Origin of the sequence: Mycobacterium montefiorense (assembly GCF_025823255.1) — a bacterium.
GTDB lineage: Bacteria > Actinomycetota > Actinomycetes > Mycobacteriales > Mycobacteriaceae > Mycobacterium > Mycobacterium montefiorense.
Genome location: NZ_JACKVL010000012.1, coordinates 284910 through 341868, shown reverse-complemented (window position 1 = coordinate 341868; position 56959 = coordinate 284910). Strand labels below are relative to the sequence as shown.

General features: G+C 66.1%; 53 protein-coding genes (2 of these 53 only partly in view). 26 read left to right on the top strand and 27 right to left on the bottom strand.

The annotated features are described in order from the left end of the window. Nucleotides 1-764, top strand: partial view of a MaoC/PaaZ C-terminal domain-containing protein gene (locus H7K34_RS11255; RefSeq protein WP_264061976.1) — the 3' portion only. The gene continues 97 nt to the left of window position 1, outside the view; only the last 764 of its 861 coding nucleotides appear in the window; its start codon lies off the left edge, out of view; the stop codon is at nt 762-764. Nucleotides 765-828: 64 nt separating this feature from the next. Here H7K34_RS11255 and H7K34_RS11250 read toward each other — a convergent pair whose 3' ends face one another. The 7 genes from H7K34_RS11250 to H7K34_RS11220 all read right to left on the bottom strand — a co-directional run bounded on the left by H7K34_RS11250 (nt 829) and on the right by H7K34_RS11220 (nt 7723). Further along, nucleotides 829-1668, bottom strand: coding sequence for a hypothetical protein (locus H7K34_RS11250; protein WP_264061975.1), 840 nt, complete (start codon nt 1666-1668; stop codon nt 829-831). 105 nt (nt 1669-1773) lie between these two features. After that, a complete protein-coding gene (locus H7K34_RS11245; protein WP_108920362.1) occupies nt 1774-2943 on the bottom strand; it encodes a lipid-transfer protein in 1170 nt (389 codons plus the stop codon). Then, nucleotides 2943-3344: a MaoC family dehydratase gene (locus H7K34_RS11240; protein WP_264061973.1), complete on the bottom strand. Its 402-nt coding sequence runs from the start codon at nt 3342-3344 to the stop codon at nt 2943-2945. Before H7K34_RS11240 ends, H7K34_RS11245 begins: the two co-directional genes overlap by 1 nt. Next, nucleotides 3341-4309, bottom strand: a complete 969-nt coding sequence (locus H7K34_RS11235; RefSeq protein ID WP_264061970.1) for a bifunctional MaoC family dehydratase N-terminal/OB-fold nucleic acid binding domain-containing protein — start codon at nt 4307-4309, stop codon at nt 3341-3343. The genes H7K34_RS11240 and H7K34_RS11235 overlap by 4 nt, the downstream gene beginning before the upstream one ends. Then, a complete protein-coding gene (gene fadE29 / locus H7K34_RS11230) occupies nt 4306-5469 on the bottom strand; it encodes an acyl-CoA dehydrogenase FadE29 (RefSeq protein WP_264061968.1) in 1164 nt (387 codons plus the stop codon). Before fadE29 ends, H7K34_RS11235 begins: the two co-directional genes overlap by 4 nt. Beyond that, nucleotides 5460-6473: an acyl-CoA dehydrogenase family protein gene (locus tag H7K34_RS11225; RefSeq protein WP_264061965.1), complete on the bottom strand. Its 1014-nt coding sequence runs from the start codon at nt 6471-6473 to the stop codon at nt 5460-5462. Before H7K34_RS11225 ends, fadE29 begins: the two co-directional genes overlap by 10 nt. Then, a complete protein-coding gene (locus tag H7K34_RS11220; RefSeq protein WP_108920357.1) occupies nt 6473-7723 on the bottom strand; it encodes a cytochrome P450 in 1251 nt (416 codons plus the stop codon). The genes H7K34_RS11225 and H7K34_RS11220 overlap by 1 nt, the downstream gene beginning before the upstream one ends. Before the next feature lie 121 nt (nt 7724-7844). Here H7K34_RS11220 and H7K34_RS11215 point away from each other — a divergent pair, with 121 nt between their 5' ends. Genes H7K34_RS11215 through H7K34_RS11205 form a run of 3 tightly spaced genes read left to right on the top strand, consistent with a single transcriptional unit; the run spans nt 7845 to nt 9865 of the window. Continuing rightward, a complete protein-coding gene (locus tag H7K34_RS11215; protein WP_264061962.1) occupies nt 7845-9008 on the top strand; it encodes a steroid 3-ketoacyl-CoA thiolase in 1164 nt (387 codons plus the stop codon). Between the two features lie 8 nt (nt 9009-9016). Then, complete coding sequence (locus H7K34_RS11210) at nt 9017-9403, top strand: hypothetical protein (protein ID WP_264061961.1); 387 nt, start codon at nt 9017-9019, stop codon at nt 9401-9403. A 12-nt stretch (nt 9404-9415) separates the two neighbouring features. Then, a complete protein-coding gene (locus H7K34_RS11205) occupies nt 9416-9865 on the top strand; it encodes a nitroreductase family deazaflavin-dependent oxidoreductase (protein ID WP_264061960.1) in 450 nt (149 codons plus the stop codon). On the opposite strand, the gene H7K34_RS11200 is transcribed toward H7K34_RS11205, so the two are convergent. Both H7K34_RS11200 and H7K34_RS11195 read right to left on the bottom strand, forming a co-directional pair. Next, nucleotides 9862-10767 (bottom strand): SDR family oxidoreductase, encoded by a 906-nt coding sequence (locus H7K34_RS11200; RefSeq protein ID WP_264061959.1) that lies wholly within the window; start codon nt 10765-10767, stop codon nt 9862-9864. The two genes, H7K34_RS11205 and H7K34_RS11200, sit on opposite strands and share 4 nt — an antisense overlap. Nucleotides 10768-10792: 25 nt before the next feature. Next, nucleotides 10793-11590, bottom strand: coding sequence for an SDR family oxidoreductase (locus H7K34_RS11195; RefSeq protein WP_372510737.1), 798 nt, complete (start codon nt 11588-11590; stop codon nt 10793-10795). A 65-nt stretch (nt 11591-11655) separates the two neighbouring features. On the opposite strand from H7K34_RS11195, the gene echA20 reads away from it, so the two are divergent. The 4 genes from echA20 to ipdC are packed head-to-tail and all read left to right on the top strand — an operon-like array spanning nt 11656 to nt 15102. Continuing rightward, nucleotides 11656-12414, top strand: coding sequence for a (7aS)-7a-methyl-1,5-dioxo-2,3,5,6,7,7a-hexahydro-1H-indene-carboxyl-CoA hydrolase (gene echA20 / locus H7K34_RS11190; protein ID WP_264061958.1), 759 nt, complete (start codon nt 11656-11658; stop codon nt 12412-12414). Beyond that, nucleotides 12411-13295, top strand: a complete 885-nt coding sequence (gene ipdA, locus H7K34_RS11185) for a cholesterol ring-cleaving hydrolase subunit IpdA (protein ID WP_264061957.1) — start codon at nt 12411-12413, stop codon at nt 13293-13295. Before echA20 ends, ipdA begins: the two co-directional genes overlap by 4 nt. Further along, nucleotides 13292-14035, top strand: coding sequence for a cholesterol ring-cleaving hydrolase subunit IpdB (gene ipdB, locus H7K34_RS11180; RefSeq protein WP_108920350.1), 744 nt, complete (start codon nt 13292-13294; stop codon nt 14033-14035). Before ipdA ends, ipdB begins: the two co-directional genes overlap by 4 nt. Then, nucleotides 14032-15102, top strand: coding sequence for a (3aS,4S,5R,7aS)-5-hydroxy-7a-methyl-1-oxo-octahydro-1H-indene-4-carboxyl-CoA dehydrogenase (ipdC, locus tag H7K34_RS11175; RefSeq protein ID WP_264061955.1), 1071 nt, complete (start codon nt 14032-14034; stop codon nt 15100-15102). Before ipdB ends, ipdC begins: the two co-directional genes overlap by 4 nt. A 27-nt stretch (nt 15103-15129) precedes the next feature. Here ipdC and H7K34_RS11170 read toward each other — a convergent pair whose 3' ends face one another. From H7K34_RS11170 to ipdE1, 5 genes are all read right to left on the bottom strand, one after another. After that, nucleotides 15130-15861, bottom strand: coding sequence for a GAF and ANTAR domain-containing protein (locus H7K34_RS11170; protein ID WP_264061954.1), 732 nt, complete (start codon nt 15859-15861; stop codon nt 15130-15132). Nucleotides 15862-16025: 164 nt separating this feature from the next. Further along, on the bottom strand, nt 16026-17186 hold the full coding sequence (fadA6, locus tag H7K34_RS11165) for a steroid 3-ketoacyl-CoA thiolase FadA6 (protein ID WP_108920348.1): 1161 nt from the start codon (nt 17184-17186) through the stop codon (nt 16026-16028). Between the two features lie 54 nt (nt 17187-17240). Further along, on the bottom strand, nt 17241-17843 hold the full coding sequence (gene kstR2 / locus H7K34_RS11160; RefSeq protein WP_108920347.1) for a TetR family transcriptional regulator KstR2: 603 nt from the start codon (nt 17841-17843) through the stop codon (nt 17241-17243). Between the two features lie 42 nt (nt 17844-17885). Beyond that, nucleotides 17886-18674: a (5R,7aS)-5-hydroxy-7a-methyl-1-oxo-2,3,5,6,7,7a-hexahydro-1H-indene-carboxyl-CoA reductase gene (ipdF, locus tag H7K34_RS11155; protein WP_264061952.1), complete on the bottom strand. Its 789-nt coding sequence runs from the start codon at nt 18672-18674 to the stop codon at nt 17886-17888. After that, the gene (gene ipdE1, locus H7K34_RS11150) at nt 18671-19819 is read right to left on the bottom strand and encodes an acyl-CoA dehydrogenase IpdE1 (protein ID WP_264061951.1); all 1149 of its coding nucleotides are present in this window, start codon (nt 19817-19819) and stop codon (nt 18671-18673) included. The genes ipdF and ipdE1 overlap by 4 nt, the downstream gene beginning before the upstream one ends. A 49-nt stretch (nt 19820-19868) precedes the next feature. Between ipdE1 and fadD3 the strand changes: the two genes are divergently transcribed. The 5 genes from fadD3 (at nt 19869) to H7K34_RS11125 (ending at nt 25693) form a co-directional block, all read left to right on the top strand. Continuing rightward, complete coding sequence (gene fadD3 / locus H7K34_RS11145; protein WP_264061950.1) at nt 19869-21413, top strand: 3-((3aS,4S,7aS)-7a-methyl-1,5-dioxo-octahydro-1H-inden-4-yl)propanoate--CoA ligase FadD3; 1545 nt, start codon at nt 19869-19871, stop codon at nt 21411-21413. A 1-nt stretch (nt 21414) separates the two neighbouring features. Then, nucleotides 21415-22560 carry an acyl-CoA dehydrogenase family protein gene (locus H7K34_RS11140; RefSeq protein WP_264061949.1) on the top strand — a complete coding sequence of 382 codons (1146 nt, stop codon included), beginning with the start codon at nt 21415-21417 and terminating at the stop codon, nt 22558-22560. Further along, nucleotides 22557-23510, top strand: coding sequence for an acyl-CoA dehydrogenase family protein (locus tag H7K34_RS11135; RefSeq protein ID WP_264061948.1), 954 nt, complete (start codon nt 22557-22559; stop codon nt 23508-23510). The genes H7K34_RS11140 and H7K34_RS11135 overlap by 4 nt, the downstream gene beginning before the upstream one ends. 72 nt (nt 23511-23582) lie before the next feature. Next, nucleotides 23583-24533 carry an acyl-CoA dehydrogenase IpdE2 gene (gene ipdE2 / locus H7K34_RS11130; RefSeq protein WP_264061947.1) on the top strand — a complete coding sequence of 317 codons (951 nt, stop codon included), beginning with the start codon at nt 23583-23585 and terminating at the stop codon, nt 24531-24533. Next, the gene (locus H7K34_RS11125) at nt 24530-25693 is read left to right on the top strand and encodes a pyridoxal phosphate-dependent aminotransferase (RefSeq protein ID WP_264061946.1); all 1164 of its coding nucleotides are present in this window, start codon (nt 24530-24532) and stop codon (nt 25691-25693) included. Before ipdE2 ends, H7K34_RS11125 begins: the two co-directional genes overlap by 4 nt. A gap of 19 nt (nt 25694-25712) precedes the next feature. Here the strand turns inward: H7K34_RS11125 and H7K34_RS11120 are convergent, their stop codons facing one another. Continuing rightward, nucleotides 25713-27590 carry a fatty acyl-AMP ligase gene (locus H7K34_RS11120; RefSeq protein ID WP_372510736.1) on the bottom strand — a complete coding sequence of 626 codons (1878 nt, stop codon included), beginning with the start codon at nt 27588-27590 and terminating at the stop codon, nt 25713-25715. Between the two features lie 216 nt (nt 27591-27806). After that, nucleotides 27807-28637, bottom strand: a complete 831-nt coding sequence (locus H7K34_RS11115; RefSeq protein ID WP_264061945.1) for an arylamine N-acetyltransferase family protein — start codon at nt 28635-28637, stop codon at nt 27807-27809. 277 nt (nt 28638-28914) lie between these two features. On the opposite strand from H7K34_RS11115, the gene H7K34_RS11110 reads away from it, so the two are divergent. Next, nucleotides 28915-32121 carry a serine/threonine-protein kinase gene (locus H7K34_RS11110; RefSeq protein ID WP_264061944.1) on the top strand — a complete coding sequence of 1069 codons (3207 nt, stop codon included), beginning with the start codon at nt 28915-28917 and terminating at the stop codon, nt 32119-32121. Nucleotides 32122-32131: 10 nt separating this feature from the next. Further along, nucleotides 32132-32575, top strand: a complete 444-nt coding sequence (locus H7K34_RS11105) for a YybH family protein (RefSeq protein ID WP_165839706.1) — start codon at nt 32132-32134, stop codon at nt 32573-32575. Nucleotides 32576-32968: 393 nt separating this feature from the next. Here the strand turns inward: H7K34_RS11105 and hsaB are convergent, their stop codons facing one another. From hsaB to hsaA, 4 genes are read right to left on the bottom strand one after another with little or no spacing between them, the layout of a single operon-like run. Beyond that, nucleotides 32969-33535 carry a 3-hydroxy-9,10-secoandrosta-1,3,5(10)-triene-9,17-dione monooxygenase reductase subunit gene (gene hsaB, locus H7K34_RS11100; RefSeq protein WP_264061943.1) on the bottom strand — a complete coding sequence of 189 codons (567 nt, stop codon included), beginning with the start codon at nt 33533-33535 and terminating at the stop codon, nt 32969-32971. A gap of 10 nt (nt 33536-33545) precedes the next feature. After that, nucleotides 33546-34448: an iron-dependent extradiol dioxygenase HsaC gene (hsaC, locus tag H7K34_RS11095; RefSeq protein WP_264061942.1), complete on the bottom strand. Its 903-nt coding sequence runs from the start codon at nt 34446-34448 to the stop codon at nt 33546-33548. Next, the gene (gene hsaD / locus H7K34_RS11090; protein ID WP_108920333.1) at nt 34445-35323 is read right to left on the bottom strand and encodes a 4,5:9,10-diseco-3-hydroxy-5,9,17-trioxoandrosta-1(10),2-diene-4-oate hydrolase; all 879 of its coding nucleotides are present in this window, start codon (nt 35321-35323) and stop codon (nt 34445-34447) included. The genes hsaC and hsaD overlap by 4 nt, the downstream gene beginning before the upstream one ends. Nucleotides 35324-35326: 3 nt before the next feature. Next, nucleotides 35327-36511, bottom strand: a complete 1185-nt coding sequence (gene hsaA, locus H7K34_RS11085) for a 3-hydroxy-9,10-secoandrosta-1,3,5(10)-triene-9,17-dione monooxygenase oxygenase subunit (protein WP_264061941.1) — start codon at nt 36509-36511, stop codon at nt 35327-35329. A 157-nt stretch (nt 36512-36668) separates the two neighbouring features. Here hsaA and H7K34_RS11080 point away from each other — a divergent pair, with 157 nt between their 5' ends. Together H7K34_RS11080 and H7K34_RS11075 are read left to right on the top strand one after the other, a co-directional pair. Beyond that, the gene (locus H7K34_RS11080) at nt 36669-37763 is read left to right on the top strand and encodes a 2Fe-2S iron-sulfur cluster-binding protein (protein WP_264061940.1); all 1095 of its coding nucleotides are present in this window, start codon (nt 36669-36671) and stop codon (nt 37761-37763) included. A gap of 46 nt (nt 37764-37809) precedes the next feature. Beyond that, complete coding sequence (locus H7K34_RS11075; protein ID WP_264061939.1) at nt 37810-38343, top strand: hypothetical protein; 534 nt, start codon at nt 37810-37812, stop codon at nt 38341-38343. Between the two features lie 23 nt (nt 38344-38366). Here the strand turns inward: H7K34_RS11075 and H7K34_RS11070 are convergent, their stop codons facing one another. Beyond that, on the bottom strand, nt 38367-40526 hold the full coding sequence (locus tag H7K34_RS11070; RefSeq protein WP_264061938.1) for an acyl-CoA dehydrogenase: 2160 nt from the start codon (nt 40524-40526) through the stop codon (nt 38367-38369). Nucleotides 40527-40799: 273 nt separating this feature from the next. Here H7K34_RS11070 and kstR point away from each other — a divergent pair, with 273 nt between their 5' ends. Beyond that, nucleotides 40800-41402: a cholesterol catabolism transcriptional regulator KstR gene (gene kstR / locus H7K34_RS11065; protein WP_264061937.1), complete on the top strand. Its 603-nt coding sequence runs from the start codon at nt 40800-40802 to the stop codon at nt 41400-41402. Nucleotides 41403-41406: 4 nt separating this feature from the next. Here kstR and H7K34_RS11060 read toward each other — a convergent pair whose 3' ends face one another. Then, entirely contained in the window at nt 41407-42486 is a 1080-nt protein-coding gene (locus H7K34_RS11060; RefSeq protein WP_264061936.1) for a LacI family DNA-binding transcriptional regulator, read from the bottom strand. 148 nt (nt 42487-42634) lie between these two features. Here H7K34_RS11060 and H7K34_RS11055 point away from each other — a divergent pair, with 148 nt between their 5' ends. From H7K34_RS11055 to H7K34_RS11025, 7 genes are all read left to right on the top strand, one after another. After that, entirely contained in the window at nt 42635-43576 is a 942-nt protein-coding gene (locus tag H7K34_RS11055) for a metal ABC transporter solute-binding protein, Zn/Mn family (RefSeq protein WP_264061935.1), read from the top strand. Further along, nucleotides 43563-44390, top strand: a complete 828-nt coding sequence (locus tag H7K34_RS11050) for a metal ABC transporter ATP-binding protein (protein WP_264061934.1) — start codon at nt 43563-43565, stop codon at nt 44388-44390. Before H7K34_RS11055 ends, H7K34_RS11050 begins: the two co-directional genes overlap by 14 nt. Next, the gene (locus H7K34_RS11045; RefSeq protein ID WP_264061932.1) at nt 44387-45247 is read left to right on the top strand and encodes a metal ABC transporter permease; all 861 of its coding nucleotides are present in this window, start codon (nt 44387-44389) and stop codon (nt 45245-45247) included. The genes H7K34_RS11050 and H7K34_RS11045 overlap by 4 nt, the downstream gene beginning before the upstream one ends. Before the next feature lie 87 nt (nt 45248-45334). Further along, the gene (locus H7K34_RS11040) at nt 45335-46021 is read left to right on the top strand and encodes a sensor domain-containing protein (protein WP_264061930.1); all 687 of its coding nucleotides are present in this window, start codon (nt 45335-45337) and stop codon (nt 46019-46021) included. Between the two features lie 9 nt (nt 46022-46030). Then, nucleotides 46031-46789, top strand: a complete 759-nt coding sequence (locus H7K34_RS11035) for a LamB/YcsF family protein (protein ID WP_264061929.1) — start codon at nt 46031-46033, stop codon at nt 46787-46789. Further along, the gene (locus tag H7K34_RS11030) at nt 46789-47709 is read left to right on the top strand and encodes an MBL fold metallo-hydrolase (protein ID WP_264061928.1); all 921 of its coding nucleotides are present in this window, start codon (nt 46789-46791) and stop codon (nt 47707-47709) included. The genes H7K34_RS11035 and H7K34_RS11030 overlap by 1 nt, the downstream gene beginning before the upstream one ends. A 3-nt stretch (nt 47710-47712) precedes the next feature. Continuing rightward, a complete protein-coding gene (locus H7K34_RS11025; protein ID WP_264061927.1) occupies nt 47713-48954 on the top strand; it encodes an SLC13 family permease in 1242 nt (413 codons plus the stop codon). On the opposite strand, the gene H7K34_RS11020 is transcribed toward H7K34_RS11025, so the two are convergent. Beyond that, nucleotides 48951-50342: a cytochrome P450 gene (locus tag H7K34_RS11020; RefSeq protein ID WP_264061926.1), complete on the bottom strand. Its 1392-nt coding sequence runs from the start codon at nt 50340-50342 to the stop codon at nt 48951-48953. The genes H7K34_RS11025 and H7K34_RS11020 overlap by 4 nt on opposite strands. Before the next feature lie 96 nt (nt 50343-50438). Then, the gene (locus tag H7K34_RS11015) at nt 50439-53060 is read right to left on the bottom strand and encodes a helix-turn-helix transcriptional regulator (RefSeq protein WP_264061925.1); all 2622 of its coding nucleotides are present in this window, start codon (nt 53058-53060) and stop codon (nt 50439-50441) included. Between the two features lie 160 nt (nt 53061-53220). Between H7K34_RS11015 and H7K34_RS11010 the strand changes: the two genes are divergently transcribed. Further along, on the top strand, nt 53221-54642 hold the full coding sequence (locus H7K34_RS11010) for an FAD-dependent oxidoreductase (protein WP_264061924.1): 1422 nt from the start codon (nt 53221-53223) through the stop codon (nt 54640-54642). Here the strand turns inward: H7K34_RS11010 and H7K34_RS11005 are convergent. The 3 genes in view from H7K34_RS11005 to cysS are tightly spaced (at most 35 nt apart) and all read right to left on the bottom strand, a layout consistent with a single transcriptional unit that may run on beyond the window. Then, entirely contained in the window at nt 54570-55520 is a 951-nt protein-coding gene (locus H7K34_RS11005; protein WP_264062438.1) for a glycerophosphodiester phosphodiesterase, read from the bottom strand. The genes H7K34_RS11010 and H7K34_RS11005 overlap by 73 nt on opposite strands. A 35-nt stretch (nt 55521-55555) precedes the next feature. After that, on the bottom strand, nt 55556-56488 hold the full coding sequence (gene rlmB / locus H7K34_RS11000) for a 23S rRNA (guanosine(2251)-2'-O)-methyltransferase RlmB (protein WP_264061923.1): 933 nt from the start codon (nt 56486-56488) through the stop codon (nt 55556-55558). Further along, nucleotides 56489-56959: the 3' portion of a cysteine--tRNA ligase gene (cysS, locus tag H7K34_RS10995; protein ID WP_264061922.1), read on the bottom strand. 939 nt of this gene lie beyond the right edge of the window; the window shows 471 of its 1410 coding nt (coding positions 940-1410); the start codon falls outside the window, past its right edge; the stop codon is at nt 56489-56491.

The following is a 56959-nucleotide window of genomic DNA, read 5'->3' as shown; positions in this document are numbered from 1 at the left end:
GTGCCGGCCGCGACCCGATGGACCCGCGCGAATTGCGCTACCTGATCGACGACACTCCACAGGTGCTGCCGACGTTCGGCAATGTCGCGGCGTCCTTCCATATGACCAAGCCGCCGACGGTGCAGTTCCCCGGCATCGACATCGAATTGGGCAAGGTGCTGCACGCCAGCGAGCGGATCGAAGTACCTGGACCGCTGCCACCGTCGGGCTCCGCCACGGCGGTCACCCGGTTCACCGATATCTGGGACAAGGGCAAGGCCGCGGTGATCTGGAGCGAGACGACCGCGTCTGCGCCGGACGGGACCGTGCTATGGACGCAGCGGCGGTCGATCTTCGCCCGCGGTGAAGGCGGATTCGGCGGTGAGCGTGGGCCGTCGTCGTCGGACGGAGCTCCCGATCGTGCTCCCGACCTTGAGGTCGACGTACCGATCCTGCCGCAGCAAGCGCTGTTGTACCGGCTGTGTGGCGATCGCAACCCGTTGCACTCCGATCCCGAATTCGCCGCCGCAGCAGGCTTTTCCCAGCCGATCCTGCATGGCCTGTGCACCTATGGCATGACGTGCAAGGCCATCGTCGATGCGCTGCTGGACGGCGACGCTTCCGCGGTGGCCGCTTACGGCGCGCGCTTCGCCGGTGTGGCATTTCCCGGCGAGACGCTCAAGGTCGGCATCTGGAAAGACGGCAACCGCTTGCTGGCCAGCGTTGTCGCGCCTTCGCGCGACAACGCAGTGGTGCTGTCCGGGGTCGAACTAATCCCGGCCTAGGGCTGCTCTGCCGCGGCCGAGCGTGCCGCGGCAGTCACGTTCGGGCTCCGGGGTGACTGCACCGTCACGTTCGACGGGCGCGGGCTGCGCGGACTCGCCGGACGATCTCCGCCGGTCGGTCCCCCGCGACGACCCGGATCACGATCCAGCCCTTGTGCTGCAACCTCTCCAATCGCCTGATATCCCAACCGAATTGCGAGCGATCGCTGCGATGATGATCGCCGTCGTACTCCACGGCGACTTTGACGTCCTCCCAGCCCATGTCCAGATACGCGATCGCATTGCCACATTCGTCGAGCACCGGAATCTGCGTCTGCGGTCGAGGCAGCCCAGCCTGGATCAGAACGACGCGCAGCCAAGTCTCTTTCGGTGACTGCGCGCCCGGATCGACAAGATCGAGTGACACACGAGCACGCTCAACACCCCGACGTCCTCGGTACCGCGCCGCCAGCAACTCGACGTCGGCCGTCTTGAGTTCGGTCGCCCGAGCCAGCGCATCGACTGCTGCGACCGCTGTCATAGTCGGATACCAACAGCCAAGGTCAAGCGCAGTCCGAACGGCAGTTGTTACCGGAACGCCAGCTATCAGCTCGAACTCGTCACTCTCGATCCGGTCTCCCCAGATCTGCAAACCTGGCAGCGGATGCCGGTTGTCGTGAATGATGTCGACTGGCCGCGCGTTATCGACCCACTTGCTGCCATGCAATGCCGCGGCAGAGAAGCCGGCGATCACGCCGCGGCGTCGGGACCACAGCCATGCACCGCAGGCACGCAGCAGGGGTGTCAGCTCGGTACCTTGGCTGACATAGACGTCGCGGAACACCCGGGTGAAGTGCCGTCGCAGCTGATTGGGTGACGTGATACCGGCGGCAACTGCCTCGCTGCCGATGAATGGTTCCCCCATGGCGGCAGTGTGCCAGCGCTTACCGACACCGTCTCGAGCGTGACGCTGCAGTCACATTCGGGCTCTAGCGTGACTGCAGCGTCACGGTCGAGCCAGACGAAGCGGCTAGCCGAGGATTAGACCGGACGTGGGTACGCCGGTTCCCGCGGTGACGAGTACATGCTCGACGTCGGGCACGGGGTTCACCGAGGTGCCCCGCAGTTGGCGCACGCCCTCCGCGATGCCGTTCATGCCGTGAATGTACGCCTCGCCGAGTTGACCGCCGTGCGTGTTGATGGGCAGCCGTCCGCCTATCTCGACCGCACCGTCGGCGATGAAGTCTTTAGCCTCACCCTTGCCGCAGAAACCCAACTCCTCCAACTGAATCAGAGTGAACGGGGTGAAGTGGTCGTAAATCACCGCGGTCTGGATGTCGGACGGCGCCAGGCCCGACTGCTGCCATAGCTGCTGACCCACCACACCCATCTCGGGAAGGCCCAGTTCGGGGCGGTAGTAGCTGACCATCGTGTACTGGTCGGGGCTGGCGCCCTGCGAGGCGCCCTCGATGACCGCCGGCCGTTGCTTGAGATCCTTCGCCCGCTCCGCCGACGTCACCACGATCGCGACCGCGCCGTCGGTCTCCTGGCAGCAGTCCAGCAGCCGCAGCGGCTCGGCAATCCACCGCGAATTCTGGTGTTCCTCGATGGTGATCGGCTTCTCGTAGAAGTAAGCCTTCGGGTTCTTGGCGGCGTGCTTGCGGTCGGCCACCGAGATCGCGCCGAAGTCGCGGCTGGTCGCGCCGGACCAGTGCATGTACCGCTGAGCGATCATCGCGACCTGCGCGGCCGGCGTCGACAGTCCGTGCGGATAGGAGAAGGAGTTGTCGGCCGCTGTCGAATCAGCTTGCACGCCTGCACTTCCCGCTAACCGGGTCTGCACCTGTCCGAACCGCATGCCGGATCGCTCGTTGAACGCCCGGTACGCGACCACAACATCGGCCACACCGGTAGCGACCGCCATCGCCGCGTGCAACACAGTCCCGCACGCCGCACCCCCGCCGTAGCCTGTCTGGGCGAAGAACTTCAGGTCACCGATGCCGACCGCACGCGCTACCGCGGTCTCGTTGTTGGTGTCCATCGTGAACGTGGTCAGCCCGTCGACGTCGGACGGACTCAGTCCCGCGTCGTCAAGAGCGTCGCGGACCGCTTCTGCGGCCAGCCGCAGCTCACTTCGACCGGAGTTCTTCGAGAAGTCGGTCGCACCGATACCGACGATCGCCGCCTTACCCGACAGCATTAAGCGTCCCCAATCGTGAGTGTGGCCGTCGCGATCACATGGTCGCCAAGGCTATTGCGGCCCAGCACTTTCACCGTGATCAGTCCGTTCTCCACGGCGGTTACCTCACCGGAGAAGGTCAGCGTGTCGTAGGCGTACCACGGCACCCCCAGGCGCAGCCCGATCGATTTGATCAGCGCTGTCGGCCCGGCCCAGTCGGTGAGGAAGCGCTGCACCAAACCGGTGTCGGTGAGAATGTTGACGAAGATGTCCTTGGATCCCTTGGCCTGCGCCAGGTCCCGGTCGTGGTGCACATCCTGAAAGTCCCGGGTGGCGATGGCCGTGGAGATGATAAACGTGGGATCGCCGTAGAGCTTGAGCTCGGGCAGCGTCGTGCCCACTTCGATGGCGGGTGCGCTCATGCTTGGGGCTCCCACGCGTAGAGGGTCCACTGCGGCCCGGAATCACCGGCCGGGAAGTCGATATAGGTTGCCTTAACCGGCATTCCGATCTTTACCTGCGCGGGGTCCACCCCCCGCAGCTCGCCCAGCATGCGCACGCCTTCGTCAAGCTCCACCAGAGCGATCACGAACGGCAGCGTGCGCCCGGGCACCTTGGGCGCGTGGTGCACGACGAAGCTGTACACCGTGCCTAAGCCGGCGGCCACCGCATAGTCGACCGGTTGTTCCTTGTCCTGCCACACCGCCGGCACGGGTGGGTGCTGCAAGCTGCCATCGGGCCGCCGCTGGATGCGCAGCTCATGTGCCGCGACACCCTCCCAGAAGAACGCGGTGTCGCGCGACAACGCGGGACGCATCATGGCGTCGGGATCCAGGTCGTCGGGCACGGCGGACGGCGCGCCGTCATCCGAGGACTCGCGCGGCTTGAATTTAAGTATGCGCCAGGCCATCTCGGCGACATCTTCGTCACCGACCCGCCAAGTGATGTGCTGGTTGATGAACCAGCCCTCACCGAGCCCGGTCTGTTTGGGGCCGACGACGTCGCGCATCTCCGAGGCGATAGTGACCTGCTCCCCGGGCTGCAAATAGCGATGGTAGGTCTGCTCGCAGTTGGTCGCGACCACTCCTATATAGCCCGCGTCGTCGAAAAGCTCCATGATCGGGCCCATCGGATCGTCGGTCGGGCGGTCCCCACCCTGACCGAACATCGTCCAGACCTGGATCATGGCCGGGGGCGCGACGATGCCGGGATGACCGGCGGCTTTGGCAGCGGCCTCGTCCACATAGATCGGGTTGCGGTCGCCGAGGGCCTCCACCCAATTGTTGATGATCGGCTGGTTCACCGGATCCCGCGCCGCCCGAGACTTGGCAACGACGGTGGCCGTGATCTCTGCGACGCGCTCCTTGATACCGTTCGCGTCGGTCATCGGGGCACCCTCGGCACTTTGAGGCCGGACGCAGCGATCATTTCACGCATCACTTCGTTCACGCCTCCACCGAAGGTAATCACCAGATTGCGCTTGGTCTGCGAGTCGAGCCACTCCTGCAGCTCGGCGGTGTCCGACTCGGCCGGGTTGCCGTATTTGCCGACGATCTCCTCGGCGAGCCGGCCGATGTACTGAATACTCTCGGTACCAAAGACTTTCGTCGACGCGGCGTCGGCCACGTTGATGTCCTCGCCGGCGGCCGCGACCTGCCAGTTGAGCAGTTCGTTGATCCGCCACATCGAGTAGATCTCACCGAGCGCCCGCTTGACGTCGTGGTGGTCGATAGGCGTGACACCGTCACCGCCGGGCTTGGATGCCCAGGCGTGCAACCGGTCATAGATGCCGGCGGTGCGCCCGGCCGGGCCCAACATCACGCGCTCGTTGTTGAGCTGTGTGGTGATCAGCCGCCATCCGCCGTTCTCCTCGCCGACCAGCATGTCGGCCGGCACCCGCACGTCGTTGTAGTAGGTGGCGTTGGTGTGGTGGGCACCGTCGGACAAGATGATCGGCGTCCAGGAGTAACCGGGATCCTTGGTGTCGACGATCAGGATCGAAATACCTTTGTGTTTAACGGCTTCCGGGTCAGTGCGGCAGGCCAGCCAGATGTAGTCGGCGTCGTGAGCGCCGGTGGTGAAAACCTTCTGACCGTTCACGATGTAGTGGTCGCCGTCACGAATCGCGGTGGTACGCAACGACGCCAGGTCGGTGCCGGCTTCCGGCTCGGTGTAGCCGATTGCGAAGTGCACCTCGCCGGCCAGAATCGCCGGCAGGAACTTCTTCTTCTGCAGCTCGCTGCCGAACCGCTGCAGGGTCGGACCGACCGTCTGCAGCGTCACCGCCGGCAGCGGCACGTCGGCCCGGTGCGCCTCGTTGACGAAGATCGACTGCTCGATCGGCCCGAAGCCTAGGCCGCCGAACTCTTTTGGCCATCCCACGCCGAGCTTGCCGTCCTGGCCCATGCGGCGGATCACCGCACGATAGGCGTCGTTGTGACGGTCGGACTCCATCGCTTTCGCCTCGTCGGACGAAATCAGATTCGAGAAGTATTCGCGAAGCTCCGCTTGCAGCTGACGTTGCTCGGGAGTCAGATCTATGAACATTGCGCTCCGACCAGGTCGAGACGATGAGATGACCCGCCCAGCAGCCGGGCCAGGTCCTTGATCGTGGAGTAGTACCGATGCATGGGGTAAGTGATGTCCATCCCCATGCCGCCGTGCAGGTGGTGGCAGATCTGCATCACCGGCGGGGCCTGCGACGCGATCCAGTAGCCCAGCACGTCCAAGTCGTCGTCGGCGTCCCGGCCTTCAGACAGGCGCCAGACCACCGACTTCGCCGCTAAATCGATAGTGCGAGAGGCGATGTAGACCTCGGCCAGCTGCGCCGCCACGGTCTGGAAGGTCGAAAGCGGCTTGCCGAACTGCTTGCGACCGGCCACGTAGTCCGCGGTCAGCCGCAGCGCTCCGGCCACCAGCCCGTCGGTGAAGGCGCCGATCGCCGCCAACGCCAGCTCATTGACGCGGCGCGCGGTGGCGCCGGCCAGCACATCGGTGTCGGCAACCGCGACCGCGCCGAACGTCACCGTGTACTCGTCGGAAGCATTCGACGTCGGGGTGCGAACCAGCTCCACACCGTCGGCTTTGGGCGACACCACGACGACCGCGTTGTCGGCCGTCACGATGATCCAATCCGCTTGTTCGGCATAGGCGACACCGACTTTGGTACCCGACAACCGCCCGTCTGCGAACGTGGTGGCGGGCCGGTCGGGCAGCGCCGCTCCGGGCTCGCTGAGCGCCGCGGTCAGCACCCCACCCTTGGCGACGCCGGCCAGGAAGCGGTCCTGTTGTTCGTCGGATGCCAGATCCACCAGCGGCACCACGCCGAAGCCCAGCGTGGCCAGTGCAGGCGTGATGGCGCCGTGACGACCGACCTCGGTCAGCACCGTGGCGACCTCGGGCAGACCCACACCGTCGCCGCCGAGACGTTCGGGCACCGGCAGCGCCGTCACGCCCCCGCTGACCAAAGCGTCCCAGCCCAAATCCTTTTCGAGGACCGACGTGGCCACGTCGGCGACGGCTTGTTGCGTCGCAGTGAGATCGAAGTCCATCAGGACGTCACCGAGCTCTTTCCCGAGTAGTCGACCTGCCAGTGCTTGATGCCGTTGAGCCACCCTGACCGTAGCCGCTCGGGCTCGCCCACCGACTTGATGTCCGGCATGTGGTCGGCAACCGCGTTGAAGATCAGGTTAATGGTCATGCGGGCCAGGTTCGCGCCGATGCAGTAGTGGGCGCCGGTGCCGCCAAAGCCCACATGCGGATTCGGGTCACGCAAGATGTTGAAGCTGTGCGGGTCTTCGAAGACCTCTTCGTCGAAGTTGGCCGACCGGTAGGACATCACCGCCCGCTGCCCCTTCTTGATCAGTGCGCCGCCCAACTCGATGTCCTCGTTGGCGGTGCGCTGGAACGCCGATACCGGGGTGGCCCACCGGATGATCTCGTCGGCCGTGGTGGCCGGGCGCTCCTTTTTGAAGAGCTCCCATTGATCGGGGTTGTTCGCGAACGCGATCATGCCGTGGGTGATCGAGTTCCGCGTGGTCTCGTTACCGGCCACCGCCAGCATGACGACGAAGAACCCGAACTCGTCATCGGAGAGCTTCTCGCCGTCGATGTCGGCCTGGATGAGCGTGGTGACGATGTCGTCGGTGGGGTTCTCGTTGCGTTCGGCCGCCATCGCCATCGCGTACATGATCAGTTCCATCGACGACTGCGCGGGATCGACGGTGGCGTATTCGGGGTCGGTGCCACCGGTCATCTCGTTGGACCAGCGGAAGAGCTTGTCGCGATCTTCCTGGGGCACACCGAGCAGGCCCGCGATGGCTTGCAGCGGCAGCTCACACGAGACCTGTTCGACGAAGTCGCCGCTGCCCTCGATCGCCGCGGTCTTGGCGATGTTTTCGGCGCGCTGAGCCAGTTCGGCTTCCAGCCGCCCGATGGCCCGTGGCGTGAACCCGCGGGAGATGATCTTGCGCAGCCGGGTGTGATGCGGTGCGTCCATGTTGAGCATGACGCTGCGCTGCAGTTCGACCTGCTCACGCTTCATCTCCGGCGGCCAGGTCGGAATGGCGCCGTTTAGCCAGCTCGAGAAGACATCGCTGCGACGCGACACCTCCTTGACGTCGGCATGCTTGGTGACGAGCCAGTATCCGTTGTCCTCGAAGCCGCCCGAAAGACCTGGGATGTCGACCCAGTGGACCGGCTCTGCTTTGCGTAGCTCGGCGAGCTCCGCGACGGGCAGCCCGGCGAGGTTGACGTCGGGGTCAAGGAAGTCGAAGTCGGAAGGAATGTTGGGGGGTGCCATGTGTATGCGCTCCTCAATTGCAACGTGTTCTAGTTCCAGTAAAACACGCCTCCTGCGCAGATAAAAGGCAGGTCATCATCCTCGCTTGTCAGAGTAATGAAACGTGTTCTAGCCTGACGGAATGGGTAACCCTGTCATCGTCGAATCAACCCGCAGCCCCATCGGCAAACGGAACGGATGGCTGTCCGGTCTGCACGCCACCGAGTTACTGGGGGCCACGCAGCAGGCTCTTGTGGAGAAGGCCGGCATCGATGCCGGCGACGTCGAGCAGATCGTCGGAGGCTGCGTCACGCAGTTCGGCGAGCAGTCCAACAACATCACGCGGGTCAGTTGGCTCGTCGCCGGCCTGCCGGAGCACGTCGGCGCGATGACCGTCGACTGTCAGTGCGGCAGCGGCCAGCAGGCCAACGGTCTGGTCGCGGGTCTGATCGCGGCCGGCGCCATCGACGTCGGCATTGCGTGCGGCATCGAGGCGATGAGCCGTGTCGGGCTCGGCGCCAACGCCGGCCCCGACCGCGGGATCCTGCGGCCCGCGTCGTGGGACATCGACCTGCCCGACCAGTTCACTGCCGCCGAGCGCATCGCCAAACGGCGCGGCATCACCCGTGAAGACATCGACCAATTCGGCTTCGACTCGCAACGCAAGGCCGCCCAGGCGTGGGCCGAGGGCCGGTTCGACCGCGAGATCAGTGGCATCGAGGCGCCCGTACTCGACGAGCAGAAGCAGCCGACGAGCGAACGTCACATCGTCACGCGCGACCAGGGCATGCGCGACACCACGCTGGAAGGCCTGGCATCGCTGAAGCCGGTGATCGAGGGCGGGATCCACACGGCGGGTACGTCGTCGCAGATCTCCGACGGCGCGGCGGCGGTCCTATGGATGGACGAGGACAAAGCCAAGGCACTGGGACTGAAGCCGCGGGCGCGCATCATCAGCCAGGCGCTGGTCGGCGCCGAGCCGTACTACCACCTCGACGGCCCGGTGCAATCGACCGCCAAGGTGCTGGAAAAGGCCGGCATGAAGATGGGCGACATCGACATCACCGAGATCAACGAGGCTTTTGCGTCGGTCGTGCTGTCCTGGGCGCGCGTACACAACCCCGACATGGACAAGGTCAACGTTAACGGTGGTGCGATCGCGTTGGGCCACCCCGTGGGCAGCACCGGCAGCCGGTTGATCACCACCGCGTTGCACGAGCTGGAGCGCACGGATCAGACCACCGCGCTGATCACGATGTGCGCGGGCGGCGCGCTGTCCACCGGCACCATCATCGAGCGCATCTAATCGGCTCGGTGCTGGTCCCCCAGAAGAGCCGCATCGCCGCGGCGCAGGCGTACATCGACGCGCTTGTCAGCCACGTCGGCGATGCGGTTCCGTTCGCGCCCGGATGCACCCGCGTCGAGCAGGGTTTCAAGAACGGATTCTCCGGAAACCACTTGCGGCGCAGCCTCAATCGCGGACCGCAGTACCGGCTTCTTGCCGAGACGACGCCACCGGACTTCACCGTCGCGGGCGACGAGGTGCGCGCCGAATACGACGTGCTGACCAAGGCGGCGTTCGGCGGCCGGCGGGTGGGCGCGCGGGTTGACGAGACGTTCGTGATTCCCGCCGAGAGTCCAAGCGGGCAAGCAGAAATCCACCACATCAAGGTCCGGTTTCACCCCTTCATAAAGCGCTAAGGCCAGGACGCCATGGAAAAACCAAAATCTCTCAATTCGCCCGTCGTCGGCTTCTTCATCAAGTGGATGTCGAAGGGCAACACCTGGATCTACAAGCGCAGCAACGGAAAGCTCGGCGGCGTGTTCCAGAAGAACCCGGTCGCCCTGCTGACCACGACCGGCCGCAAGACCGGTGAACCGCGGGTGAGCCCGCTGCTATACCTGCGCGACGGCAACCGCGTCGTTCTGGTCGCCTCCCAGGGCGGGCGCGACAAGCACCCGCTGTGGTACCTCAACCTCAAGGCCAATCCCGAAGTGACAGTGCAGATCAAGGACGAGGTGCTGGCATTGCAGGCGCGCGACGCCACGGCCGAGGAGAAAAGCGAGTACTGGCCGAAGCTGGTCGCGAACTATCCGAACTTCGACGACTACCAGTCCTGGACCGACCGGGTGATCCCGGTCGTCATCTGCGATCCGGCTTAGGCGCCGTAGACCGGGACCGGCGGTCGGGACTTGGCCAGCAGGTCGGAGACGATCGGCCCGAGCTCGGCCGGATCCCACCGGTCGCCCTTGTCGATCTGCGGTCCATGCGCCCAGCCCTCGGCGACGCGGATCTTGCCGCCCTCGACTTCGAAGACCTTCCCGGTGACTTCACGGGCTTCGACACTGCCCAGCCAAACAACAATCGGTGAAACGTTTTCCGGTGCCATCGCGTCGAAAGCCTGGTCTTGTGTTGACATCATCTCGGCGAAGACGGTCTCGGTCATGCGGGTCCGGGCGGACGGCGCGATCGCGTTGACCGTGACGCCGTAACGGCCCATCTCGGCGGCAGCCACCAGCGTCATCGCGGCGATACCGGCCTTGGCGGCGCTGTAGTTGCCCTGTCCGACGCTGCCCTGCAGGCCCGCGCCCGAGCTGGTGTTAATGATCCGCGCGTCAACGGTTTTGCCTTCTTTGGACAGCCCGCGCCAATACGATGCGGCGTGGCGCATCGTGGCGAAGTGTCCCTTGAGATGCACGGCGATAACGGCGTCGAACTCTTCCTCGCTGGTGTTGGCCATCATCCGGTCGCGCACGATGCCGGCGTTGTTCACCAGGACGTCCAGTCCGCCGAACGTGTCGACGGCGGTCGCAACCAGCGCAGCCGCTTGGTCCCAGTCCGCGATGTTGGACCCGTTTGCGACGGCTTCGCCACCGGCCGCGGTGATCTCGTCGACCACGGTCTGCGCGGCACTGCCGCCGCTGGCGGGCGACCCGTCCAGACCCACACCGATGTCGTTGACGACGACGCGCGCACCTTCGGCCGCGAAGGCCAGCGCATGCGCGCGTCCGATACCGCCGCCCGCTCCGGTGACGATCACCACACGGCCGTCGACTACTCCCATTAGCTGCCCATTCTCCTCGGATCCTCTACTTGATCGCGTTAGCGTTCGTGGTGGCCAGATAGTGCGGCGGCTCGCCACCACCGTGCACCTCTAACGAGGCGCCGCTGATGTAGGACGCCGCTTCTGACGCCAAAAAGGCTGTGGCCCAACCGACGTCCTCGGGCTTGGCCATCCGGCCCAGTGGCACATTCTTGGAGATCGCGGCGATCGACTCGGCGTCGCCGTAGAAAAGGTCGGCCTGTTCGGTTTCGACCATGCCGACCACGCAGGCGTTGACCCGGACCTTGGGTCCCCATTCCACCGCGAGCGTCTGGGTGAGACTCTCCAGGCCGGCTTTGGCAGCCCCGTAGGCGCCGGTGCCGGGGGACGGCCGCCGGCCGCTCAGGCTGCAGATGTTGACGATCGACCCGCCGCTTGACTGAGCTTGCATCTTCTCGTTGGCATACTGCGAAACCAGTAGCGCACCAATGAGATTGAGCTCGATGATCTTGCGGTTGAACTTGGGACTGGACTCCGCGGTCAGCACATACGGTGATCCGCCCGCATTATTGATAACGACGTCGAGCCGTCCATGCCGCTCGACGATCGTGTCGATCAACGCCTTGACCGCGTCCTCGTCGCGAATGTCGCACGCATGGAACTCATACGGCAAACCATCGACGGCACGGCGAGCACAGGTGATTACGGTCGCGCCCTGCTCGGCGAAAACCGCACTGATTCCGGCGCCTACCCCACGGACACCGCCAGTGACTAGAACCACCCGCCCGGCCAATCCCAAATTGATGTCTCCAGCAGAAAGGGGGCCTGCTTCGGCGCGAGTCACTGTGCTAGCGTACCAAGCAAGTGCTTGCTTAGGTAGTCGGCCTCAATTTCACGAGGAAGTGCCAATTGACCATTACATCCACCAGCACAGAACCGGGCATAGTCGCGGTGACTGTTGACTACCCGCCCGTCAACGCCATCCCGTCGCAAGGCTGGTTCGATCTCGCCGACGCGATCACGTCCGCCGGGGCCGACCCGCAGACCCACGCTGTGATCCTGCGCGCCGAAGGCCGCGGATTCAACGCCGGCGTCGACATCAAGGAGATGCAGCGCACCGAGGGATTCACCGCGCTGATCGACGCCAACCGCGGCTGCTTCGCGGCGTTCCGCGCCGTGTACGAATGTGCCGTTCCGGTGATCGCGGCGGTGAACGGCTTCTGCGTCGGCGGCGGCATCGGCCTAGTTGGCAACGCCGACGTCATCGTGGCCTCCGACGACGCTACCTTCGGGTTGCCCGAGGTGGAACGCGGCGCACTGGGCGCGGCCACACACCTGTCGCGGCTGGTTCCGCAACACATGATGCGGCGGCTGTTCTTCACCGCGGCCACCGTGGATGCTGCGACGCTGCATCACTTCGGCTCGGTGCACGAGGTGGTCCCCCGCGACGACCTCGACGAGTCCGCCCTGCGAGTCGCCCGCGACATCGCCGCCAAGGACACCCGGGTAATCCGTGCGGCCAAGGAGGCGCTGAACTTGATCGACGTGCAACGCGTCAACGCGAGTTATCGCATGGAACAAGGGTTTACCTTCGAGCTCAACCTCGCCGGGGTGTCCGACGAGCACCGCGACGCTTTCTCCGGTACGACGAAGGGTGAGAAGTCTTGAGCGACAAGCGAACCACTATCGACGACGCTGTTGCCGGTCTGCGTAGCGGTATGACCATCGGCATCGGCGGTTGGGGGTCACGACGCAAGCCGATGGCGTTCGTGCGCGCGATGCTGCGCACCGACATCAAGGACCTCACCGTCGTCACCTACGGTGGACCCGACCTCGGGCTGCTCTGCGCGGCAGGCAAAGTCAAGCGCGTCTACTACGGCTTTGTCTCGCTGGACTCGCCGCCCTTCTACGATCCGTGGTTCGCCAAGGCGCGCAGCACCGGAGCGATCGAAGCCCGGGAGATGGACGAGGGCATGCTGCGCTGCGGTCTGCAGGCCGCCGCCCAACGGCTGCCGTTCCTGCCTATCCGCGCCGGCCTGGGCAGTTCGGTGCTGGACTTCTGGGAGGGTGAGCTGGCGACCGTGACCAGCCCGTACGCGGCACCCGGTGGCGGGCACGAGACGCTGATCGCGATGCCGGCATTACCCCTGGACGCGGCGTTCGTGCACCTCAATCTCGGTGACAGTAAAGGCAATGCGGCCTACACCGGCATCGACCCCTACTTCGACGACCTGTTCTTGATGGCCGCCGAGAAACGCTATCTGTCGGTGGAACGAGTGGTGTCCACCCAGGAGCTGATCAAGGCGGTGCCGCCACAGGCGCTGCTGGTGAACCGGATGATGGTCGACGGCGTGGTTGAAGCACCGAACGGTGCCCACTTCACCACTTCCGCACCGGATTACGGCCGCGACGAGAAATTCCAGCGGCACTACGCCGAGGCCGCCTCGACCGAAGACGGCTGGCAGCAGTTCGTCGCGACCTACTTGTCCGGCGGCGAGGACGAATACCAGGCCGCCGTGCGCGCATTCGCAGAGGAGGCATCGAAGTGAGCACCCGCGCCGAAGTATGTGCGGTCGCCTGCGCCGAGTTGTTCAGGGACGCCGGCGAAATCATGGTCAGCCCGATGACGAATATGGCCTCGGTCGGCGCGCGGCTGGCCCGGCTGACGTTCTCCCCCGACATCCTGCTGACCGACGGCGAAGCCCAGCTGCTGGCCGACACGCCGGCGCTCGGCGCCTCGGGTGCCCTCGAGGGGTGGATGCCGTTTAGCCGGGTCTTCGAGACACTGGCCTGGGGCCGTCGCCACGTCGTGATGGGCGCCAATCAGGTTGACCGCTTTGGCAATCAGAATATCTCGGCGTTCGGTCCGCTGCAGCAACCCAAGCGGCAGATGTTCGGCGTCCGCGGTGCGCCCGGCAACGCCATCAACCACGCGACCAGCTATTGGGTTGGCAACCACTCCAAGCGGGTGTTCTGCGAGAACGTCGACATCGTCTGCGGAATCGGCTGGGACCATGTCGACACCGACAATCCGGCGTTCCGCTTCGCCAACACGTATCGGGTGGTGTCGAACCTCGGCGTGTTCGACTTCGGCGGGCCCGAGCGCACCATGCGGGCGGTGTCCCTACATCCCGGCGTTTCGTCCGACGAGGTCCGGCAGAACACGTCGTTTGAGATCCACGGCCTGGACGGCGCCCAGGAGACCCGGCTACCCACCGACGACGAACTAAGCCTGATCCGCGAGACGATCGACCCGAAGGCTTTGCGCGACCGCGAGATACGCTCATGAAGCTGCGCACGCCGCTGACCGAACTGGTCGGCGTCGAGCACCCGGTGGTGCAAACCGGGATGGGCTGGGTAGCCGGAGCGCGGTTGGTGTCAGCCACGGCCAACGCCGGCGGTCTCGGCATCCTGGCGTCGGCCACGATGACTCTGGACGAGTTGGCGACGGCGATCGGCAAGGTCAAGGCCGCCACCGACAAGCCTTTCGGTGTCAACATGCGTGCGGACGCCGCCGACGCCGGCGACCGCGTCGAGCTGATGATTCGCGAGGGCGTCAAGGTGGCATCGTTTGCGCTTGCGCCCAAGCAAGAGCTGATCGCCAGGCTTAAAGATGCTGGGGTGGTGGTCATTCCGTCGATCGGCGCGGCCAAGCACGCGCGCAAGGTCGCGAACTGGGGTGCCGACGCGATGATCGTGCAGGGAGGTGAGGGCGGTGGCCACACCGGACCCGTCGCCACCACGCTGCTGCTGCCGTCGGTGCTGGACGCGGTGAAGGGTACCGGGATCCCTGTCATCGCGGCCGGCGGTTTCTTCGACGGCCGCGGACTGGCGGCGGCGTTGTCCTACGGCGCGGCCGGCGTCGCGATGGGCACACGATTTCTGCTCACATCGGATTCAACCGTGCCCGAGGCTGTTAAGCGCCGCTATCTGGAGTCGGCGCTGGACGGCACCGTGGTCACCACGCGAGTCGACGGCATGCCGCACCGGGTGCTGCGCACCGGACTGGTCGAGAAGCTGGAAGGCGGTTCGCCGGTACGGGGCTTGACCGCCGCGGTGCGCAATGCCGGGAAGTTCAAGCACATGTCGCAGATGACCTGGCGATCGATGATCACTGACGGCCTGGCGATGCGCCACGGCAAAGAGATGACCTGGTCGCAGGTTGTGATGGCGGCCAACACGCCAATGCTGTTGAAAGCCGGGCTCGTTGACGGCAACACCGAGGCCGGGGTGCTGGCCTCCGGACAAGTCGCCGGCATTCTCGAAGACCTGCCGTCATGCGCCGAGCTAATCGAGTCGATCGTGCGTGTGGCGATCGCGCAGCTACGGTCGGCATCGGCGCTGATCGAGGACTAGTCCCGCGCGCCCACGACGCCCGCCCGGCTATCCCTGCTGGTCCGGTCGTCTCGCGTTCGATTCCTGGTCCTCGACCAGGAATCGAGCGACGGCGAGCAGCCTGGTGTTGGTCCGTTGGGACACCCGCGTGAGCAAAGCGAACGCCTGTAGCCCGGTCAAGCCGTCGCGGTGCATGAGGATGCCCTTCGCCTGGCCGATCACGTCTCGACCGGCAAGTGCGGTTTGGAACTGTGCCTCGGCCGCCGAGCCGATCATGGCGACTGCGGCATGCTGCGCCACGATGCCACCGATGGCCAACGCATCGTCATCGAACGCATCCTCGTGGTCGGCATAGAGGTTCAGCGAGCCCAGGGTCTGGCGTTCCACGAACAGGCGGAATGACAGCACGCTGTGCACACCACGCTCACGCGCCGCCCGCGCATACTTCGGCCAACGCTCATCGGCCGCGGTGTTGTCGATGCGCACGGTTTCGTGGTCCCGCAACGCGCTCAGACATGGACCCTCGTCTTGGCGTCTCTGTAACTCGTCGAGCTCAGCGACGAGTGGGTCACTCGGCACCCGGGGAGTGACCTGGCGCCCTTCGATCAGCGAGATTCCGGCCCATCGCGTCCCCGGGACGATGTGCACCGTCGCTTCGACGATGGTTTGCAGAAGCGCCGCGTTGTCGCGCTGCGCGTGCATGTCGGTGGCCAGCTCCCCGAGAGCACGGGCAAGCGGTTGCTCATCTCGTTCGGCGCCGGGCCCAAGTTGGTCAGACATCATCGTGCGATAGATCAGCGATGGGCTTCTTGATTGCCCTGGGCGATACGCGGTTAACAGCCAACTCCAAGATCCAGACGTCAAACGGCGGCGTACGGCCGCGTGCCGATCATATCGCCCTGGTCCGGATCACGACGATCACGCCAGAGCCCGGACTCGAAAGGCTATAGCCGCTCGATGATTGTGACGTTGGCCGTGCCGCCACCCTCACACATCGTCTGCAAGCCGTAGCGGCCGCCGATGCGCTCGAGCTCGTTGAGCATGGTGGTGAACAGCTTGGCCCCGGTGGCCCCCAAGGGGTGCCCCAGCGCGATCGCGCCGCCGTTGGGATTGACCTTCTCCGGGTCAGCCTTGACTTCCTTGAGCCACGCCATCACAACCGGCGCGAAGGCCTCGTTGATCTCGACGGTGTCGATGTCGCCGATGGACAGCCCGGTCTTCTCCAGCGCGTAGCGGGTGGCGGGGATGGGGCCGGTCAGCATGAACACCGGATCGGCGGCGCGGGCGCTGATGTGATGGATGCGGGCGCGAGGCGTCAGCTTGTGGTCCCTCACTGCCTGCTCGGAGGCCAGCAGCACCGCACTCGAACCGTCGGAGATCTGGCTGGCCATCGCTGCCGTCAGCCGGCCGCCCTCGACCAGGGACTTCAGGCCGGCCATCTTCTCCAACGACGACTCGCGCGGGCCCTCGTCAACCCGGAAGGGGCCGGACTCTGTCTCCACGGTGATGATTTCGTTGTCGAAATGGCCACCGCGGATCGCCGCGAAGGCGCGCTCGTGGCTGGTTAGCGCGTACTGCTCCATCTCTTCACGCGACAGGTTCCACTTCTCAGCGATCATCTCCGCGCCGCGGAATTGCGAGATCTCCTGATCGCCGTAGCGGTGCAGCCACTGCTTGGACTCGTTGGTCGGCGAGGTGAACCCGAACTGCTCGCCGACCGTCATCGCCGACGAGATCGGGATCCAGCTCATGTTCTGCACGCCGCCGGCCACGATCAGATCGGCCGTGCCCGCCATGATTGCCTGCGCGCCAAAGGAAACCGCCTGCTGGCTGGAACCGCACTGCCGGTCCACCGTGACACCGGGCACCTCTTCGGGATAGCCGGCGGCCAGCCACGAGAGCCGGGCGATGTTGCCCGCCTGTCCGCCGATCGCGTCGACGCAGCCGGCGATCACGTCCTCAACGGCGGCGGGATCGACGTCGACCCGGTCGAGCAGGCCGCGCCACGCGTGGGCACCCAAGTCGACGGGATGTATCCCCGCCAATGCGCCGTTGCGCTTGCCGACCGCGGTACGCACAGCGTCGATGACGTACGCCTCAGCCATGGTGTCGCTCCTCCTCATCACTTCGTTCTGCATCGTCGCCGACACGAGCCATCTTCAGACTCCTTCGTTGGTGATCCCGCCAAGCACGATGGCGAGATATTGCTGGCCCACCTGCGCTGCGGTGAGCGGTCCGCCGGGTTGATACCAGCGCACCGACACCCAGGTGGTGTCACGGATGAATCGATAGACAAGGTCGACGTCGAGGTCGGCCCGGAAGTAGCCCTCGTCGACACCCTGATGCAGCAACTCGACCCACATCTTGCGTTGTTGCCGATTCATGTCCTCGATATAGGCGAACCGCGGCTGCGAGAGCAGCCGCTGGGCCTCGTCCTGGTAGATGACGACCTGCGCGTGCCGGTCCTCGATTGCCTCGAACGAGGCCATGAACAGCCCCTTGAGCCGCTCCAGCGGATTGGCCTCGCCGTCCACGATTTCGCGATAGCGGGTGAACAGCCAGTCCAGGAAGCTGCGCAACAACTCGTCGACCATCTCTTCTTTCGAGGAGAAATGGTGGTACAGGCTGCCGGACAAGATCCCGGCGCCGTCGGCTATATCGCGCACGGTGGTGGCGCGCAGACCACGCTCGGCGAACATGCTCGCAGCGAGCTCCAAGAGCTCGTCTCGCCGGCTGTTCGCCTGACCGGTCACTCGGTCCATCCGGTCAGGATATCAACCAAGCGCTTGCTTGGCCAGCTGGGATCACGGCTGTTGGCTGGAAACCGAGATGACCTCGCCGGTGAGGTAGCTCGAGTAGTCGCTCGCCAGGAACGCGATGGTGGAAGCTATTTCCCACGGCTCGGCAGCCCGCCCGAACGCCTCACCGGCGGAGAGCCGGTCGAGCAGGTCGGACGACGTCGTCTTGTCCAAGAATTTATGCCGCGCGATACTCGGCGACACGGCGTTGATCCGGACGTCATATTCGGCGGCTTCTATTGCGCTGCAACGGGTTAGCGCCATCACTCCGGCCTTGGCGGCCGCATAGTGCGCCTGCGAGTGTTGCGCCCGCCAGCCCAGAACGCTGGCGTTGTTGACGATCACTCCGCCATGCGGCGCGTCGCGGAAGTACCGCAACGCCGCACGGGTGGCACGGAACACCGACGTCAGTGTCACGTCGAGGACGCGATCCCACTCGTCGTCGGTCATATCGGCCACCGGCGTCTGCCCACCCAGCCCGGCGTTGTTGACCAGCACGTCGATCCGCCCCATCCGCGCGGTGGCCGAGTTGATCAGGGCGTCGACCGCGGCGGTCGACGTCACGTCGCACACCACGTGCTCGACACGGCCCTGACCCAGCGCGGACAGCTCTTCAGCGGCCTCCCCCAGTCGCCGCTCGTGGTGGTCGGAGATCAACACGTCGGCGCCTTCGGCCAGGGCCCGGCGTGCGGTCGCCGATCCGATCCCGGTGCCCGCGGCCGCGGTCACAACGACCACCTTGCCGGTCAAGAGGCCGTGTCCGGCAATCTCTTTCGGCGCTTCGGCCAAACTCATCCCTTAACCTCCCGGGGTAAGCCGAGTACCCGCTCGGCGATGATGTTGCGCTGGATCTCGTTGGATCCGCCGTAGATGGTGTCGGCGCGGGTGAACAGGAACAGCCGCTGCCACTCGTCGAATTCGCCGTCCGACAAGGTCAGGCCGGGCTTGCCGATGACGTCCATCGCCAGCTCGCCCAGATCACGATGCCAGTTGGCCCACAACAACTTCGACACGTTGTCTTGGCCGGGCTGCTCGACGTCCATCGTGGCCAGCGCATAACTGCGCATGGCCCGCAGTCCGGTCCAGGCTCGGGTCAGCCGTTCCCGAATAAACGGATCGTCGGCGGCGCCGTTGCGCTGCGCGAGCTCAGCCAGATTGGAGAGTTCGCGCGCGTAGACGATTTGCTGCCCTAGTGTCGACACACCGCGTTCGAAGGTCAGCGTTCCCATCGCGACCCGCCAGCCGTCGCCCGGCTCGCCGACCACCAGGCCGGCCTCGGTTCGGGCGTCGTCGAAGAAGACCTCGTTGAACTCCGCAGTGCCGGTGATCTGGACGATCGGCCGCACTTGGACGCCCGGCTGGTCCAGCGGCACCAGCAGGTACGACAGTCCGGCGTGCCGCTTGGAGCCCTTCTCGGTGCGTGCGACCACAAAGCACCACTGCGATAGGTGAGCCAACGATGTCCAGACTTTCTGGCCGTTGATCACCCACTCGTCGCCGTCGAGTTCGGCGGTGGTCGCCACATTGGCCAGGTCGCTGCCGGCGCCCGGCTCCGAGTAGCCCTGGCACCACAGCTCGGTGACGTCGAGGATGCGCGGCAGGAATCGCTGCTGCTGCTCGGGTGTTCCGAAGGCGATCAGCGTTGGGCCGAGCAGCTCCTCGCCGAAGTGGTTGACCTTGTCCGGCGCGTCAGCCTTGGCGTACTCCTCGTAGAAGGCCACCCGATGCGCGGTCGAAAGCCCACGCCCGCCGTGCTCGACCGGCCATCCCAGACAGGTCAACCCCGCCGCGGCGAGATGCTGATTCCATGCCCGGCGTTCTTCGAATGCCTCGTGCTCGCGCCCGGGCCCGCCAAGACCTTTGAGCGCTGCGAATTCGCCGACCAGATTGTCGGCGAGCCAACCGCGGACCTCCGCCCGGAACTCCTCGACGTCCTGCATGCCCTGTAGGCTAACCTACCAAGCACTTGCTTTGTTAGGAGCAGCCTCGATGACCGGCGATGCCCGCACCATTCCCGCGGCGCTGGATCGTTTTGCCGACCAGTTCCCGGACCAGGCCGCGCTGATCACCGACGACCGGTCGTTCACCGCGACCGAACTTCGCGACGAAGTACACCGTGCGGCGGCGGCCCTGATCGCGCTCGGTGTCGAGCATGGCGATCGGGTCGCCGTGTGGTCGCCGAATACCTGGCACTGGGTGATCGCCTGTCTGGCGATTCACCATTCCGGCGCCGTGATGGTGCCGCTGAACACCCGCTACACCGCGGCGGAGGCCAGCGACATCCTGGCGCGTACCGCCGCTCCGGTGCTGTTCGGGATGGGCCAGTTCCTCGGCAACGATCGCCTCGCCGACCTGGACCGTGCCGCACTGCCCGCGCTGCGCCACATCGTCCGGATTCCGATCGACGCCCCAGAGACCGGTGCCGGAACGTGGGACGAGTTCATCGCCGGCGGCATCGACACCAACGCGGTGATCGCTCGTGCCTCCGCCGTCGTCCCCGACGACCTGAGCGACATCCTGTTCACGTCCGGAACCACCGGCCGCAGCAAAGGGGTATTGTGCGCGCACCGGCAGTCGCTATCGGCCTCGGCGTCGTGGGCCGCCAACGGCGAGATCACCAGCGACGACCGCTACTTGTGCATCAACCCGTTCTTCCACAACTTCGGCTACAAGGCAGGCATCCTGGCCTGCCTGCAAACCGGTGCGACGCTGATCCCGCACCTCACCTTCGATCCGCTGCGCGCACTGCAGGCGATCGAGCGGCACCGCATCACCGTATTGCCCGGGCCGCCAACGATTTACCAGACCCTTCTCGATCATCCGGCACGCCGCGACTACGAACTGAGTTCGCTGCGGTTCGCGGTGACCGGCGCGGCCACCGTTCCGGTTGTGTTAGTGGAGCGCATGCAATCCGAGCTCGACATCGACATCGTGCTGACCGCCTACGGCCTGACCGAAGCCAACGGCATGGGCACCAGTTGCCGCGCCGATGACGACGCCGCGACCGTCGCCACCACATGCGGTCGCCCGTTCGCCGGCTTCGAATTGCGCATCGACTCAGCCACTCCCGGCGAATCCGGCGAGGTGCTGCTGCGCGGGCCGAATGTGATGCTGGGCTATCTCGACGACCAGGAGGCCACCACCGCGGCCATCGACGCCGAAGGCTGGCTGCACACCGGCGACATCGGCGTCCTCGACAAGAACGGCAACCTGCGCATCACCGACCGGCTCAAGGACATGTATATCTGCGGTGGATTCAACGTCTACCCCGCCGAGATCGAGCAGGTGCTGGCGCGGATGCAAGGAGTAGCCGACGCCGCGGTGATCGGCGTTCCCGACGAGCGTCTCGGCGAGGTGGGCCGCGCGTTCGTGGTGACCCGTCCGGACGCGAACCTCGACGAACAATCGGTAATCGCTTATACCCGAGAACATCTGGCGAACTTCAAGGCACCGCGCTCGGTGCGGTTCGTCGACGCGTTGCCGCGCAATTCCGGCGGCAAGGTGGTCAAACCACAACTGCGAGAGTTGGCTTGAATTGGATCTGGCACTAGACGAAGAGACGCTGGCGTTTGCCGCCGAAGTACGGGACTTCCTCTCGGCCAATGCCGAGTCGATCCCGACCGAGTCGTATGACAACGCGGAAGGCTTTGCTCAGCACCGCCATTGGGACAAGGTGCTGTTCGACGCGGGCCTGTCGGTGATCAACTGGCCGAAGAAGTACGGGGGCCGCGATGCGCCCCTGCTGCATTGGGTGGTCTTCGAGGAGGAGTACTTCCGCGCCGGAGCACCGGGCCGGGGCAGCGCCAACGGCACCTCGATGCTGGCACCGACACTGTTCGCACACGGCACCGACGAGCAGATGGACCGGATCTTGCCGAAAATGGCTAGCGGCGAACAGATATGGGCGCAGGCCTGGTCGGAGCCGGAGTCCGGTAGCGATCTGGCGTCGTTGCGATCCACCGCGACCCAGACCGAGGGCGGCTGGTTGCTCAACGGCCAGAAGATCTGGAGCTCGCGGGCGCCGTTCGCCGATATGGGCTTCGGGCTGTTCCGGTCAGACCCCTCCGCGGAGCGGCACAACGGGCTGACGTACTTCATGTTCGACCTGTTAGCAAAGGGTGTGACCGTACGGCCCATCGTGCAGCTGGGCGGGGACACCGGCTTCGGTGAGATCTTCCTCGACGACGTCTTCGTGCCCGATGAGGACGTCATCGGCACCCCGAACGACGGCTGGCGCGCAGCCATGAGCACGTCGAGCAACGAACGCGGAATGTCACTGCGCAGCCCGGCCCGGTTCCTGGCGGCCGCACAGCGGCTGGTGCAACTGTGGAAGGATAGCGGCTCACCCACCGAATTGGCCGACCGGGTCGCCGACGCCTGGATCAAGGCGCAGGCCTACCGGCTACAGACGTTCGGCACGGTGACCCGGCTGGCGGCCGGCGGCGAGCTGGGCGCCGAATCATCGGTGACGAAGGTGTTCTGGTCCGACCTTGACGTGGCGATACATCAGACTGCCCTGGACATTCGGGGCGCCGACGGCGAGCTTGCCGGGCCGTGGACTGATGGCTTGCTGTTTGCACTGGGCGGCCCGATCTATGCCGGTACCAACGAAATTCAGCGCAACATCATCTCCGAGCGGCTGTTGGGCCTGCCGCGCGAAAAGTCCGGAGGCAAGAAGTGAAATTTGCGCTCGACGAACAGCAGCGCGACTTCGCGGCCAGCATCGACGCGGCCCTGGGCGCGGCGGACCTACCGGGTGCGCTGCGCGCTTGGTCGGACGGCGACGTCGCGCCCGGCCGCAAGGTGTGGGAGCAGTTGGCCAACCTCGGCGTAACCGCGCTGGGCGTGCCGGAGAAATTCGACGGCCTCGACGCCCACCCGGTGGACCTGGTGGTCGCGCTGGAACGGCTCGGACGCTGGTGCGTACCCGGACCGGTTGCCGAATCCATTGCCGTGGCACCGGTTTTGCTCGCCGACGACGAACGCAGTGCCGAGTTGTCGTCCGGTGAACTGATCGCGACGGTAGCGCTGCCACCGCACAACCCGCGCGCCGTTGACGCCGAAGCCGCCGGACTGGTGCTGCTGGCCGGCGACGAAGGCGTCAGCGAGGCGACCGCTGGTGAAGCCCACCGATCCGTCGATCCCAGCCGGCGCCTCTACGACGTGACGGCAAGCGGAGAGCCGTGGCAGGCAGATATCAAGCGCGCGTACGAGTTCGGGGCCTTGGCAACCGCCGCGCAGCTGGTCGGAGCCGCCGAAGCGCTGTTGAACGACACCGTCGAATACGCCAAGCAGCGCAGCCAGTTCGGCCGGGTGATCGGTTCGTATCAGGCGATCAAGCACAAGCTGGCCGACGTGCACATCGCGATCGAACTGGCTCGCCCGCTGGTGTATGGCGCCGCGTTGGCGCTGGCCGATGCCACCAGCGCCGCCGCTCGCGAGGTGAGCGCGGCCAAAGCCGCGGCGTCCGATGCCGGTCTGCTAGCCGCTCGCTCTGCGTTGCAAACGCATGGCGCAATCGGCTTCACCCAGGAACACGACCTGTCACTATGGCTGCTGCGGGTGCAAGCTTTGCGATCGGCTTGGGGTACACCGGAGGCACACCGGCGCCGAGTGTTGGAGGCATTGTGAGTCGCGCCGGCGACGATGCAGCGCGCAGCAATGTGGGGGTACCTGCCGCTTGCGGGGGAGAGGAGGGGCGCCATGAGTGAAGAACGGGAGCTGCTGGCCGAGACTGTCGCCGCGCTGGTCACCAAACACGCCAACCCCGCGGCGGTCCGCGCGGCGATCGAATCCGAGCGGGGCTACGACGAGTCATTGTGGCAGTTGCTCTGCGAGCAGGTCGGCGCCGCGGCGCTGGTGATACCGGAGGAACTAGGCGGGGCCGGTGGTGAATTGGCCGATGCTGCAACGGTTCTGCAAGAACTTGGCCGTGCATTGGTGCCCTCCCCGCTGCTGGGCACCACCTTGGCGGAGCTGGCGCTGCTGGCTGCACCCGAGCCGGACGGCGAAACACTGGAATCGCTGGCCGAGGGCAGCTCGATCGGAGCGCTGGTTCTCGACGCCGACTACGTGGTCAACGGCGACATCGCCGATGTGGTTGTCGCCGTCGACGATGGCCAGCTGAGCAGGTGGACCCGATTCAGCGCGCAGCCGGTTACCACCATGGACCCGACCCGCCGGCTGGCCCGGGTCGCGCCCGAGGACACCGTCACGCTGGGCCCTGACCCCGGCCTGGCCGACATCGCGGCGATCCTGCTGGCGGCCGAGCAGATTGGGGCCGCGGAACGCTGTCTGGAGCTGACCGTCGAATACGCCAAGAGCCGAGTGCAGTTCGGCAGGCCGATCGGCAGCTTCCAGGCACTCAAGCACCGGATGGCCGATCTGTATGTCGCGATCGCGGCGGCCAAAGCCATAGTGACCGACGCCTGCAACGACCCCACGCCCACCAACGCCGCAACAGCCCGGCTGGTCGCCAGCGAGGCGCTGTGTACTGTGACCGGCGAAGGCATCCAGCTGCACGGCGGCATCGCGATTACCTGGGAACACGACATGCACTTCTATTTCAAACGCGCACATGGCAGCGCACAACTGCTCGGCTCGACGCGAGAGGTGTTGCGCCAACTGGAATCCGAGGTGCTCAAGACGCCGTGAACGGCTCCGTCGCGCTGCGCGCCGGCATCCCGCCATTCCATGTGATGGATGTCTGGCTGGCTGCCGCGGAGCGTCAGCGCAGCCACGGCGACCTGGTCAACCTGTCAGCAGGTCAACCCAGCGTGGGCGCTCCCGGGCCGGTGCGGGCGGCCGCGGCGGCGGCCCTGCATGGCAATCAGCTAGGTTACACGGTGACCTTGGGCATTCCAGAGCTGCGCGCCGCGATCGCGGCGGATTACCAACGCCTGCACGGTATCTCCGTCGAGTCCGACGCGGTGGTGATCACCACGGGTTCCTCGGGAGGGTTCCTGCTGGCATTTTTGGCGTGCTTTGACGTTGGCGATCGGGTGGCGCTGGCCAGTCCCGGCTACCCGTGCTACCGGAACATCCTATCCGCGTTGGGATGTGAGGTGGTGGAGATCCCGTGCGATGCAGCGACCCGGTTCCAGCCCACCGCACGGATGCTCGCCGAGCTCGACCCACCGGTGCGCGGCGTCATCATCGCCAGCCCGGCCAACCCGACCGGAACCGTCATACCGCCCGAGGAGCTCGCGGCGATCGCGTCCTGGTGTGACGCCGCCGGCGTACGGCTGATCAGCGACGAGGTCTACCACGGACTGGTCTACGAAGGAGCCCCACAGACCAGCTGTGCCTGGCGTACGTCGCGAAATCCCGTGGTGGTCAACAGCTTTTCCAAGTACTACGCGATGACCGGCTGGCGGCTGGGCTGGCTGCTGGTGCCGGCCGAGTTGCGCCGCGCGGTGGACCGCCTGACCGGCAACTTCACCATCTGCCCACCCGCGCTGTCGCAGATCGCCGCGGTGGCGGCGTTCACCCCGGAGTCAACCGCCGAGGCCGAGGGGAACTTGAACCACTACACGCTCAACCGCTCGCTGCTGCTCGATGGGCTGCGCGAAATCGGCATCGACCGGCTGGCACCTACCGACGGGGCGTTCTACGTCTACGCCGACGTCTCAGAGCACACCGACGACTCACTGTTCTTCTGCTCAAAGTTGTTGGCTAACACCGGAGTTGCGATCGCGCCAGGAATCGACTTCGACATCGGGCAGGGCAACAGGTTCGTCCGACTGTCGTTCGCCGGACCCACGAGTGACATCGAAGAAGCCATCCGCCGAATCGGGCCGTTCCTGTCGGCATAATGGCTCGCCAAGATCGACGTCAGCGGTTGAACTTGCCAGCCAGGTATTCGGCCCGACAAGCACTGCGGGCGAGTTTGCCGCTCGTAGTGCGGGGAATGGTGCCGGCGGCCACCAGCCGCACATCGGCGACCCGAACCTGGTGGTTGCGCGAAATGGCCGCTCGCACGGTGTCCTCGATCGAACTCAGATCGGTGCGACCGGCGCCCGCGGCACGCTCGGCCAAGACCACCAGCTGCTCGCCGGAGCCGCCATCCGGGGACGCGAGCATGTCTGCGGGAACGGAGAACGCGGCGACATAGCCGGTGCGCACAGCGGGTGAACAGTCGCCGACCGTGGTCTCGATATCGAACGGATAGTGGTTGCGGCCATCGATGATGATCAAGTCCTTGATCCGGCCGGTCAGATACAGCTCACCCTCGAGGTAGACGCCGAGGTCACCGGTCGCCAACCAGCAGCCGCCGTCGGCGGTGCCCTCGGCATGGCTGCCGGAGGTGAGCCCGAACTGCAGCCTGTTGCCGAACACGCGACGTGTCTCGTCCTCGCGCCCGAAGTATCCGCGGCCGATGTTGTTGCCTTGCAACCATATTTCGCCCACGATGCCGTCTGGCAGCTCGCCGCCATTCGCGTCGGCGATCACTGCCCACTGATCGGGAATCGGCTGCCCGCAGGACACCTGGCTGACAGCGTTCGGATGCTCGGGTGCGACGACCACCGCACGGCCGGCGCCGAGTTCTTCCCGATCGAGGAAGATAGCGCTCGCCGTGGCGTCCTGGGAGATGCTGGCCACCGAGAGCGTCGCTTCGGCCATTCCGTAGGACGGCTTGACAGCGTTGGCCAGCAACCCGTACGCAGCAAACGCGTTGGTGAACTTCTCCACCGCCGACATGGTGACGGGCTCAGACCCGTTGAGGACGCAGACGACGTTGCTGAGGTCGAGGCTCTCGCCCGCCGGAGGCAGTCCCCGCTCCGCGGTCAGTTCGAAGGCGAAGTTCGGTGCCGCCGCGAAGGTGCGGCCATAGGTCGCCTCGATGCCCAGTTGCTTGATCCAGCGGTAGGGCCGGCGAAGAAACGCCATCGGATCCATGATCGTGACGTGCGCCCCGAAGAACGCCGTGAACATGATCATCATCAGCCCCATGTCGTGGAACAAGGGCAGCCAGCTCACCGTTCGGACGTCGACGTCCAGCCCACCGCTCATAACCATCTGCATCGCGTTCGTGTAGACGGATCGATGGGTGATCTCCACTCCGGCCGGTGACCGCGTCGAGCCCGAGGTGTACTGCAGGTACGCGATGTCGTCGGTGTGCAGGCTGGCGCCGGTGAACATCGAGCCGAGTGTGTCCGGCAGCGCGTCCACCGCGATCATCCGAGGTCGCTCGTTGGGCGCAAGCGTGCGGATAAACGTCCGAACCGACTCCGCGACGGCGGTCGTGGTCAATACCGCGGCGGGCCGGGCATCGGCCAGCACCGCAGCCAATCGCTCGGCATGCCCGGACATCGTCGGCGCGAAGAGCGGGACAGCGATATTGCCTGCATAGACGGCACCGAAGAACGCCGCCACATAGTCGAGGCCCTGCGGCGCCAGAATCGCCACCCGATCGCCCGGCTTGGTGACCTGCTGCAAGCGGGCGCCGATCGCACACACCCGGACCCATAGCTCGTTCCAGCTGAGTACCACGGGCCGGCCATCGGCTTCCTGCGAGTAGTCAAGGAAGCGATATGCCGGACTGTCGCCGTGCTCGGCCCGGTTGCGGTCAAAATACGAGGTCAACGTCAGGCCCTCGGGTACGGCGATTGCGCCCTCGTGCAAAGCGAAAGGGTCCACATCGCCCGCAGTGGGCACAACGTCGTCCAAGCAGAGTTCCCGACTCACGGTAGGACAGATTAATAGGCGCATGTGCTATTCGCCGCACCGGTTCGCTATGGCGCAGATCACGATCGGGGCACTATCGGCCCGTTTGTCACCGCTCAGGGCCTGGTAGGACGGCCAGAACGGTACGAACAGATTTGCTAGACCGACATTCTCGGGGCCAGGATTTTCGGTCGCAGAGACCGCTCGGATAAGCGAGTTTGCAAACGTGTTCGAAACTCGCCCGCGACCCAAGCCAGGTGCTCAATTGTCGAGAATATTGGCGATGCGCTGTTCCAGCCGGCCCCGTTCGCCGACGTCGTCGATATTGATTCCGAACCGATCGCCAAGGGTGTCTACGACCGCGGCCGCATCGTCGAGAACGATCTTTTCGGTCCCATCGTCGCGGTGGATAGACAGGTGGCGGCCGGCCAGGTTGATTCGGGCATCGTCGCTGACGAATGCGGCCATCAGGCCGGTCACGAAGGGCGAGGCCGGGTTCGTCGAGACGTACCAGCTACCCATCTTCAGATCGATCTGCGGCCGGGTTTGGGTGGTGAATTCGTACAGTGACTCCCACTCGCCACGGACCTGGGCCGCAAGCACCAGGCCCTCGCCGTGCTCCTCGAGCCGGTAGGGCTCGCGGTTTGTCTGCTGGACGTTGCCGGTTTCGAAACGGATCGGAGACGTCGGGGTCTGGCCGCCGAAGCCGACGTCAACGAGATAGCAGCCCTGCGGGCCGGGAAACGTCACGGCGAGCACCGTGTGGGTTTGGGACGGCACGGGCGCGTCGGGCGCCAGCATCCAGATCACCCGCCCGACCAATCGGCGCACCCGAAAGCCCACCTGCGCCAGGACGTAACCCATCAACCCGTTCTGCTCGTAGCAAAAGCCGCCCCGGCGCCGATGAACCAGCTTGTCGAACAGTGCGTCCGGGCCAAGATCATCGACCGGAACGCCCATCATCGGGTCGAGGTTCTCGAACGGGATGGCCTGCGTGTGAGCAGTCATCAGACCTTGCAGCACGTCAAGGGTCGGCTCAACGGCACCGCGATAGTTGATGCGCTCGAAGTACGCGGTCACGTCCAGTGTCATAGGTCCATTCTGGCCGAGCGCTAACGCAACAGGAAACCCATGGCGTGAGAAGGCGATTGGATCAATTCACGCCTCGCTGGGGCCGTTTCGCTGACAGCGCGCCGAGGGCATCGCCCACGGACCCCGACCCCCGGCGCTGTCGAGCTGGCGCGCCGGCCGGACATTTGTGGAGCACCGCCCAATTGATCATGTTCGAATCCGGTCCCCGGGGAGTTACCGAGCGATACTCTTGAACCCGCGAATTCGACAATCGCGGGGAAGTTGAGCGCCAAGAATTATGGGTGAGGGGTCCCCCAAAGACGCGTCTGCGCCTAGCGGCATCATCGTGGAACTGTCCTCGGCCGGATTCGAGGACGCACGCCAAGTGGCCCGGGGTGGCGCCGGGGTTATTTATTGCGCCTACGAGACGGCGCTGGGTCGCAACGTCGCGATCAAGGTGTTGCCGTCGCACATCGACGAAGAAAGCCGGGAGCGTTTTCTGCGCGAAGGCTATGCGATGGGCGGGCTCTCGGGGCATCCGAACATCGTCAACATCCTGCGGGTCGGCGTGACCGAGAGTGGCCGGCCATACATTGTGATGCCGTACATGGCCGCGGATTCCCTGGCGGTCCGGCTGCGTCGAGAAGGGCCAACCGCCTGGCCCGAGGCGTTGCGAATCGCCGTAAAGCTTTGCGGGGCACTGGAAACCGCGCACCAAAGCGGTACCTTGCACCGCGACATCAAACCCGCGAACGTGCTGGTCAGCGATTACGGCGAGCCGCTGCTGAGCGATTTCGGGATCGCCCACATCGAAGGTGGCTACGAAACAGCGACCGGGTTCTTCTCCGGCACAATCGACTACACCGCGCCGGAGGTCATGACCGGCAAATCGGCGACGGTGACATCCGACATTTACTCTCTGGGTGCCACCATCTACGCGCTGATCGCGGGCGGGGCCGCGCACGAGCGCAAGAACGACGAGGACCTCGTCGCGCAATACCTGCGCATCAGTACGACCCGGATTCCCGACATGCGTCCCGAGGGAATCCCGGAGGCGGTCTGCGCGGCGATCGAGCATGCGATGGCGATCGATCCGGCGGAGCGCCCCCTTTCCGCGGCGGAGTTCGGCCGCGAATTGCAATCCGCCCAGCGGCTCAGTGGTTTGCGGCCCGATTCGATGGCGATCACCAGCACTGGCCCTGAGCCAGGTCGCGCGACCGACACTCAGACGGGCGTCGCAGTCCAGACTTCGCTCGCTCCCGCGGCGGCGCCACCCACGCCCGACCGCACCACCTCGACCGTTCCGAAATCGACCCCGCCCGCCGCGGACCCGGGCCCCACCAGACAGCTCGGTGACGTCGTCGGAGGCGCTTCGCCACGTCTGCACTCCGGACCGCCGAACCGGGACGAGTTCTTCGAGGCTGCGAGCATCCTGCGCGGCGGGTACACCGCCGAAACCCAAGCGCAGGTCGGCGCCTCCGCGCCGCCTGGGCAGGCGGCTGAAGCCGCGGGCGGCGGATCCGGAATGAGCCCGCCGAGTGGTCCCGGGCAACCCGCGTCATCCGGCGCGGTCCCGCCGCCCTGGCGCAAACCGTTGATGGTCAAATTGCAGGAGTGGTTCACCGAGCCGGGCAAAAAGCGCAATCGCGTCGCGATAGTCGGCGGTGCTGCCGTCCTGGTCGTGCTCCTGGTCATCGGCGGTCTCTACTTCGGGCTTACGCCCGACAACAACCAGAAGCACGTCACGAGCCAACCGCCGACCCAGGCGCCCGTTGTGTGGAAGCCGATCACGAACGCTCGGATGTCGCGCACAGCGGCGGCGACGACGCAGGTCGACGGCACAATCTGGATCTTCGGCGGGATTCGCAGCGACGGCGCTGTCACGTCAATGCAAGAGGGCTACGACCCCGTCATCGACAGCTGGAAAGGCGGCGACGATGTACCTGTTGCCGTTCAGCGCGCGATGGCGGTCAACTGGCAGGGAAACCCGGTCGTACTCGGCGGCTTCAAGACCGTCGGCGGTAAGAATGTTGCGACGGACCAGGCCTGGCGGGTCATCAACAGTCGTTGGGTGGAGCTGCCCCATCTGCTGCAACCCCGGGCGGCAGCGGCGGCCGCGGTCGTTGGCGACCGCCTCGTCGTCACGGGCGGTGTCGACTCCAGCGGTGCTCTGCTGAACACCACCGAGGTCTTCGACGGCACCTCCTGGAGCCTCGGCGCACCGATACCGACCCCGCGGCAGCAGTTGGCCGCGGCCTCGGACGGAAAGTTCGTCTACACCGTCGGCGGCACCACCGGGGACTCCGACCAGGTGAACGTCGAAGCGTATGACCCGGCGGCGAAGAGCTGGACGACCCTGCCCGCACTTCCCCAGGCGCGCAGCGATCTTGGCGTTGCCATCACCGACGGACGGCTGGTGGCCGTCGGTGGCGTTTCCGGAGGCCAAGTCCTCAAGAGCGTTTCGGTGTTCGATCTGATGTCCAAAACGTGGTCCGGTTTGCCCGACATGGCGACTGCGCGGCACGGGATGGCCGTCGCGGCGGTCGAGAAGTCCGTGTACGCGATCGGCGGATCCGGTGCGATCGGCGACAGCCAGGCGATGTCGACGGCGGAAGTGCTCAAACTGCCGGCCCGGAAGATCCAGCCGGCCGCGCAATGGCGTTCTCTTCCGGACGCACCGACCGCCCGGCTGATGATGGCGTGGGCGGTGCTCAACGGCAAGATCTGGATCATGGGCGGACTGCAGAACGGCGTCGCCTTGCAGACGGTCGAGAGCTACGACCCGAAGACCGGCGCCTGGGAAACCGGTCCGCCGCTGCCCATCCCGTTGCACCATGCTGCGGCGGCGACCTACCGCGGCGAGGTGGTCGTGCTCGGCGGCGCGACCGAGAACATCGCCGAAGGGTCCAACAAGGTGTTCGCCTTGCGTGGCGGAAACTGGGTGGAGTTACCGTCGCTCACGCATCCTCGCGCGGCACCGGCCGCGGCCGTAGTGGGCGACAAGCTGGTCGCGGTCGGCGGGCAGAACGCCAAGCAAATGGTTCCGCAGACTGAGGTGTTCGACGGCAGTTCGTGGAAGGACGCCGCCGACATGCCCACCCCGCGCGAACACCTCGCTGCGGTCTCCGATGGCACGTACGTGTACACGATCGGCGGGCGGTTCCTGTCCTCGGACAAGAACTCCGCTGCCCTAGAGCGGTTCGACCCGCAATCCGGCCAGTGGACCAAGTTGGTGGGCATGCCGACGCCGCTCGGAAGCTACGGGGCCACCTATATCGACGGCCGCATTCTGGCGGTTGGCGGCGAGGAGCCGACCCGGGTGCTCAACGTTGTCGAGATGTACGACATCTCCGAGGGGAAGTGGAGCACGTTGCCCCCAATGCCCACACCGCGGCATGCCGAGGTGGTGGCCACGGTGGGCAACACGGTCTATGTCATCGGTGGCGCGAACCGGCCCACGCATGAGGGCCCGATCGCGACCGTCGAGGCACTGGACTTCATGTAATTTTGGTGGCGTGCACGACTTCTCGCAGCTAGCTGGGGCCGATCAGGAAGCAATCGGCAAGACGCTGCTGACGTTGTTGAAGGCGTTCGACGAGCGTGACGCCGAGCCGCTGCTGGGGGTGTACTCCGACGACGCCGACTGGGTCAACGCGTTCGGGACGGTCAAGCGCGGACGCGATGACATCGTGGAGTACCTGCGCGGCCTGTTCCGAGACGAGAACTTCAATCGCGGCGAGCTCGCCGGTCCGCCGGAGACCAGTTTTCGGGTCCTGACCCCGCAAGTGGTCCTGGTGTCGGCGCACCTGCGGGTCAAGGGTCAGGGGCTGGTCGGCGGGGCCACGCTGGACCGCGACAACTTTTCGCTGCGCGCGTTACAGCGTCAGGACGATGGATCGTGGCTGATCGTCTCGGAGATGTTCTCCGACGCCAATACCGAAACCACCTACCAGCATTAAGCCGAACCCGAATAGCTGCTGCTCTGACGCGTCGAACGTGTCCCGACGGCGAGAATCCGGCCGAAAATTCGCCCAGCAGCACATCCGGCGCATTCAGCGTTGGCGACATTGGCGGCGCCTATGAAATTGCGGCCCCAAGCAGCGCATCCTGCGCTTGTTTGATATATGTCTAATATGGGGATCCGTAGAAACGGATCGGCCCGGTGGCCCGCCCCCTCAACGGGCCACCGGGAACCCATCACCGAGCTGCTTGCGCAAGGAATTCACCGATACCGCGGCAGTCGGCAAGTGCATGCCGAAATCGTTTTTCCAAAATGTGGCGCTGTCAAACATCCATTTGCGCTGGGCGTGACGGACCTATCGCGGAACGCCCGGGTGAGACACCGGCGAGTTCTAGAGCCAGGTGTCCTGCGTCGTGGTGGTGAGAAACGCCTCCAGGTCGTCGCGCCACTGGGCCGGTGTCGTCTTGTCCGGTTCGATCCCGGTGTATTCGCCGCGATAAAACAGCAACGGTCGAGGCTTGATCTTCGGAGCCTCCGACAGCGACTGCACCGCACCGAACACCACGAAGTGATCGCCGCCGTCGTGCACGGATGCCACCGTGCAGTCGATGTGGGCGAGCGAGCCGTCGATGATGGGCGAGCCGAGTTCTGATGTGTGCCAGTCGATCCCGGCGAACTTATCGGGCTCTTTGGATCCGAATCGCGCCGAGACGTGCTTTTGCTGCTCGGTCAGCATGTTGACGCAGAACCGGCCGCTGGCCTCGATGGCCTGCCAAGATCGCGACACCTTGGTCGGGCAGAACAGCACCAGCGGCGGGTCCAGCGACAGCGCCGCGAACGACTGGCAGGCGAACCCGACCGGGATGTCGTCGTGCACGGTGGTGATGATCGTGATCCCGGTGCAGAACTGACCCAGCACGCTGCGAAATGTGCGCGGGTCGATCGGCGGGGCCCCCATGGCTGCGAAACTAACCTCTGAAGCCGACGCTGAAGTCGTGGCCCCACAGGCTGATCGCGGTGCTCTCCCGGGCGATCCAGTCCTCGTCCTCGACTTGTCTTCCCTCACAACCAAATTCGACATCAAATCCGCTGGGGGTCTTCATGTAGAAGGACAGCATCAGGTCGTTGACGTGGCGGCCCAACGTCGCCGACATCGGCACCTTCTTACGGAGCGCCCGGTCCAGGCACAGCCCGACGTCGTCGGCTTCTTCGACTTCCATCATCAAGTGCACGATGCCGCTGGGAGTCTGTCCGGGCATGAAGGCCAGGCTGTGGTGACGCGGGTTGCAGCCCAAGAACCGCAGCCAGGCCGGCGGCCCGTCGGCGGGCCGACCGACCACCTGCGGCGGCAGCCGCATGGAGTCGCGCAGCTTGAAGTCCAGTACATCGCGGTAGAAGTGCAATGTCTCTTCGTCGTCGCGGGTCGTCAACACCACGTGTCCCAGACCCTGCTCGGCGGTGACGAACTTGTGCCCATAGGGGCTGACCACGCGGCGGTGCTCGAGGGCGGCACCGTGGAAGACCTCAAGGCAGTTGCCGGACGGGTCGGAAAACCGGATCATCTCGTCCACCCGGCGATCGGCCAGTTCGGCGGCGGTGGCCTCCTTGTACGGCGTGCCCTCGACGTCGAGACGGTTCCGGATCTCTTGCAGGCCTGCGGCATTCGCGCATTCCCAGCCGGCTTCGATGAGACGGTCTCCCTCGCCGGGCACGATCACCAGCCGGGCTGGGAAATCGTCCATCCGTAGATACAGCGCACCTTCGATGCTGCCCTTGCCCTCGATCATGCCGAGAACTTTGAGGCCGTACTCACGCCAGGCCGCCATGTCGGTGGCCTCGATGCGCAGGTAGCCCAGAGAGCGAATGCTCATCGCGCACCTCCCAGGAAGTCGATGGTGAGCCTGTTGAACTCGTCGAACTTCTCGACCTGTGCCCAGTGCCCACATTGCCCGAAAACGTGTAGCTGTGCACGCGGGATCGTCTTCAGCGCGACCAGGGCACCGTCCAGCGGGTTGACTCGGTCCTCGCGGCCCCAGATCAGCAGCACCGGCTGGCGCAGTCGATGCACCTCGCGCCACATCATGCCGAGTTCGAAATCGGCTCCGGCGAAAGACATTCCCATCGCCCGGGTGGCCGTCAGCGATTCCGGCGTGCTGGCCAACGCGAAGCGCTGCTCGACCAACTCGGGGGTGATCAGCTTCTGGTCGTAAACCATCACCCGCAGAAACGCCTCGAGATTCTCGCGGGTGGGCTCGGCCGAGAACTTGCCCAACCGCTTGACGCCCTCGGTCGGGTCGGGGGCGAACAAGTTGACGCTCACTCCACCAGGTCCCATCAGCACCAGGCGTCCGGCGTGGTCGGGGTAGTCCAGGGCAAACCGGACCGCGGTGCCGCCGCCCAGCGAATTGCCAACCAGCGGAACACGTCCCAGACCCAGCTGGTCGAACAGGCCTTTGAGTGCCCGAGCCGCGTAGTGGTTGAACTGCCCGTGCTCGGCACGCTTGTCGGAGTGGCCGTACCCGGGCTGATCGACCGCCAGCACATGAAACTGCTCGGCCAGCACCGGGATGTTGCGCGAGAAGTTCGTCCAACTCGCCGCGCCCGGACCGCCGCCGTGCAGCAGCACGATTGTCTGCTCGTTGCCTGCACCCGCCTCGTGGTAGTGCAGCTTCAGCGGCCCATCCACGTCCACCTCTGCGAAGCGCGAGGTGGACTCGAACGTCAATTCCCCCGTTGTCGCGGTCATGCGTTAGACCATGGTGTCGCCGGGCGGCAACCCGAACTCGTTGTTCCCGAAGATCTGGTAAGCCCGCTCGGGATCATTGGCCGCGTGCACCCGGCCGGCGTGCGCGTCGCGCCAGAACCGTTGCACCGGTTGGTCATTGCCCAGAGCAGTGGCGCCGGAAGCCTCGAACAGCCGGTCGATGGAGGCAATTGCGCGCCCGGTGGCCCGCACCTGGTCGCGCCGTGCCCGGGTGCGCAGGTCGAACGGGATCTCCTTGCCGGCGGACAACAGCGCGAACTCGTCGGCGACGTTTCCGCTCAGCTGACGCCACGCGGCGTCGATGTCGCTGGCCGCCTCGGCGATGCGGACCTTGGCGAACGGGTCGTCCTTGGCCTTCTCACCGGCGAATGCGGCCCGCACTCGCTTGCCCTGGTGCTCGACGTGTGCGTCGTAAGCACCGTAGGCCATTCCGACGATCGGTGCCGAAATGGTCGTGGGATGCATTGTGCCCCAAGGCATCTTGTAGACGGCTGCCGTGTTGTTCTGATACCCGCCTGCGGTGCCGTCGTTCATGGCCTTGTAGGACAGGAATCGGTGCCGTGGCACGAAGACGTCCTTGACCACGACGGTGTTGCTGCCGGTGCCGCGCAGGCCGACGACATGCCATACGTCATCGATGCGGTACTCGCTGCGCGGGATCAGGAAGCTGCCGAAATCCACGGGCCGCCCGTCTTTGATGACGGGCCCGCCGAGGAACGCCCAGGTGGCGTGATCGCAGCCCGACGACCAGTTCCACGATCCGTTGACCAGGTATCCGCCGTCGGTCACCACGCCGGCGCCCATCGGGGCATACGACGACGAGACCCGGGTCTTGGGGTCCTCGCCCCAGACCTCTTCCTGGGCCTGCTGGTCGAACAACGCCAGGTGCCAGTTGTGCACGCCGATAATCGAGCTGACCCAGCCGGTGGAACCACACGCACTGGCGATCCGCCGCACCGCCTCGTAGAACAGCGAGGGATCGCATTGCAGACCACCCCACTGCTCGGGCTGCAACAGGGTGAAGAAGCCGACCTCGTCGAGCTCGGCAACGGTCTCATCGGGCAGCCGGCGCAGGTCCTCTGTCGCCTGAGCGCGCTCCCGAATCTTCGGAAGCAGATCGTCGATCCCCGCTAAGACCGACTGCGCATCACGCTGTTGAATGGACGTCACTTAGGTTTGCCTCCTGGGCCGGACTTACTCAGTGGACTTACACAGCAGACTAGAACATGTTCTGATTTGTGTCGAGCAGGGTATTCCTGCACCTGGTAGCGATATGGATCGTGTTTTCTGTAACATGTTCTAGTTGTCACGGAAGGAAGGGTGGGTCTTGACGGAAGCGGATCTGGACCAAGCACCCGACGAGCCGCTCGGCGACCACGTTCTCGAACTGCAGATCGCCGAGATCGTCGAGGAGACCGACGACGCGCGCTCGCTGGTGTTCGCGGTGCCGGACGCGTCGGGCGACCCGAAGATCCCGGCTGACCGGCTGCGCTACGCGCCGGGCCAGTTCCTGACACTGCGGGTGCCCAGCGACCGGACCGGTTCGGTGGCACGGTGCTACTCGCTGTGCAGCTCGCCGTTCATCGACGACGCACTCACAGTCACGGTGAAACGGACCGCGGACGGATACGCGTCCAACTGGCTGTGCGACAACGCCCAGGCGGGCATGCGGATCCACGTGCTGGCCCCGTCGGGCAATTTCGTGCCCAAGACCCTCGACCAGGACTTCCTGCTGCTGTCCGCGGGCAGCGGGATCACCCCGATCATGTCGATCTGCAAGTCCGCGCTGGCCGAAGGCAGCGGGCAGGTGACGCTCATTTACGCCAACCGCGACGAAAGCTCGGTGATCTTTGCCGATGCGCTGCGCGAGCTGGCCGCCAAGTATCCCGACCGGCTCACGGTGCTGCACTGGCTGGAGTCGCTGCAGGGCTTGCCGAGCGCGGCCGCGGTGGCGAAGCTGGCCGCGCCGTTCACCGATCGGCACGCCTTCATCTGCGGGCCCGGACCGTTCATGGACGCGTCGCGTCAGGCCCTCGAGACGCTGAAAGTGCCTGCGCCACAGGTACATATCGAAGTGTTCAAGTCGCTGGACTCCGATCCGTTCGCGGCGGTGACGGTCGAGGACACCGCCGAGGGCGACCAGCCGCCGGCGACCGCGGTGGTGCAGCTGGACGGCGAAACACACACCGTGTCCTGGCCACGCAGCGCCAAGCTGCTCGACGTCCTGCTCGCCAAAGGTCTCGATGCGCCGTTCTCCTGCCGGGAAGGGCACTGCGGAGCATGCGCCTGCACCCTGCGCAGCGGCAAAGTCAACATGGAGATCAATGACGTGCTCGAGCAGCAGGACCTGGACGAAGGGCTAATTTTGGCCTGTCAATCTCACCCGGAATCTGATTCGGTAGAAGTCACCTACGACGATTAGTCGCGGAGTTAGGTTCTGCCTCGAGGGTTCGACGGAAGGAACGCCGATGATGCGGTCGGTACTGGGCCTGGCAGCCGTCGGAATGATGACGACGTTGCTGCCCGCTCCGAGCGCCTGGGCGGCGAGTAACACCGCGACCACGCTGTTCCCGCTGGACGGACCCAACCAGCTGGAGACGCATACCTTCCTCAACTGCTTCAAATCCGATGGGCACTGCGACTTCATCGCCGGGGCCGACGTGCGCACCCCCGACGGGGTGATCGGGTTCCCGCCCGGCTTGTGGGCGCGCCAGACCACCGAGATCCGGTCCAACAACCGGATGGCCTACCTGGACGCACACGCGAACGGTCAAAACGAGCGGGTGATGAAGTCGATGGGGACCGACGAGATCACCAACGTCTACTTCGGCGAGGGACCGCCGGAGAAGTATCAGACGAGCGGCCGCATCGACTCCACCGATTGGGGTACTGGTCAGCCCAAGACCGACGTCAATGTCATCGTCTGCACCCACATGCAGGTGGTCTACAGCGGGATCAACACCACCTCGCCGAGTACCTGCGCTCAGACCACGTTCTCCTAGGCGCGGCAGGCCGCCAGCGTTGTCTAGCGCGGCAGGCCGAGTAGTCGCTCGGCCGCCACGGTCAGCAGGATCTGCTCGGTGCCTCCCGCGATCGTCAGGCAGCGGGTATTGAGGAAGTCGAATACCGCGCGGTCGTTGTCCGCCCGGCGGTCAACCAGGCCGCCGCCCTCGGCGACGTCCATCGTGAATTCGGCCAGCGCCTGCCGGTAGCGCACGCCGATGAGCTTGCGGACGCTGGATTGCGCGCCGGGGTCCTGACCACCCACCGCCAGCTGGGCGATGCGCTGATCCAGCAGCGCCCCGGTCTGGGCCAAGATGATCAACCGTCCGAGCCGGTCTTGCTCGGCGACGTCGAGGTCGCGCCGCGCCAGCAACTTGAGCAGCTCTTCCATCGGGTTGCCCAGCGCCGTCCCACTCGCCATCGCGATCCGCTCGTTGGCCAGCGTGGTGCGGGCCAGCCGCCAGCCGTCGTTCACCGTGCCGACCACCATCTCGTCGGGGACGAACACGTTGTCCAGGAACACCTCGTTGAACAGTGAGTCACCGGTGATCTCGCGCAGCGGCCGGATGTCGATGCCGGGCGATTTCATGTCGATCAGGAAGTAGGTGATGCCCTTGTGTTTCGGAGCCTCGGGATCGGTGCGCGCCAGGCACACACCCCAGGCCGCCTTGTGGGCCGCCGACGTCCACACCTTCTGCCCGGTCAGCAACCAGCCGCCGTCCCCGCGAACCGCCTTGGTGCGCAGCGATGCCAGGTCCGAGCCCGCGCCCGGCTCGGAAAACAGCTGACACCAAAGGAATTCGCCACGCGTGGTGGCGGGCACGAAACGCTCGATCTGTTCCGGCGTGCCGTGCTCGAGGATCGTGGGCGCCGCCCACCATCCGATCACCAGGTCCGGTCGCTCCACTTTGGCCGCGGCCAGCTCCTGGTCGATCAGCAGCTGCTCGGCCGGCGACGCCGCGCGCCCGTACGGCTTCGGCCAGTGCGGGGCCTGCAGCCCGGCCTCGGCGAGGGCCGCCTGCCGCTTCTCGGCGGGCAACCCGGCGATTTCGGCGACGGCCGCGGCGAGCTCGGCTCGCTGACCCTCGACCTCGGTGAGGTCGAGGGTCAGCCGTCGGCGCACCCCACCCTGGGTCAGCGCGGTGATGCGGCGCAGCCAGCGCTCGGCACCACCGAGGAACCGGCCGATGGCGTGCGCGCGGCGCAGGTACAGATGCGCGTCGTGCTCCCAGGTGCAGCCGATGCCGCCGAGAACCTGAATGCAGTCCTTCACGTTGGCTTTCGCGGAAGCGATGCCAACACTCGCGCCCAAAGCCGCGGCGAGGGAGAACTGTTGGCCATCCGGCTCGCCGGCGGCGCGGGCGGCGTCGGCGGCGGCGACCTCGGCCTGCTCGGCGCGGCAGAGCATCTCCGCACCCAGGTGCTTGATCGCCTGGAAGCTGCCGATCGGCTTGCCGAACTGCTCGCGCACCTTGGCGTAGGCGACGGCGGTCTGAAGCGACCAACGCGTAATGCCGGCTGCTTCGGCCGCCAGCACGGTCGCGGCGAGCTCTTCGACCCGCTCCCGCGACTCGGCGATCGGGGTGGCCGGCGCCCCGGTCAAAACCACCCGTGCCAATGGCTGGGAAAAGTCGGCAGCCTGTAACGGCTCCACCTGCACGCCGTCGCTGCCGGTATCGACCATGACCCACCTGTCGCCGGCGGGTAGCAGCAGCAGGCCGCCTTCCACCGTGTTCGAGGCGCCCAACACGAAATCGACGGTGCCCGATGCCTGCGATGACCCGCTGTCGAACCGGACGTCACCCTCGAGCGCCAGCCCGGCGAAACGCTCACCGGTGGCGAGCGCGGACAGCAACTCGGGATCGGTGCCCGCCTCGGAAAGAACCACAGTGGCCAGCGCGGTGGTGGCGACCGGCCCGGGCACCAGCGCCTTGGCCGACTCTTCGACCATCGCGCACAAATCCTCGATGCTGCCGCCGGCCCCGCCGGCCTCCTCGGATATGGCCACACCGAACAGGCCGAGGTCGGCCAGCCGGGCGAACACCGGCCGCCAGGCGTCCGTCTTTCCCTGCTCGACCTCGCGGATCGCGGCGGTCCCACCCGGCCCGGAAGTCGTGTTCCGGGCCCAGTCGCGCACCAACTCGCGCGCCGCGAACTGTTCGTCAGTGACGGTCGCTACCACCTGGGGTCCTCCGCGTGCTCGATTCAACGTGACCATTAGGGGCGCTACAGCCCACTAGAACGTGTTCTAATAGTGCCAGCGAACGACCGTCAAGTCGAACGCCATTACAGCAGGACAACTCGCTGCCCCGGCGGGACGGAGGTGGGAAATTCACACTCGGCTTGCGTATCGTTTGCGAACGAACCGCCCGAAAGAGGAGCAACCCGTCAGATGTCGTCGGCGAACATTAACTCTGACCATGTCTCTGACTCGCAGCCACGCGAGGTCATGAACGTGGCAGTCCTGGCTGAGTCCGAGCTTGGTTCGGAGGCACAACGGGAGCGTCGTAAACGCATCCTGGACGCCACCATGGCCATCGCATCTAAGGGCGGTTACGAGGCGGTTCAAATGCGTGCGGTGGCCGATCGCGCGGACGTGGCGGTCGGGACGCTGTACCGCTACTTCCCGTCGAAAGTGCACCTGCTGGTGTCGGCCCTGGGCCGGGAGTTCGGCCGCATCGACGCGAAGACCGACCGCTCCGCGATGGTGGGCGGCACCCCGTTCCAGCGGCTGAATTTCATGGTTGGCAAGCTCAACCGCGCGATGCAGCGCAATCCGCTGCTGACCGAGGCGATGACACGCGCCTACGTTTTCGCCGACGCGTCGGCGGCCAGCGAGGTCGACCAGGTCGAGAAGCTGATCGACAGCATGTTCGCGCGCGCCATGAGTGACGGCGAGCCGACCGAGGACCAGTACCACATCGCCCGGGTGATCTCGGACGTGTGGTTGTCGAACCTGTTGGCCTGGCTGACCCGGCGCGCCTCGGCGACCGACGTCAGCAAGCGGTTGGACCTGGCCGTGCGACTGCTGATCGGCGATCAGGAAAACAGCCAGTAGGCGCCTACACCGGCGGACCGGCGGTACGGCCCCGGATCAACTCGGTGTCCAGCAGCTCGACGACCGGCAGGCCGGACCGCGGCGGGTTCAGCAGTAGTTCCCCAGCCCGATGGCCCTTCTGCAGACTCGGCTGCGACACCGTGGTCAGGCCGCGGCTGATCGCCTCGGGCACCCCGTCGAACCCGGTGACGCTGATCTGACCGGGCACGTAAATGCCATGTGCCCGAAGGTAATCCATCGCTGAGAGCGCCAAAATGTCAGCGGTGCACATCAATGCGGTGATTCGCGGATTGGCTTCCAGCGCCACCCTGGCCGCCTCGCCGCCCGACGTCGGCAGGTGCTCGTAGCTCTCCACCACGGTCAGTGCATCCGGGTTCACACCGGCGGCCCGCATGGCGTCCCACACGCCGGTGATGCGTTCGCGCTGCACGTCGAAGGTCAGCGACCGCAGCCGCTCGGCATCCGCCAGGTCTTGGCGGCGGCCCTGCCCCAACCGCATGGTCAGCAGCCCGAGCTCGCGATGCCCCAGCCCCAGCACGTAGTCGGCCAGCTCACGCATCGCCGCCCTGTCGTCGATGCCCACCCGCGACACCCCGGACAGGCCCTTAGGCTGGTCGACCACGACGACTGGCACGCGCCGCTGCATCACCACCTGAAGGTAGGGATCGTCGTCGCGGACCGAATACACCACGAAGCCGTCGACCCCGGCGGCCAGCACCGCAGCCTCGCCGTCCGCCGAGCTCCGGCTGGGTCCGACCGCGACCAACAGCAGGCCCTGCCCCTGCTCCTCACACGACTGCGCCACTCCGGTAACGAAATCCCGCGCCGCCGGGTCGCTGAAGAAGTAGGTGAGCGGCTCGGCCATCAATAGACCGACCGCACCGGCCTTGCGGGTGCGCAACGAGCGCGCCAGGGGGTCGGGACCGGCGTAGCCCAGCCGCTTGGCGGTGGCGAGTACACGTTCGCGCAGGTCGGGCGAGAGCTGATCCGGCCGGTTGAAGGCGTTCGAAACGGTGGTGCGGGAAACCTTGAGCTCGGCCGCCAACGACGCCAGAGTCGCACGCCGACGCGGTGTGGGGCTCACGTTCGGTGACGCTACAGCGCATCCTCGCGCGCGCCTACGCCGCCGCGATCTGCTACTTTCTAATGGAAACGGTTTTCATTAGTATTATGTCTCGGCGGGTCGGACAGCTACCGGAATACACGCCTGCGTGCGGCGTTGATGGGACGACATGGCACAACTCGATGGGCGACGTCGGCTATTGGGGTTGGTGTCAGCTGCGTTCGCCTGCCTGATCGGCGCGACGACGATCACCGGCTGCGGCGTCGCTGGTTCTTCGCACCCGCACGGGTCCACTGTGGTGGCTTCCACCGATGTGTGGGGCAGCGTTGCGCACGCCGTCGCGGGGCGGCATATCAACGTCAAGTCGATCCTGTCCGGCGCCACAATCGATCCGCACACCTACCAGGCCAGTGCCTCGGACGCCGCGGCGATCGTGGACGCCACATTGGTGATCTACAACGGCGGCGGCTACGACCCCTGGGTCACGTCGGTGCTGACCGGTCATGCCAACATCAATTCGGTGGACGCCTACTCGTTCGTCGGCAACGCGGACAGCGGGAATCCGCCGAACGAGCACGTCTTCGGCGACCTCGGCGTCGCCAAGACCGTCGCCAACACCATCGCCGACCGGCTCGCGACCATCGACGCGGACAACGCCGCCGACTATCGGGCCAACGCCGCCGGATTCGGCCGCGACGCCGACGCCATCGCGGCTTCGCAACGATCCATCGCCAACAGGTATGCCAACACCACCTCCGTCATCGCGACCGAACCCGTCGCGTTCTACCTGTTGAAGGCCACCGGCCTGGTGAATCGCACTCCCCCGGCTTTCATGTCGGCCAACGAGAACGGGACCGATCCCGCACCGGCCGACATGGCATTTGTCCTCGACCTGTTCAACCGCCACCAAGTCGCGGTGCTGCTGGTCAACCCGCAGACGTCCACACCCGCGATCAACGGTCTGCAGGATGCCGCCCGGCGGGCGGGCATCCCGATCACCCAGGTAACCGAGACGCTGCCCGACGGCGCCGACTATCTCACCTGGCAGCGCAACACCACCGACCAGTTGCAGGCCGCGTTGCGATCGAGTGAGAACAATGCCCGTAATTGACCAAGCGGTCGAGACGGTCGACCCGCAGCCACCCGCCGTCTCGCTCACCGGTGCCCGGCTGGCGTTCGGCGATCGCATTCTGTGGGACGAGCTCGACCTGTCGGTGTCACCAGGTGAGTTCATCGCGGTGCTCGGCCCCAACGGCACCGGCAAGACCTCACTGCTCAAGGTGTTACTCGGGCAACTGATGCTGAGCGCCGGCGCCGCGCTGGTCGACGGCAAACAGGTCGGCTCGGGCAGCGGCGATATCGGCTATGTGCCACAACACCGTCCGATCGACCGCGACGTGATGCTGGTCGGGCACGACCTGGTCCGGCTGGGCATCGACGGAAACCATTGGGGTGTCATGCCATTGCGGTCCGCCGAGCGGGCCCGCCGGCGCGCGGCCGTGCGGCAGGCGCTGGCGCAGGTCAACGGCGAGCCGCTCGCCGATGTCCGCGTCGGGCTGATGTCGGGTGGCGAATTGCAGCGAATGCGCATCGCTCAGGCCTTGGCCAGCGACCCGATGCTGCTGCTGTGCGACGAGCCACTGCTGACGCTCGACCCGGCCAACGCCAAGCTGGTCGCCTCGTTGATCGACCGCCGCCGCCGGGAGGCCAACACCACCGTCATGGTGGTCACCCACGAGATCAACACAATCCTGCCGTACGTCGATCGGGTGCTCTATCTCGTCGACGGCCAATTCAGAATCGGCACCGCCGAGCAGGTGATGAACACCGAAACGCTGTCGACGCTGTATCGAGCCGACATCCAGGTGGTGAAGGTCAAAGACCGCTACGTGGTGATCGGCGAAGACAGCGGGCGCGCGTTATGAACAACCAGCTCTGGAAGCTGCTGGATCATCTGTTCTCCTTCGATATCACCGCCTCGCTGCTGAGCCACGACTTCGTCCAGCAGGCACTGCTGGCGGCCGCGCTGCTGGGACTGGTGGCCGGGCTGATCGGCCCGTTCGTCGTGATGCGTCAAATGTCGTTCGCGGTGCACGGGTCCAGCGAGCTGTCGCTGACCGGCGCCGCTTTCGCGCTGCTGGTCGGGTTCCAGGTGGGTTTAGGCGCGCTGATCGGCAGCGCCGTGGCGGCCGCACTGTTCGGCGTCCTCGGTCAGCGGGCCCGGGAGCGCGATTCCGTGACCGGGGTAGTGCTGGCCTTCGGCTTGGGCCTGGCGGTGCTGTTCATCTACCTCTACCCGGGACGCACGTCGACGAGTTTCGCATTGCTCACCGGCCAGATCGTCGGGGTGGGCTACACCGGGCTGGCCACGCTGGCGCTGGTTTGTCTGCTGGTGATAGCCGTGCTGGCCACGTGCTACCGACCGCTGCTTTTCGCGACCGTCGATCCCGACGTCGCCGCCGGCCGCGGTGTGCCGGTTCGGGCGCTGGGCATCGTGTTCGCCGCGCTGGTCGGCGTGGTGGCCGCCCAGGCCGTGCAGATCGTCGGCGCGCTGTTGGTGATGTCGTTGCTGATCACACCGGCGGCGGCGGCCGCCCGGGTGGTCGCCTCACCGGCGGCGGCCATCGTGGCCTCGGTGGTCTTTGCCGAAGTCGCCGCGGTGGGGGGCATCGTGCTGTCGCTGGCGCCCGGTGTCCCGGTGTCGGTATTCGTTGCAACGATCTCGTTTCTGATCTATGTATTTTGCTGGCTGCTGGGCAGGCGGCGAGAGGTCAGCGCCTAAGCTTTTCGCACGCAGTGGCCACGCGCAGGGGAGGCAACGGTTTCTCGATGGCAGACCGGCTTACTTGCCGCACCGATCGCCTGCGCGTTGACGGCAGCGGTCGCCGGCTGCACCAGGGCGGTCGACGGCACGGCGCTGGCCGCCGAGCCCGCGATCCACACACCCGCCAGCTCCATGACCAGACCGTTGCCGCAAGCGATGCCGGCGACGGTCCTCGAGGGCCTGCTGCTGAGTCAGGACCAGCTCGTCGCCCTCGTCGGTGCAACGAACATGACCTTGGTCGGCACCGCCACCAGCGCCTCGGACTCGTCGAAAATCATCGACGATCGCACCTGCCTGGGACTGAGCTCGGTGGGAGACGTGACGGTCTACGCCAACAGCGGATATGCCGCGATGCGCGGTAACCAGTTCAGCACCCCCAACGCTGTTTCGGCCGATGTCACCCAACTCGCGACGTCGTTCACCGCCCCGGGTGACGCCCGGGCATTGCTGCAGCGCGCGCGACAGGATTGGCAGCGATGCGCCCAGCGGCGGTACGGGTTTCACTCCTCGAACGGCAACCACAGCTACTTCCTCACCCACGACGTGCGGGCCACCGGTTCACGCATCGAATTGTCGATGAGCCAAGAAGAAGACCCCCGATGGGGCTGCTCGCACGCGATGGACGTGCAAGGGTCCGTCGCCATCGAGGCGCGGGTCTGCCTGCTCACCAAGGACACCGACTCGGCGGTCAACGACCTCCTCGACCAGATCGTTGCCAAGGTTCCGCAATAAGCTAGGCAGGTGGCCGGTATCGACCTGAACGCTGACCTGGGCGAGGGCTTTGGCGTCTGGAGTCTCGGTGACGACGACGCAATGCTGCGGATCGTCACGAGCGCCAATGTCGCGTGCGGTTTCCACGCCGGTGACCCGGCCGGCCTGCTGCGGGTCTGCCGCAACGCCGCCGAACGAGGTGTACGGATCGGCGCGCAGGTGAGCTATCGCGACCTGGCCGGGTTTGGCCGGCGCTTCATCGACGTCGCTGCCGACGACCTGGTCGCCGACGTGGTGTATCAGATCGGCGCGTTGCAGGCGATCGCCCACGCTTCGGGCTCTGCGGTCTCCTACGTCAAACCCCATGGCGCGCTGTACAACACGATCGTGACAAACCGCGAGCAGGCCGCTGCCGTCGCCGAAGCGGTGCGCTCGGTGGACGCCACGCTGCCGGTGCTGGGCATGGCGGGTTCGGCGTTCTTCGAAGAAGCCACGCGCCGCGGCTTACCCACGGTGGCCGAGGCGTTCGCCGATCGGGCCTACCAACCGGACGGGCAGCTGGTATCCCGTCGCGAACCGGGTGCCGTGCTGAGCGACCCGGCCGCGATCGCGCGGCGTGTGGCAACCATGGTGCGCTCCGGGCAAGTCAGTGCAGTCGATGGCACCCAGATCTCTGTCAGTCTGGAATCGGTTTGCGTGCACGGCGATTCGCCCGGCGCGGTACAAATCGCGACCGCGGTGCGCGATCAGCTCAATGCCGCGGGCGTCGACGTCAGGGCGTTCTGCTGATGCGCCTTCGACTCGGTCGCCCCGACATCGGGCAATACTCCGACCGGTTCGACGTGCCGGCCGCCGAAAGCGGCGGGCTCGCGGCGACGTGGATGGGCGTGGCGACACTGTTGATCGACGACGGATCGTCCGCGCTGATGACCGACGGCTACTTCTCCCGCCCCAGCCTGGCTCGGGTGGCGGCGGGCAGGCTGTCGCCGTCACCGGCCCGCGTGGACGGCTGCCTAGCCCGCGCCAAGGTGTCGCGGCTGGCGGCCGTCATCCCGGTACACACCCACGTCGACCACGTGATGGATTCCGCACTGGTCGCCGAGCGCACCGGCGCCCAGCTGGTCGGCGGCGAGTCGGCAGCGAACGTCGGACGGGGGCATGGCCTACCGGAGGACCGCCTCGTCGTCGCCAGCCCGGGCGAACCAATTCGATTGGGCGCCTTCGGCTTAACGCTGGTGAAGTCACACCACTGTCCCCCCGACCGGTATCCCGGCGTCATCGACGCGCCAGTGGTGCCACCGGTGAAGGTGTCGGCTTACCGGTGCGGTGAGTCGTGGTCGACGCTGATCCACCACCTGCCATCGGATAAGCGGCTGCTGATTCAGGGCAGCGCCGGCTTCGTCAAAGGCGCGCTGGCCGCCCACCGCGCCGACGCCGTCTATTTGTCCGTCGGCCAGCTAGGTCTACAGCCGCGGTCATACCTGCTCGACTACTGGGCCGAAACTGTGCAAGCGGTAGGCGCGCGGCGAGTGATCCTCATTCACTGGGACGACTTCTTCCGCCCATTGTCAAAGCCGTTGCGGGCCTTGCCGTATGCGGGTGACGACTTAGATGTATCCATCCGTATCCTCGACGAGCTGGCCGCGCGCGATGGCGTCGTGCTGCACATGCCGACGGTGTGGCGACGCGAAAACCCCTGGGCGGTTTAGGCTTTGGCACTGACCATTGCACTGCTACTGCTTGCCGCGGTGTTGGGGTTTGCGGTCGCGCGTCCCCGGGGTTGGCCGGAGGCACTGGCAGCGGTTCCGGCAGCGCTGATCGTGATCGCGGTCGGCGCGATCTCGGTTCATCAGGCGGCCAGGCAGGTCGCCGATTTGTCCGGTGTGGTCGCGTTCCTGGGTGCGGTGCTGGTGCTGGCGAAGCTATGCGACGACGAAGGCCTGTTCGAGGCCGCGGGCGCCGCGATCGCCCGGACACCTCGCGGCTCGCACGGGCTGTTACGGCACGTGTTCGTCATCGCCGGCAGCATCACCGCCGTCCTGAGCCTGGACGCCACCGTGGTGTTGCTGACCCCGGTGGTGCTAATTGCCGTTCGCCGGCTGCGAACGCCGGTGCGCCCGTATGCCTATGCGACGGCGCATCTGGCTAACGGCGCCTCGCTGCTGCTGCCGGTGTCCAACCTGACCAACCTGCTGGCGTTTCACCTCGCGAACGTCTCCTTCACCGAGTTCACCCTGCTGATGGCAGCACCATGGCTGGCCACCATCACCACGCTGTATCTGGTCTTCCGCGGCTTTTTCGCCCGGGATCTGCGGGTGGCTCCCAACCCGGAACAGCTCGGACCGGCGCCGCGGCCGCCGGTGTTCGTCTTGGTGGTGGTGGGGCTGACGCTGGCCGGGTTCGCGTTGTCCGAGCCGCTGGGAGTCGCCCCCGCATGGGTGGCGTTGGCCGGCGCCGCGGTGCTGGCGGTGCGCAGCCTGCGCCGCCGGCACACCACCGTGCTGGAAATCCTGCGCTCGATGCAATTCTCGTTTCTGGTGTTCGTGCTGGCGCTGGGGGTCGTGGTGCAAGCGGTGACGCTGAACGGAATGGACAGGGTGATGTCGGCCGTGCTGCCGCACGGGTCGGGCCTGCCGACATTGCTTGCCATCGCCGCCGTGGCGGCCGCGCTGGCCAACATCGTCAACAACCTGCCCGCGACGCTGGTGCTGCTGCCGCTGGTCGCCCCCAGCGGTCCGATCGCGATCCTCGCGGTGCTGATCGGGGTCAACATCGGGCCCAACCTGACCTACGTCGGTTCGCTGTCGAACCTGTTGTGGCGCCGCGTGCTTCGCCAGCATGCCGTCGAGGCCGGCGCCGGCGAGTACACCCGCCTAGGGCTATGCACCGTACCGCCGGCCCTGGTCGTGGCGGTCGTGGCGCTGTGGGGTGCTGCGCGGCTGCTGGGCCTCTAGGCGTGTGTCGCCGTCTTCGCCCTCGGGTAAATGTGGGCGTGAATGGGCTTCGCAGCGACCACCGTGAACGGTGTGGCCAGCGGAAAATCGTCGTCCAGGGAATCGATCTCAGCGGTGCGGATGATCGTGGCCAGCGCTAGGGTAGCCTCTAGCATCGCGAAGTGGTCGCCGATACATGACCGCGGTCCGCCCCCAAACGGCAGATACTGCCAACGGCTGCGGCCTTTCGAACGTGCCGGCAGAAAGCGGTCCGGATCAAAACGCGCCGGATCCTCCCACAGCGCGGGGTCGCGGTGCATCGCGTAGAAGCTCACCAGCGCAATGGTTTTGGCTGGGACCAGGTAGCCGTCTACCACGATGTCCTGGGTGGGCATCCGGGCCGTTCCGGCCCCGGGCGGGCACAACCGCAGCGCCTCGTGTAGCACCCGCACGGTTACACCGAGTTGGGGCACGTCATCAGTGGTCAGCGCACGCTGGCCCAGCGCGTCAACCTCTGCTCGCAACTGGTCCTGAATGTGGCGATGGTGTCCCAACGCCCACAGCGCATAGGTGAGCGTCGTCGACGTAGTGTCGTGGCCCGCGAGCATGAAAAGCACCAACTCGTCGCAGATTTCGTCGTCGGTCAATGGCCGGCCGGTCTGCGGGTCCACCGCCTCGATCAGTGCTCGCACCAGGGAAGCATCCCGGTCGGGATCAGCGCGCACCGCGTGCAGGATTTCGGCGGCCAGCCCATGCAGGGTGTCGTTGGCCCGGCGAGCTGCACGCTGACCGCTGGTGGGCAGCCACCGCGGCGGATTCACCGGCCGCGCGGCGCGGTCGGCCACCCACGTCAACGAAACCCGCAACGCATGCCCGACCTCCTCGGCGCGCTCGTCGAGGTCCACTCCGAGCACCGAACGCCCAAGAGCCCGCAGCGTGAGCAGCCGGCATTCGCTGTCCAAGTCCACGATGGCACCGGCGCGCCAGCCGTCGGCGACCTGTTGTGCGGCAGCTCCCATGTGTCCCGCGTAGCCGGCGACGTGTCGCTTGGTGAACATCGGCTGCAGTGCGCGTCGCCGCGGTAGCCAGCGTTCGTGCGGGAGGTTGAGCAAATTGCCGCCCATCAGCGCGCGCATCTCGACCATCACGCGAACACGGCCGCGGTCGCAGACCTCGTCGTTGCGGCCCAACAGATCTCGCGCGCCCTGCGGAATGGCGATCACCACCACATCTGGCAACAGCCATTTGGGGGCGAGTCGCAGCCGGGTGACCGGGCCGCCCGCGTCCAGTAGCGTCTGCAGCCCTTCGATGTAGGACCGCACCGCCTGGAGCTGCCGCACATACGGCAGTGGATTCTTCGGTGCCAGATTCAGCGTCTCGACCGCGGGTATCTGCAGCATCTCGACCATGCCAACTCCTTTGTCCGCTGCAGGCACGGTATGGCCGAGTCTTGTTTGTGCGCACGCGTAGCCGACTACTCCACTTGCCCGCCGCGACGCGACGTGTCAGGACGACCCGCAGGGTCCGGCTTCGATGATCGATGCCAGTTCCTCGCGCGACTGAGCCCCCACCCGCTGGCAGGCCCGGTAAACGTGGCCCTCCACGGTGCGCACCGACATCACCAGCTGCTCGGCGATTTCGCGGTTGGACAGGCCCGCCACCACGAGTTCGACCACATCGCGCTGACGACCCGACAACTTCAGACCGGTCGGAGTCCGCAGCGCCGGCGTGTGCAGGCCGCCGCATTCGTCGGACAATTCCCTGGCCAATGCGCCGGCATACAACCCACGCCGGTGCTGCTGACCTTCGTCGAACGCAACAGAGGCCTGCGCCGCCGCGTCGGCGGCGGCGGCCCGATCACCGATCGTCCGGTAGGCCGCCGATGCCGCCAGCAGGCCCTCACCGTCCCCCGCCGACAGGGCCTGTGCGTGCAATGCGATGGCGGCGGCCAGCGGCAACGACAACTCGTCGGCCAGCTCCCGCGCCCGCGGTGCCTGCGAGGCATCGCCCCACTGTGCCGCGGCCTGGATACAGGCCAGCTCATGGGTGGGCTGGCCGCGATCACGAGCCAACCGCGCCGCCTCGCTCACGCGTGCCACGGCCTCGCTCAAGTGACCGCTTGCCGCCATCGCCCATCCGTCGGCCAGCGCCAAGGCGGTATGCATGAACAGAAAGTCCGCGGGCACGCACGACCGCGCCGCGGCGACAGCCTCGTTCGCTTCGCCGGCCTGTCCTAACTTGGCATGCGCCTCAGCGAGCGCGAAGTAGCTTGCCGGCCGCAAACCCGTTGTGATGGCATGTATTTGCACCCCGGCGGCCGCCTCGTGCACCAGCCGGACCGCCTCGGCGACCGCGCCGCGAGCCTGTTCGGCGTTCCCCAACAGCAAGACCAGGTTCGCATATGCCAGGCCCGGAACGTCGCGGGCCGAGTCGGCGAGTTGCCTTGCCGTACCGACAAATTCGTCAATGCGTCCGGTCAAACGGCAGGCACGGCCATACACGGCGCCGAACCAGAACCGCATATGCGATGCCTGGAACGACGTCGTTGCGCGTCGCAGCGCCTGCTCGGCCACGCCCACGAGCTCATCGACCTGGCCCAGCGCCCCCATAGCCATAATCAACGCCAGCGAGGCCATCATCGTGTGAAAGCCGGACAGTTCGCCGGAATCCATCGCAGTTCGGGCATTTTCGACCGCGAGCTCGCAGCGCGCCGCTACCGCATCCAGGCACGCCTGCACCGCCAGCCGCTCCGCTCGCTGCGCCGCAGTCTCGGGTCCCGCGGCCAACCCGGCCAGGATTGCCGCGGCGTCTTTGGAATTGAACAGATTCCACATCAGGTTGGCCGCCCGCACGGTCGCCCAGTGATGGGCGTCGGGCAGGTCCGCGCCGGCCATCGCGCGCAGCGCCTCCTCGGCCGGCTCGCCCCGCCCGAGTAGCGCCAGGTTCATGGCCCGTACCCCGGCCGCCCCGGGCGCGCCGGCATGCGCGGCAGCGGTGGCGAATCGGTCGGCCAGATCCAGATCTAACAGCGTCATTGCATGCCGGGCCGACTCCAGGTAGAGCCCGGCGTCGGGGTCCAGATCCGACTCAAGGCGCAACAGGGCGCGGCGCACGGTGGCCTGCATATCATCATCGCCGTCGTTCCCCAGCCGTTCCGCCAACCGGCCCCGGATGCCCGAGAGATACAACTCGCCGGCGCTGGCCCGGCGCAGCTCGCCGAACAGCGGGTGGGCGAGCCTGGCGGTCAGTCCGGCGCCGGTGCGTTCGATGCTGACCAGGCCCAGCCGCTCGGCCGCCGCCAGGTCACTGCGGAGCGCCAAGTCGCACAGGACGTCCACGGCCAGCGGTTCACACTGCGACAACGTGTCGACCACGATCGCCATCCCCGGGCTCAGCCGTCCCATCTGGCGGCCCAGCGTGTCGGACAGGCTCGCCGATACGGCAACGTCTCCGTCCCACATCCATACCCCGGCCGATTTGCGCATCCGCCCGGCGGCCACCTGATCGGCCAGCAGCTGCCGCAGGAAAAGCGCATTCCCTCCCGTCAGCTTTTGGAACCGGGCCGCGCTGCGCGCATCGATCGGACCGTCCAGCCCGCTCTCGATGACCTCGCGTGTCGCCGCGGCCGAAAGCGGTTCCAGATCAAGCCGTTCCAGCAGCCCGTCCTTCCACAGCGCCGTCACCGCATCGGGTTCGTCGCTGCCGGTGCGGATCGTGACCACCAACCGGACTCCACCCGATTGCGCCAACTGATGGACGACGAGGGCGGACAATCCGTCCAGCAGGTGCGCGTCATCAACCCCGACCACCACACGACCCCGGCGCTGTTGCGCGACAAACGAATTGATCACGCGCTGCACATCTGTGCGCGGATCCGACATCGCGTCGCCGAGCGCGCCGATGAACGCTCCCAGGGGCAGCGCGTGCGCCGAGTCGGTGCCGACGACCCACTTCGTCCGCTCCCCCGCCGCCGCGGCACGCCGAAGCGCTTCGTGGGCCAGCCATGTCTTGCCCACGCCAGCGGCTCCGGCGATCATCACGCCCGAGTAGTTGCCTACCGCGCCGAGGGCGCGGCGAACGATCCCTAATTCGCTGTCACGCCCGGTCAACGGCTCAGCGCCGATCACTCGGCGACTATAACGGTGCGAACGTCCGCTTTGCCGGCGTTTCGGCGACCTCACGTGTAGCTGCGTCGTCGCGATGACGTAGTCGACTACGCTGTCGCCCCGCGTTGCCGGGCATGAGCATGGGTTTCGTCGGATGAACGCTCAGCACAGGCGGTGGGCTATGGCAAAGATCGGAAATCACGCACTGGTATTGGGAGCGAGCATGGCCGGTCTGCTGGCCGCGCGGTCGCTCAGCGAGTTCTTTGACGTGGTGACGGTGGTGGAGCGCGACCCGCTGCCCGACATCGGCGTCCCCCGCCGGGGTGTGCCGCAGGGTCGGCACCTGCACGCCCTGCTGCCCCGCGGTGCGCAGGTACTCCAGGAATTCTTCCCCGGCATCCTCGACGAGCTGGTTGTCGACGGCGCGCACTACATCGATGGCCGGGATCTGTCGCAGCTGCACTACGAGCTGGGCGGGCACCTGATGGTGCGCACCGGCAGCGCCACGTCGTTTACCGCCTATCTCGCAACCCGGCCTTTCCTGGAGGATCACGTCCGTGCGCGCCTGCGCACCATCCCCAACGTCAACCTGCTCGACGAGCACGACATCGCGGAATTGACCTCGGCACCCGACCACCATCGCGTCACCGGGGCGCGGGTAGTCAACCGTCGCACCCACGAAGAACTCACGCTGCGGGCCGATTTGGTGATCGACGCGACCGGGCGCGGCGCCCGCACCCCGGCCTGGCTGGACGCCCTCGGCTACGACCGCCCGCGTGAGGACCAGGTCATGATGGAGTTGACCTACGCGAGCCAGTTGCTCAGCACGGCACCGGATGCGCTGCACGAGCTCGGTTTCATCGTCGGACCCGTGCCTGGCCGGCCACGCGGGCTGGGCACTATCCAAGCGGAGAACGACACCTGGATGTTCACCGTCTTTGGCATCGCGGGTCACGGACCACACCCCGATCTGATCTCGATGTGCGAGTTCGTCGAAGACTTCGCACCGGCGCGGTTGCTCGCCGCGGTAAAAGCCGCCCAACCCATTGGAGAGCCCTCGCGGCATCGTCAGCCATCCAGTCGGTGGCGCCGATACGACAAGATGCGACGGTTCCCTCAGGGCCTGCTGGTCATGGGCGACGCGATCTGCAGCTTCAACCCGATCTACGGTCAGGGCATGACCGTAGCCGCCCTCGAGGCATTGGCGCTGCGCGACTGCTTATCCAGCGGTACAAGGGATTTGGCGCAACGATTCTTCCAGGCCGCGGCGTTACCGATTCGCACGGCCTGGGAACTGTCGGCCAACCCCGACCTCTGCCTGCCCGAAATCGAGGGAACCCCACCCCTGCTCACCCGGCTGCTCAACGCATACGTCGATCGTGTCCTCACGGCGGCCGAATACGACACCGAAGCCGTCAATCGGTTCGTTAGAGTGACGGGACTGATCGACCCCGCCACCCGGTTACTTCGCCCGGGAATGCTGTGGCGTGCAGCGCTGGCCAACCGTCGCCGACGCCGGCATGGCATTGATCAGCTCGGCGCCGCGGGCGGCGGCAACGACATGCGCAGGTCGGCCATTACACCCCGCAGCCGCGTGGGATAGTCGGTGATGATGCCGTCGACGCGAAAGCCGATTTGCTCGCGCATCGCGCCGGGGTCGTTGACCGTCCACGGAATAACCTTGAGCCCCAATGCATGTGCGTGATCCACATACGGCCTGCCGGTGACCAGCTGGTATCTGGGCGAGACGATGTTCGCGCCCACCATCATCGCCCCGATCATCGGGTCGCCGACGGCGGCCGCGTTGATGCCGGCCAGCCACGGCGAATCGGGAACCCAGGTCTCCTCGTTGTACAAGGCCACCAACGGAATCAACGGTTCGGCCTGGTGCACCATCGGTAGGGTGCGCCAGTCGAAGCTTTGCATCTCGACGGCAGCGAGCTTGCCCGCCGACCTGACCGCAGCAAGGATCACGTCGACGAACTGCTGGGGCTCGGCTGAGCTGCCCGGTTTGTCGGCTTCCACCTTGGTTTCGATGTTGTAACGCACCGAGGCCCGATACGAGTCGGCAAGCGCGAACACTTCCGGCAGGGTCGCTATCTTGTTGTCCCGCACCATTTCAGCGTGCGGGAACTCGGCGAGCAGGCGGCCGCAGTCCAACGTGTGGATCTGTGCCAGGGTGAGCTCGTGCACCAGCTTACCGACGTAGGGGTATTGCGAATCGCCGGGAGATGCCGGCTCGGTGTCGACACATTTTTCCGCGGCGATCGTCGGATCGTGCCACACCAGCGGTTGCCCGTCTTTGCTGATGACGATGTCGAGTTCGAGTGTGCTGACGCCAAGTTCGAGCGATTTAGCGAATGCACGCAGCGATTCCTCGCTCGTTTCACCACGCCCGCCGCGGTGAGCCTGCAAGTCGAATCCGGACGCTTCCGCTGTGGACGCCGGCAACGGCACCAGCAACACGATGGCGGCCACCATGGCACCCAGGTGCGCGAGCCGGCCCGGCAATCGGGTTAACTCCTGCGCTGACGCGCGATCTCGGCGAGCACAACCCCGGCGGCCACCGAGGCATTCAGCGATTCGGCATCACCGGCCATCGGTATCGACACCACCTGTTCGCAGTTCTGCCGTACCAGCCGAGAGAGGCCCTTGCCTTCGGAACCGACCACCACCACGATCGGGTCGCGGCCGTCCAGGTCGTCGACCGCGGTGTCGCCACCGGCATCCAACCCGATCACCCGCACCCCGCGGTCGGCCCAATTCTTCAGTGTCCTGGTGAGGTTGGTGGCTCGAGCCACCGGAATGCGGGCGGCCGCACCGGCGCTGGTTCGCCACGCCACCGCCGTCACCGAGGCCGAACGGCGCTGCGGTATCAAGACGCCGTGGCCGCCGAAGGCCGCGACCGAGCGAACGATCGCGCCTAGATTGCGCGGATCGGAGATGTTGTCCAATGCGACCAGCAACGCCGGGGGGGATTGCAGAGCGGTCGTGAGCAGATCCTCGGGGTGGGCATAGTTGTATGGCGGCACCTGCAGCGCGATGCCCTGGTGCAGATGGTTGGTGGTCATCCTGTCCAGGTCGGTGCGCGGCACTTCCAGGATCGCGATGCCTAAATCAGCAGCACGGGTGACAGATTCGGTTACTCGCTCGTCAGCCTCGATGCCAAGCGCGACGTAGAGCGCCGTCGCGGGAGTCCCCGAGCGCAAGCACTCCAACACCGGGTTGCGTCCGAGCACCGTTTCGGTTTCGTCGGTGCGTTTGGCGGGCCGGCGTTGCTGCGGCCGGCTGGCGCGCTTGGCAGCGGGATGGTTGGGGCGCATGTGCGCCGGCGGGGTAGGACCATGGCCCTCCAGTCCGCGACGCCGTTGGCCGCCCGAACCAACGGTCGGACCCTTCTTGGAACCAGATTTACGAATCGCTCCCTGGCGCCGCGAGTTTCCGGCCATCTACTTGTCGTCACCGGCCAGCAGCTCCCACTGCGGCCCGTCGGCGGTGTCGGTGACTTCGATGCCAGCGTTCTTGAGTCGATCCCGGATCTGGTCCGCCAGAGCCCAATTGCGCTCCTCGCGGGCCTGCTTGCGGCTTTCCAGTTCGGCTTGGACCAGCACGTCGACAGCCGCCAGGGCCGCCGAAGTCTCGTCGCGCGATTCCCAGCGTTCGTCGAGCGGGTCGCAGCCCAGGATCCCCATCATCGCCCGGATCGCACCGGCCTGCCGCAAGGCGCCTTCGTGATCGCCGGCGTCGAGTGCCCGGTTGCCCTCCGCTCGAGCGTGGTGGATCTCGGCAAGCGCGATCGGCACCGCGAGGTCGTCGTCGAGCGCCTCGGCGAACCGCGGCGTCCACTCACCCGAGACGACGCCACCGATGCGGACCCGCACCCGGTGCAGGAATTCCTCAACTCCCACATAGGCTTTTAC

Bases quoted from the DNA above. Each gene is read 5' to 3' on its own strand.
- H7K34_RS11120 (WP_372510736.1), bottom strand. From the start codon at position 27,590: ATGCGCCTATTAATCTGTCCTACCGTGAGTCGGGAACTCTGCTTGGAC.
- H7K34_RS11045 (WP_264061932.1), top strand. From the start codon at position 44,387: ATGAACAACCAGCTCTGGAAGCTGCTGGATCATCTGTTCTCCTTCGAT.
- ipdC (WP_264061955.1), top strand. From the start codon at position 14,032: ATGAAGCTGCGCACGCCGCTGACCGAACTGGTCGGCGTCGAGCACCCG.
- fadA6 (WP_108920348.1), bottom strand. From the start codon at position 17,186: ATGGCTGAGGCGTACGTCATCGACGCTGTGCGTACCGCGGTCGGCAAG.
- hsaD (WP_108920333.1), bottom strand. From the start codon at position 35,323: ATGACCGCGACAACGGGGGAATTGACGTTCGAGTCCACCTCGCGCTTC.
- H7K34_RS11170 (WP_264061954.1), bottom strand. From the start codon at position 15,861: ATGTCTGACCAACTTGGGCCCGGCGCCGAACGAGATGAGCAACCGCTT.
- H7K34_RS11245 (WP_108920362.1), bottom strand. From the start codon at position 2,943: ATGCTGTCGGGTAAGGCGGCGATCGTCGGTATCGGTGCGACCGACTTC.
- H7K34_RS11115 (WP_264061945.1), bottom strand. From the start codon at position 28,637: ATGACACTGGACGTGACCGCGTACTTCGAGCGCATCAACTATCGCGGT.
- H7K34_RS11075 (WP_264061939.1), top strand. From the start codon at position 37,810: ATGATGCGGTCGGTACTGGGCCTGGCAGCCGTCGGAATGATGACGACG.
- kstR2 (WP_108920347.1), bottom strand. From the start codon at position 17,843: ATGGACCGAGTGACCGGTCAGGCGAACAGCCGGCGAGACGAGCTCTTG.
- H7K34_RS11235 (WP_264061970.1), bottom strand. From the start codon at position 4,309: ATGACCGACGCGAACGGTATCAAGGAGCGCGTCGCAGAGATCACGGCC.
- hsaB (WP_264061943.1), bottom strand. From the start codon at position 33,535: ATGGGGGCCCCGCCGATCGACCCGCGCACATTTCGCAGCGTGCTGGGT.
- H7K34_RS11020 (WP_264061926.1), bottom strand. From the start codon at position 50,342: ATGGTCGAGATGCTGCAGATACCCGCGGTCGAGACGCTGAATCTGGCA.
- H7K34_RS11225 (WP_264061965.1), bottom strand. From the start codon at position 6,473: ATGGACTTCGATCTCACTGCGACGCAACAAGCCGTCGCCGACGTGGCC.
- H7K34_RS11205 (WP_264061960.1), top strand. From the start codon at position 9,416: ATGGAAAAACCAAAATCTCTCAATTCGCCCGTCGTCGGCTTCTTCATC.
- H7K34_RS11055 (WP_264061935.1), top strand. From the start codon at position 42,635: ATGGCACAACTCGATGGGCGACGTCGGCTATTGGGGTTGGTGTCAGCT.
- hsaC (WP_264061942.1), bottom strand. From the start codon at position 34,448: ATGAGCATTCGCTCTCTGGGCTACCTGCGCATCGAGGCCACCGACATG.
- H7K34_RS11250 (WP_264061975.1), bottom strand. From the start codon at position 1,668: ATGGGGGAACCATTCATCGGCAGCGAGGCAGTTGCCGCCGGTATCACG.
- H7K34_RS11240 (WP_264061973.1), bottom strand. From the start codon at position 3,344: ATGAGCGCACCCGCCATCGAAGTGGGCACGACGCTGCCCGAGCTCAAG.
- ipdF (WP_264061952.1), bottom strand. From the start codon at position 18,674: ATGAGTTTGGCCGAAGCGCCGAAAGAGATTGCCGGACACGGCCTCTTG.
- H7K34_RS11215 (WP_264061962.1), top strand. From the start codon at position 7,845: ATGGGTAACCCTGTCATCGTCGAATCAACCCGCAGCCCCATCGGCAAA.
- H7K34_RS11005 (WP_264062438.1), bottom strand. From the start codon at position 55,520: ATGGTGGCCGCCATCGTGTTGCTGGTGCCGTTGCCGGCGTCCACAGCG.
- rlmB (WP_264061923.1), bottom strand. From the start codon at position 56,488: ATGGCCGGAAACTCGCGGCGCCAGGGAGCGATTCGTAAATCTGGTTCC.
- H7K34_RS11030 (WP_264061928.1), top strand. From the start codon at position 46,789: ATGCGCCTTCGACTCGGTCGCCCCGACATCGGGCAATACTCCGACCGG.
- H7K34_RS11220 (WP_108920357.1), bottom strand. From the start codon at position 7,723: ATGGCACCCCCCAACATTCCTTCCGACTTCGACTTCCTTGACCCCGAC.
- H7K34_RS11110 (WP_264061944.1), top strand. From the start codon at position 28,915: ATGGGTGAGGGGTCCCCCAAAGACGCGTCTGCGCCTAGCGGCATCATC.
- H7K34_RS11050 (WP_264061934.1), top strand. From the start codon at position 43,563: ATGCCCGTAATTGACCAAGCGGTCGAGACGGTCGACCCGCAGCCACCC.
- ipdE2 (WP_264061947.1), top strand. From the start codon at position 23,583: ATGAGTGAAGAACGGGAGCTGCTGGCCGAGACTGTCGCCGCGCTGGTC.
- ipdE1 (WP_264061951.1), bottom strand. From the start codon at position 19,819: ATGCAGGACGTCGAGGAGTTCCGGGCGGAGGTCCGCGGTTGGCTCGCC.
- fadD3 (WP_264061950.1), top strand. From the start codon at position 19,869: ATGACCGGCGATGCCCGCACCATTCCCGCGGCGCTGGATCGTTTTGCC.
- fadE29 (WP_264061968.1), bottom strand. From the start codon at position 5,469: ATGTTCATAGATCTGACTCCCGAGCAACGTCAGCTGCAAGCGGAGCTT.
- H7K34_RS11010 (WP_264061924.1), top strand. From the start codon at position 53,221: ATGGCAAAGATCGGAAATCACGCACTGGTATTGGGAGCGAGCATGGCC.
- H7K34_RS11200 (WP_264061959.1), bottom strand. From the start codon at position 10,767: ATGGGAGTAGTCGACGGCCGTGTGGTGATCGTCACCGGAGCGGGCGGC.